General features: G+C 67.4%; 58 protein-coding genes (1 of these 58 running past the window's edge). 25 read left to right on the top strand and 33 right to left on the bottom strand.

Going from position 1 to position 56,004, the window contains the following annotated elements; genetic code table 11:
* Positions 1-215: the 3' portion of a restriction endonuclease gene (locus tag ABZ664_RS34875; protein ID WP_362519988.1), read on the top strand. Its footprint begins 934 nt before the window's first position; only the last 215 of its 1,149 coding nucleotides appear in the window; the start codon falls outside the window, past its left edge; its stop codon occupies positions 213-215.
* A gap of 169 nt (positions 216-384) precedes the next feature.
* Here the strand turns inward: ABZ664_RS34875 and ABZ664_RS34870 are convergent, their stop codons facing one another.
* The 17 genes from ABZ664_RS34870 to ABZ664_RS34790 all read right to left on the bottom strand — a co-directional run bounded on the left by ABZ664_RS34870 (position 385) and on the right by ABZ664_RS34790 (position 12,116).
* Positions 385-1,323, bottom strand: a complete 939-nt coding sequence (locus ABZ664_RS34870; protein WP_362519985.1) for an exonuclease domain-containing protein — start codon at positions 1,321-1,323, stop codon at positions 385-387.
* Positions 1,324-1,685: 362 nt separating this feature from the next.
* Positions 1,686-2,651, bottom strand: a complete 966-nt coding sequence (locus tag ABZ664_RS34865; protein ID WP_362519982.1) for a Fic family protein — start codon at positions 2,649-2,651, stop codon at positions 1,686-1,688.
* Positions 2,652-3,198: 547 nt separating this feature from the next.
* A complete protein-coding gene (locus ABZ664_RS34860) occupies positions 3,199-3,627 on the bottom strand; it encodes a HEPN domain-containing protein (protein ID WP_362519978.1) in 429 nt (142 codons plus the stop codon).
* A gap of 893 nt (positions 3,628-4,520) precedes the next feature.
* On the bottom strand, positions 4,521-4,952 hold the full coding sequence (locus ABZ664_RS34855) for a PIN domain-containing protein (RefSeq protein ID WP_362519975.1): 432 nt from the start codon (positions 4,950-4,952) through the stop codon (positions 4,521-4,523).
* A 124-nt stretch (positions 4,953-5,076) separates the two neighbouring features.
* Positions 5,077-5,532, bottom strand: coding sequence for an excisionase family DNA-binding protein (locus ABZ664_RS34850; protein WP_362519972.1), 456 nt, complete (start codon positions 5,530-5,532; stop codon positions 5,077-5,079).
* Between the two features lie 222 nt (positions 5,533-5,754).
* Positions 5,755-6,177 carry a PIN domain-containing protein gene (locus ABZ664_RS34845; protein WP_362519969.1) on the bottom strand — a complete coding sequence of 141 codons (423 nt, stop codon included), beginning with the start codon at positions 6,175-6,177 and terminating at the stop codon, positions 5,755-5,757.
* On the bottom strand, positions 6,174-6,404 hold the full coding sequence (locus tag ABZ664_RS34840; RefSeq protein WP_362519965.1) for a hypothetical protein: 231 nt from the start codon (positions 6,402-6,404) through the stop codon (positions 6,174-6,176). The genes ABZ664_RS34845 and ABZ664_RS34840 overlap by 4 nt, the downstream gene beginning before the upstream one ends.
* A 292-nt stretch (positions 6,405-6,696) precedes the next feature.
* On the bottom strand, positions 6,697-7,026 hold the full coding sequence (locus ABZ664_RS34835) for a PIN domain-containing protein (protein WP_362519962.1): 330 nt from the start codon (positions 7,024-7,026) through the stop codon (positions 6,697-6,699).
* A 62-nt stretch (positions 7,027-7,088) separates the two neighbouring features.
* The gene (locus ABZ664_RS34830; protein ID WP_362519959.1) at positions 7,089-7,400 is read right to left on the bottom strand and encodes a hypothetical protein; all 312 of its coding nucleotides are present in this window, start codon (positions 7,398-7,400) and stop codon (positions 7,089-7,091) included.
* Positions 7,401-7,622: 222 nt separating this feature from the next.
* Complete coding sequence (locus tag ABZ664_RS34825; RefSeq protein WP_362519956.1) at positions 7,623-8,087, bottom strand: HEPN domain-containing protein; 465 nt, start codon at positions 8,085-8,087, stop codon at positions 7,623-7,625.
* Positions 8,084-8,710, bottom strand: a complete 627-nt coding sequence (locus ABZ664_RS34820; protein ID WP_362519953.1) for a winged helix-turn-helix domain-containing protein — start codon at positions 8,708-8,710, stop codon at positions 8,084-8,086. The genes ABZ664_RS34825 and ABZ664_RS34820 overlap by 4 nt, the downstream gene beginning before the upstream one ends.
* A 165-nt stretch (positions 8,711-8,875) precedes the next feature.
* A complete protein-coding gene (locus ABZ664_RS34815; protein WP_362519950.1) occupies positions 8,876-9,142 on the bottom strand; it encodes a hypothetical protein in 267 nt (88 codons plus the stop codon).
* 174 nt (positions 9,143-9,316) lie between these two features.
* On the bottom strand, positions 9,317-9,919 hold the full coding sequence (locus ABZ664_RS34810) for a MerR family transcriptional regulator (RefSeq protein ID WP_362519947.1): 603 nt from the start codon (positions 9,917-9,919) through the stop codon (positions 9,317-9,319).
* 58 nt (positions 9,920-9,977) lie between these two features.
* Entirely contained in the window at positions 9,978-10,502 is a 525-nt protein-coding gene (locus tag ABZ664_RS34805) for a hypothetical protein (RefSeq protein ID WP_362520005.1), read from the bottom strand.
* A gap of 181 nt (positions 10,503-10,683) precedes the next feature.
* Complete coding sequence (locus ABZ664_RS34800) at positions 10,684-11,247, bottom strand: ATP-binding protein (protein WP_362519944.1); 564 nt, start codon at positions 11,245-11,247, stop codon at positions 10,684-10,686.
* Positions 11,231-11,425 carry a DUF5999 family protein gene (locus ABZ664_RS34795; protein ID WP_362519941.1) on the bottom strand — a complete coding sequence of 65 codons (195 nt, stop codon included), beginning with the start codon at positions 11,423-11,425 and terminating at the stop codon, positions 11,231-11,233. Before ABZ664_RS34795 ends, ABZ664_RS34800 begins: the two co-directional genes overlap by 17 nt.
* Before the next feature lie 238 nt (positions 11,426-11,663).
* Entirely contained in the window at positions 11,664-12,116 is a 453-nt protein-coding gene (locus ABZ664_RS34790) for a MarR family transcriptional regulator (protein ID WP_362519938.1), read from the bottom strand.
* 72 nt (positions 12,117-12,188) lie between these two features.
* On the opposite strand from ABZ664_RS34790, the gene ABZ664_RS34785 reads away from it, so the two are divergent.
* A complete protein-coding gene (locus ABZ664_RS34785; RefSeq protein WP_362519935.1) occupies positions 12,189-12,698 on the top strand; it encodes a VOC family protein in 510 nt (169 codons plus the stop codon).
* A gap of 157 nt (positions 12,699-12,855) precedes the next feature.
* Here the strand turns inward: ABZ664_RS34785 and ABZ664_RS34780 are convergent, their stop codons facing one another.
* A complete protein-coding gene (locus ABZ664_RS34780; RefSeq protein ID WP_362520002.1) occupies positions 12,856-13,818 on the bottom strand; it encodes an asparaginase in 963 nt (320 codons plus the stop codon).
* A gap of 322 nt (positions 13,819-14,140) precedes the next feature.
* Here ABZ664_RS34780 and ABZ664_RS34775 point away from each other — a divergent pair, with 322 nt between their 5' ends.
* The 4 genes from ABZ664_RS34775 to ABZ664_RS34760 all read left to right on the top strand — a co-directional run bounded on the left by ABZ664_RS34775 (position 14,141) and on the right by ABZ664_RS34760 (position 19,549).
* Complete coding sequence (locus ABZ664_RS34775; RefSeq protein WP_362519932.1) at positions 14,141-15,379, top strand: histidine kinase; 1,239 nt, start codon at positions 14,141-14,143, stop codon at positions 15,377-15,379.
* Positions 15,370-16,011: a response regulator transcription factor gene (locus ABZ664_RS34770; protein ID WP_362519929.1), complete on the top strand. Its 642-nt coding sequence runs from the start codon at positions 15,370-15,372 to the stop codon at positions 16,009-16,011. The genes ABZ664_RS34775 and ABZ664_RS34770 overlap by 10 nt, the downstream gene beginning before the upstream one ends.
* A gap of 4 nt (positions 16,012-16,015) precedes the next feature.
* Complete coding sequence (locus ABZ664_RS34765; protein ID WP_362519926.1) at positions 16,016-16,819, top strand: hypothetical protein; 804 nt, start codon at positions 16,016-16,018, stop codon at positions 16,817-16,819.
* Positions 16,820-17,137: 318 nt separating this feature from the next.
* Entirely contained in the window at positions 17,138-19,549 is a 2,412-nt protein-coding gene (locus tag ABZ664_RS34760; protein ID WP_362519923.1) for a GH1 family beta-glucosidase, read from the top strand.
* A gap of 13 nt (positions 19,550-19,562) precedes the next feature.
* Here ABZ664_RS34760 and ABZ664_RS34755 read toward each other — a convergent pair whose 3' ends face one another.
* From ABZ664_RS34755 to ABZ664_RS34745, 3 genes are all read right to left on the bottom strand, one after another.
* Positions 19,563-23,312: a hypothetical protein gene (locus tag ABZ664_RS34755; protein WP_362519920.1), complete on the bottom strand. Its 3,750-nt coding sequence runs from the start codon at positions 23,310-23,312 to the stop codon at positions 19,563-19,565.
* A gap of 731 nt (positions 23,313-24,043) precedes the next feature.
* A complete protein-coding gene (locus ABZ664_RS34750) occupies positions 24,044-24,568 on the bottom strand; it encodes a hypothetical protein (RefSeq protein WP_362519916.1) in 525 nt (174 codons plus the stop codon).
* A 207-nt stretch (positions 24,569-24,775) separates the two neighbouring features.
* Entirely contained in the window at positions 24,776-25,465 is a 690-nt protein-coding gene (locus ABZ664_RS34745) for a helix-turn-helix domain-containing protein (RefSeq protein ID WP_362519913.1), read from the bottom strand.
* Between the two features lie 80 nt (positions 25,466-25,545).
* Between ABZ664_RS34745 and ABZ664_RS34740 the strand changes: the two genes are divergently transcribed.
* The 3 genes from ABZ664_RS34740 (at position 25,546) to ABZ664_RS34730 (ending at position 32,472) form a co-directional block, all read left to right on the top strand.
* The gene (locus ABZ664_RS34740) at positions 25,546-27,006 is read left to right on the top strand and encodes an MFS transporter (protein ID WP_362519910.1); all 1,461 of its coding nucleotides are present in this window, start codon (positions 25,546-25,548) and stop codon (positions 27,004-27,006) included.
* 92 nt (positions 27,007-27,098) lie between these two features.
* The gene (locus tag ABZ664_RS34735; protein ID WP_362519907.1) at positions 27,099-29,339 is read left to right on the top strand and encodes a DEAD/DEAH box helicase; all 2,241 of its coding nucleotides are present in this window, start codon (positions 27,099-27,101) and stop codon (positions 29,337-29,339) included.
* A gap of 403 nt (positions 29,340-29,742) precedes the next feature.
* Positions 29,743-32,472 (top strand): beta-L-arabinofuranosidase domain-containing protein, encoded by a 2,730-nt coding sequence (locus ABZ664_RS34730; RefSeq protein ID WP_362519904.1) that lies wholly within the window; start codon positions 29,743-29,745, stop codon positions 32,470-32,472.
* Positions 32,473-32,641: 169 nt separating this feature from the next.
* Here the strand turns inward: ABZ664_RS34730 and ABZ664_RS34725 are convergent, their stop codons facing one another.
* Positions 32,642-33,226, bottom strand: coding sequence for a TetR/AcrR family transcriptional regulator (locus ABZ664_RS34725; RefSeq protein WP_362519901.1), 585 nt, complete (start codon positions 33,224-33,226; stop codon positions 32,642-32,644).
* A gap of 80 nt (positions 33,227-33,306) precedes the next feature.
* Between ABZ664_RS34725 and ABZ664_RS34720 the strand changes: the two genes are divergently transcribed.
* On the top strand, positions 33,307-33,723 hold the full coding sequence (locus ABZ664_RS34720) for a VOC family protein (protein ID WP_362519999.1): 417 nt from the start codon (positions 33,307-33,309) through the stop codon (positions 33,721-33,723).
* Positions 33,724-33,740: 17 nt separating this feature from the next.
* Here the strand turns inward: ABZ664_RS34720 and ABZ664_RS34715 are convergent, their stop codons facing one another.
* Positions 33,741-34,904, bottom strand: coding sequence for an acyltransferase (locus tag ABZ664_RS34715; protein WP_362519897.1), 1,164 nt, complete (start codon positions 34,902-34,904; stop codon positions 33,741-33,743).
* A gap of 395 nt (positions 34,905-35,299) precedes the next feature.
* Between ABZ664_RS34715 and ABZ664_RS34710 the strand changes: the two genes are divergently transcribed.
* The 4 genes from ABZ664_RS34710 (at position 35,300) to ABZ664_RS34695 (ending at position 38,026) form a co-directional block, all read left to right on the top strand.
* Positions 35,300-35,614, top strand: coding sequence for a hypothetical protein (locus ABZ664_RS34710; RefSeq protein WP_362519894.1), 315 nt, complete (start codon positions 35,300-35,302; stop codon positions 35,612-35,614).
* A gap of 11 nt (positions 35,615-35,625) precedes the next feature.
* Positions 35,626-36,780 (top strand): hypothetical protein, encoded by a 1,155-nt coding sequence (locus ABZ664_RS34705; protein ID WP_362519890.1) that lies wholly within the window; start codon positions 35,626-35,628, stop codon positions 36,778-36,780.
* Positions 36,781-36,875: 95 nt separating this feature from the next.
* Entirely contained in the window at positions 36,876-37,457 is a 582-nt protein-coding gene (locus tag ABZ664_RS34700) for a putative glycolipid-binding domain-containing protein (RefSeq protein WP_362519887.1), read from the top strand.
* A 197-nt stretch (positions 37,458-37,654) separates the two neighbouring features.
* On the top strand, positions 37,655-38,026 hold the full coding sequence (locus tag ABZ664_RS34695; RefSeq protein WP_362519884.1) for a hypothetical protein: 372 nt from the start codon (positions 37,655-37,657) through the stop codon (positions 38,024-38,026).
* A gap of 60 nt (positions 38,027-38,086) precedes the next feature.
* Here ABZ664_RS34695 and ABZ664_RS34690 read toward each other — a convergent pair whose 3' ends face one another.
* Entirely contained in the window at positions 38,087-38,314 is a 228-nt protein-coding gene (locus ABZ664_RS34690) for a hypothetical protein (RefSeq protein WP_362519881.1), read from the bottom strand.
* Positions 38,315-38,601: 287 nt separating this feature from the next.
* The gene (locus tag ABZ664_RS34685; RefSeq protein WP_362519878.1) at positions 38,602-39,333 is read right to left on the bottom strand and encodes a hypothetical protein; all 732 of its coding nucleotides are present in this window, start codon (positions 39,331-39,333) and stop codon (positions 38,602-38,604) included.
* Positions 39,334-39,861: 528 nt separating this feature from the next.
* On the opposite strand from ABZ664_RS34685, the gene ABZ664_RS34680 reads away from it, so the two are divergent.
* Positions 39,862-40,230 carry a hypothetical protein gene (locus tag ABZ664_RS34680; RefSeq protein ID WP_362519875.1) on the top strand — a complete coding sequence of 123 codons (369 nt, stop codon included), beginning with the start codon at positions 39,862-39,864 and terminating at the stop codon, positions 40,228-40,230.
* Positions 40,227-40,367, top strand: a complete 141-nt coding sequence (locus ABZ664_RS34675) for a hypothetical protein (RefSeq protein ID WP_362519872.1) — start codon at positions 40,227-40,229, stop codon at positions 40,365-40,367. Before ABZ664_RS34680 ends, ABZ664_RS34675 begins: the two co-directional genes overlap by 4 nt.
* A 148-nt stretch (positions 40,368-40,515) precedes the next feature.
* On the opposite strand, the gene ABZ664_RS34670 is transcribed toward ABZ664_RS34675, so the two are convergent.
* Positions 40,516-40,920, bottom strand: coding sequence for a tyrosine-type recombinase/integrase (locus ABZ664_RS34670; RefSeq protein ID WP_362519869.1), 405 nt, complete (start codon positions 40,918-40,920; stop codon positions 40,516-40,518).
* Positions 40,921-41,042: 122 nt separating this feature from the next.
* On the opposite strand from ABZ664_RS34670, the gene ABZ664_RS34665 reads away from it, so the two are divergent.
* Together ABZ664_RS34665 and ABZ664_RS34660 are read left to right on the top strand one after the other, a co-directional pair.
* Positions 41,043-41,303, top strand: a complete 261-nt coding sequence (locus ABZ664_RS34665; RefSeq protein ID WP_362519866.1) for a hypothetical protein — start codon at positions 41,043-41,045, stop codon at positions 41,301-41,303.
* Between the two features lie 9 nt (positions 41,304-41,312).
* On the top strand, positions 41,313-42,008 hold the full coding sequence (locus ABZ664_RS34660; protein ID WP_362519863.1) for a recombinase family protein: 696 nt from the start codon (positions 41,313-41,315) through the stop codon (positions 42,006-42,008).
* Positions 42,009-42,037: 29 nt separating this feature from the next.
* Here ABZ664_RS34660 and ABZ664_RS34655 read toward each other — a convergent pair whose 3' ends face one another.
* On the bottom strand, positions 42,038-42,322 hold the full coding sequence (locus ABZ664_RS34655; RefSeq protein ID WP_362519859.1) for a hypothetical protein: 285 nt from the start codon (positions 42,320-42,322) through the stop codon (positions 42,038-42,040).
* 97 nt (positions 42,323-42,419) lie between these two features.
* Positions 42,420-42,647, bottom strand: coding sequence for a hypothetical protein (locus ABZ664_RS34650; RefSeq protein ID WP_362519856.1), 228 nt, complete (start codon positions 42,645-42,647; stop codon positions 42,420-42,422).
* A gap of 777 nt (positions 42,648-43,424) precedes the next feature.
* Here ABZ664_RS34650 and ABZ664_RS34645 point away from each other — a divergent pair.
* The 3 genes from ABZ664_RS34645 (at position 43,425) to ABZ664_RS34635 (ending at position 45,122) form a co-directional block, all read left to right on the top strand.
* Entirely contained in the window at positions 43,425-44,303 is an 879-nt protein-coding gene (locus ABZ664_RS34645) for a helix-turn-helix transcriptional regulator (protein ID WP_362519851.1), read from the top strand.
* A 2-nt stretch (positions 44,304-44,305) separates the two neighbouring features.
* Complete coding sequence (locus ABZ664_RS34640; protein ID WP_362519847.1) at positions 44,306-44,503, top strand: DUF397 domain-containing protein; 198 nt, start codon at positions 44,306-44,308, stop codon at positions 44,501-44,503.
* A gap of 73 nt (positions 44,504-44,576) precedes the next feature.
* Positions 44,577-45,122 (top strand): AAA family ATPase, encoded by a 546-nt coding sequence (locus ABZ664_RS34635; RefSeq protein WP_362519844.1) that lies wholly within the window; start codon positions 44,577-44,579, stop codon positions 45,120-45,122.
* A gap of 147 nt (positions 45,123-45,269) precedes the next feature.
* On the opposite strand, the gene ABZ664_RS34630 is transcribed toward ABZ664_RS34635, so the two are convergent.
* Both ABZ664_RS34630 and ABZ664_RS34625 read right to left on the bottom strand, forming a co-directional pair.
* Positions 45,270-45,860: a YdeI/OmpD-associated family protein gene (locus tag ABZ664_RS34630; RefSeq protein ID WP_362519841.1), complete on the bottom strand. Its 591-nt coding sequence runs from the start codon at positions 45,858-45,860 to the stop codon at positions 45,270-45,272.
* Positions 45,857-47,749, bottom strand: coding sequence for an NAD(P)-binding domain-containing protein (locus ABZ664_RS34625; protein WP_362519838.1), 1,893 nt, complete (start codon positions 47,747-47,749; stop codon positions 45,857-45,859). Before ABZ664_RS34625 ends, ABZ664_RS34630 begins: the two co-directional genes overlap by 4 nt.
* Positions 47,750-48,171: 422 nt before the next feature.
* On the opposite strand from ABZ664_RS34625, the gene ABZ664_RS34620 reads away from it, so the two are divergent.
* The gene (locus ABZ664_RS34620; RefSeq protein WP_362519835.1) at positions 48,172-48,699 is read left to right on the top strand and encodes a pyridoxamine 5'-phosphate oxidase family protein; all 528 of its coding nucleotides are present in this window, start codon (positions 48,172-48,174) and stop codon (positions 48,697-48,699) included.
* An 87-nt stretch (positions 48,700-48,786) separates the two neighbouring features.
* On the opposite strand, the gene ABZ664_RS34615 is transcribed toward ABZ664_RS34620, so the two are convergent.
* Entirely contained in the window at positions 48,787-49,668 is an 882-nt protein-coding gene (locus ABZ664_RS34615; RefSeq protein ID WP_362519832.1) for a TIGR01777 family oxidoreductase, read from the bottom strand.
* A gap of 80 nt (positions 49,669-49,748) precedes the next feature.
* Here ABZ664_RS34615 and ABZ664_RS34610 point away from each other — a divergent pair, with 80 nt between their 5' ends.
* Complete coding sequence (locus ABZ664_RS34610; protein ID WP_362519830.1) at positions 49,749-50,327, top strand: YdeI/OmpD-associated family protein; 579 nt, start codon at positions 49,749-49,751, stop codon at positions 50,325-50,327.
* 251 nt (positions 50,328-50,578) lie between these two features.
* On the opposite strand, the gene ABZ664_RS34605 is transcribed toward ABZ664_RS34610, so the two are convergent.
* Positions 50,579-51,373, bottom strand: a complete 795-nt coding sequence (locus ABZ664_RS34605; RefSeq protein ID WP_362519827.1) for an IclR family transcriptional regulator C-terminal domain-containing protein — start codon at positions 51,371-51,373, stop codon at positions 50,579-50,581.
* A gap of 484 nt (positions 51,374-51,857) precedes the next feature.
* Here ABZ664_RS34605 and abc-f point away from each other — a divergent pair, with 484 nt between their 5' ends.
* Entirely contained in the window at positions 51,858-53,492 is a 1,635-nt protein-coding gene (gene abc-f / locus ABZ664_RS34600; RefSeq protein ID WP_362519824.1) for a ribosomal protection-like ABC-F family protein, read from the top strand.
* A 21-nt stretch (positions 53,493-53,513) separates the two neighbouring features.
* Here abc-f and ABZ664_RS34595 read toward each other — a convergent pair whose 3' ends face one another.
* Positions 53,514-55,121, bottom strand: a complete 1,608-nt coding sequence (locus ABZ664_RS34595; protein WP_362519821.1) for an MDR family MFS transporter — start codon at positions 55,119-55,121, stop codon at positions 53,514-53,516.
* A 260-nt stretch (positions 55,122-55,381) separates the two neighbouring features.
* On the opposite strand from ABZ664_RS34595, the gene ABZ664_RS34590 reads away from it, so the two are divergent.
* The gene (locus ABZ664_RS34590) at positions 55,382-55,945 is read left to right on the top strand and encodes a hypothetical protein (protein WP_362519818.1); all 564 of its coding nucleotides are present in this window, start codon (positions 55,382-55,384) and stop codon (positions 55,943-55,945) included.
* Positions 55,946-56,004 lie beyond the last annotated feature (59 nt).

The following is a 56,004-nucleotide window of genomic DNA, read 5'->3' as shown; positions in this document are numbered from 1 at the left end:
CCGATATTCGGGATACGCTGGAACATAACGATGCGCAGGGGTATTTGCTTGCCGCGTCCGGCACTATTGCAACGTCAGCAATTGACTATCTACTTCGCTTAAGACAGAAAGGTGATATATTTACTGACTGGTGGAGTAGGCCGGAAATTGAAGCGAAACTCCGTCGCAATCCCGATATCGCCGGACGATATCCCGACATTGCCCGTCCGCGCTGATTGAAATTCTCGACATATTTCAAGCTTCTCGAGGCGAGTGACCGTTACAGCGTGCCCACATGATCGTATTGGCCGACACCCATTGATCCGACTCAGCAGGCTCTGCCCGCGTTCACATTGAAGGGTACGGCGCTCAGACGGAACAGTAGCAAGAGCAAATCTTGCATCCTTACTTCGTAATTTCGCTACAGGCGAGCCGCTCCATAAAGTCAACCTCGCTGATTATCTCGATGCCATGACCTTTTGCGAGGAGCTCTTCAGCCTTCTTGCTCTTACTGCTTCGGTCATCACCCGGCCGAAGTCTGGCGGGATCTTGGGTACCGATTACCAAGACATCAGTCTTGCGGCTCACGCCAGCCGCAGGCTGGCCACCAACGTCAGCGAGCTGGTCATGCGCTTCCTTGCGGGTCATGCTGAGTAGCGTGCCGGTGAAACACACCGTCAGTCCGTAGAACGGCCCGTTGGGATCTGCGTTGGGATTCGCATCTGGTAAGGGAGCGCGAGTGTTGCTGTTTGCGCTGTGGCACCCCAACCAGGAGTTCGCTGTAAGCCGACCCATGCGGATTTTCCGGCTGGCAAGCAGATCGTGGAGCGTCATGGCCTCATGGAAACGTAGTGCGGCAATCATAATTTCAGCAGCGGCACGTGCGTCGGCACCGGCGTCGTGATGGTCCGAAATCGTGCTGCCTGCAGCTTCGGCTACGTAAGGCAGGCCATACGAGGCGAGTACCCAAGTCTGTCTTGCGATTACGAGGGAGCAGGCATAGCTGATGTCCGGCCAGCGGATGTTTGATGCGGTGCAGGCTTCCCGGAAAACTCCTAAGTCGAAAGCGGCATTGTGAGCAACCAGTGGCCGCCCGTCCGTAAATGCAAGAATTTGCTGGAAGGTTTCCTCCCAAGTGGGTGCGCCCTGAACGCTACTCTCAGTGATGCCGTGAAGCCTGACATTGAAGGGGGCGAACCAGGAGTTTTTCGTGGGTGGTTGAATCAAGGTAGTGAAGGTATCAACGATTCTTCCCGCCTCGACACTCACCATGCCGACCGCGCATGGACTTCCACGATGTGAATTTGCGGTCTCGAAGTCGATCGCAACCCACGAATCGTTCACCTTGCTCCTCAGAACGTCACAGGAGATGAGTTCTCTCCTTTAGTCAAATGCTTCCGATCGTGCCGCTACAGCATCTGATGCGCAGCGAGGCCGGTCGGAACCCACGAAGATTGACGCCTCATGGGAGGCTTCGGTTCACAAGCAGAGCCAAGCGAAGTGTGTGAGCTTCCGGCCGTACGCGTCGCTCCAGGTTGCGTCCGCGGAGACGATGTACGAGTTTCCCCAGATTTTGGCAGGCAGACCATTCGGATGGGTCACCTAGCTTGACGTTGGTGCCGCCCACACCGCAGTAGCTGTTGGGACAGAAGGGGAACCGTTGACGATCCTGCCACTCAGGTCATGCTTCGTTCCCGGCAGATGCGTCACGACCTGCGATGCCGCGACTTGAGGTATTCATTCACCCACTTCTTGCTGCTACGCCACATGCCGTCGTCTCCCTTGACCGCACGAAGTCGACCCCGTGCGGCAGCCACTCGGAGCGCGTTTTCGGTGACGTCACGCGTCGCGAGAGCGGGCAAGGGGACAAGTTTGACCGGACCAGCTACCGCGGGCATGACGAAGCGGTACAGATTTGTCGTCACGCTGCGTGCGATGAGTTCACCCAATGGGCCGAACTCGTCATTGTCGGCTCGACGCATCGCCTGAAGGTACTTGTCCCGGTCACGCTTGTAGATGATCGCTGGTGGATATCCAAGTCTGCAAAGTACCAAGTTGAGCATCAAACGGCCCGCCCGTCCGTTGCCGTCGAGGAACGGGTGTATCTGTTCGAACCGGTTGTGAACACGGGCCAAACGTTCAGGGAGTGCTTCGTCGGACTCGCCGCGAAGAGCGTCGACAGCCTTTACCCAGTCCCGCATCTGGGGGTCGACCTCCGGCCATGACGGCGGCTTCATGCCTCCCGGAAACTTGGCGATCTCGTGCTGCCGGAAGTTCCCCGGGCCTTCGGTGGGGGTGGCGTGCGGGTGGGGGTCCACAGCCCACACGAGCGACATGGCAGTGTGGTGTACCTGACGCACCTCCTGGAGCGTGATGAGATCTCCGTTCTGCCAGTCTCCCGGCTCCAACGCCTGCCCGTACACCCACTTCGCGGCATCGCCGTATCCCCTCACCTCCATGTAGTCCCTGAGCGGCTTCGCGCCTACCGCCCGCCCCTCCTCAAGGAGCTTCTCCACCTCTTGCAACACGAGCGTGTTGCCCTCGATCGCAGTGCTGTTGTGTGCCTCCTGGTGCCAGATGTCAGACCAGATGTCCTCCGCCTCAGCGGGCAACGGCAATCCGCCCAAGCGATCGCGGAGTTCTCGAACGGCTTCATCGAGGCGCTGATACACAGTCGCCCTGGACGGCCTACCCGGTCCTGACACCGACACTCCCATGATTTTGTTCGACTGAGCTGATCTAACCGTACCGAACAAAATCAACCTTGCTTGTTCGCTTCGGCCAAAAAAAGCGAACCGAACAACTTTCTCGATGACCTGGCATCACGACCAAGGAGGGCAAGACATCGGAGCCGCCGAGTGCCCTGGTTGACGTCGTCACTCCCAACACGGGCTCCTTGCCCGGAAAACGGACGAGGCCTTCGAGCGAGCCGACCACCACCCGAAGAACTCATTCAGGTTCCACCACCTGGGAGCGACCGGCTTCATCGACTCTCCGGATCGATGAAAGCACGACAGCGAGCTCGCACTCGGGAACCGGGCGCGAGCCATACCGGTGGAGCCGGCGCTACTCCCCGGTCGGGACCAGGCCCGTCTGGCAGGCGCCCCACTCGGACGGGTCACCCAGCTTGACGTTGGTGCCACCGAAGCCGCAGTAGCCGTTCCTGCCTCAGAGCCGTAGCCGGTAGCAGCGCTTTGCCGGTGTAGCGAGAAACCGCCGTCAGAAAGGCTGCATCTGATCGATCACCTTCGTCGAGATCTCCACTATCGCCTCGACCTTGGCCATGTCGGCTCTGACATCATCGGCGCTGAAACGGGGGGAGCCGAGGCGCGGATACTCTGCTTCGTTCCGTCGCCGCCGCATCCGGTCGAAAGGCCGCAGACTCTGCCCCAGTGGGGGATCAAGTTGCGCGCTGACCGCCTCGTACACGGCGATGTGTCCACCTCGGCTACTGGCCCGAAGTCCTTGGTTCTCCAGTACGGCGCACAGAGCCTTACGGGCCGCGTCGTAGAGCAGTTGGTAGGCGCCGATCGGATCCGATTCCATCGCAAGGCGAGCCGTCGCCATGTGTTTGCGGGCCTGAGCCAGCAGTTCCTCCGCCTGTGCGCGGCTCGCCGCCACTCTTTCGATCTCACCACGGCCGAGCATGCCCTCAAGAACAGCGCGTCCCTGCTCCCACCTCGCCGGCTTTCCCTCTTTTCAATCTTGAGCCGGACGAGCGGCCGGGATCTGACCGTTTCCAGGAAGGGGTCACCCACGGAGGACTCCCAGCCGCTGCGGCTCAGCCGGCGTATGTTCACCTCTCTGCCGAGTTGCCGCTCCGCTGCCCTGGCCACATCGTAAAGATCGTCCTCATCGGCGGCTCCGATGACCAGGACGTCCACATCCTTCGGCACCCTTCCAGGCTCGCCCGAATATCGTGCGGCCCAGGAACCGTAGATGTATGCCTCCTCAACGGCGGCGACTTCGGAAAGCCGCTCACCGAGCACCGCTACCGGGCCATACGTCAGAGCGAGCAGCTCGGTTAGCGGGCGAGCCACGACCACGTCGGTGTCCGCCTGGATCATCCGCAGGTTGCCGACCCTACGCTCGATGAGCAGACCTGCGGCAGCGAGACGATCGACTTCGCGAGTCACCGTCGAGGCCGAGACGTCGAACCTCTTCGCCAGCTCGATCAGGGCGTACTCCTCACCCGGGTGCAGAAAGAGCCAGGCCAGAAGTTCCCCCTGAAACGGAGAGCGCAGCAGCGGAAGCAAGACGGATGGCGGCTGTTTCATAAACTGAAACATAGCTTGCAGCTTACGCAAGTCCCAGCGTTCACGTGCCGGAATCGACGTCCGTGTGCTTCACGAACGGTCTCAGGGGAGATCGGATGTGGTCGCGAACCCCATCTGGCAGGATCCGTGGACAGGTCACCTAGCTTGACGTTGGGGCCACCGGCGCCGCAATAGCCGTTCGGCACCTGACCAGGTCTTGCCGGGGGTAGCGGTTCGCTTCAGGCAGCAAACCATTCTCACTGTCACCTCAGCCTCGACGACCCGCTAACCGGCTCGGAGGGCGGCGACCGACTCGACCAGGCCTGCTTTCTCCAAAGCGTCGAGCACATCGTCCACGGCCTCCGGCGGGTTCACCCGCGAGTCCGCGATCTGCTGAATACAGGCCCAGATCACTCGTCCATCGAACTCGATCTGGTCCAGCACGAAGTCATCGGGAGACTTGGCCTCGATCTCCCAGGGCGCCAAGTGTTCCGAAGGAAAGTCCCTGAGATTTGACGTGACGATGACCTGTGCTCCTACTTTGATCGCCGCAGCAAGCACATGCCGGTCATCCGGGTCGGGTAGCTTCAGCCCTTCGACAAGGGGTTCGTACCCCTCGACCAGGCAGTCTCGGACTGCGGAGTTCATGAGCAGGCGAAGCTTGCCCAGCTTCTCCTCCGGAATGTCTGGACGATTGGCGGCAAGGTTGCGCTGCATTTCGTCGAGAATCCTGCTGGTCCACTGGCCTGGAGCCGTCCTGTCATGGCCAGGCGGATGAGCAGGTCGCGAAGCGTGTTGCCATAGAGCACATTCGCGTCATAGACCACCACAAAGCTCATGCTCAGATGCCTAGCTCCTGGCCTAGCGCGGCAAGTTGATCGGCAGCCGTACGACGCCTGGCGTCATCGCGGCGCTTGTACTCCTGAAGGTCTTCGCATGTGACGCGCCTGTGCTTACCAACCAGGCGGAAGGGGATCTCCCCCTCCTCCAGTAGCTTGATCAGGTAGGGACGTGAGACATTCAGCATGTCCGCCGCCTGCTGTGTCGTCAGCTCGGCGTGAGAGGGGATGACTGTCACTCCCCGCCCTTCGGCCGCCTGGGCGAGAATGAAGGCGAGCAGACTCACGGCTTCCCGAGGCAAGATCAGCGGGTCCTCCGCACCATGTTCGCCGACGACACGGATGACTGGCTGCTCGTGAGATCGCATGAGGTAGTCCTTGATGCGGCGCACGGCACGGCCGGCCATCTCAGCATCGATGCTTCCGGGTTGCACTCGCTTGGCCTGCACATCTGTCATCGCCGTACCTCCTTCTCGCAGTATCCGCAACAAACGAAATAAACGCAAGCGACACCGACAGCATACGGCTCGCGCTCAGAGTTGAGCGCGAGCCGTACAGCGAGAGCTGTGGAGCTACTCCTCGGTCGGGACCAGGCCCGTCTGGCAGGCGGCCCACTCGGACGGGTCACCTAGCTTGACGTTGGTGCCTGCCAACGCGATGTAGCCGATGGCATGAAGCGGTCAGCCGGGTACCAGGGTGAAGGTGACGACATGCGCGGGCCGCACTACGGAGAAGTCCCTGGTGTCCAGGGTGAACACCTCGGTGATGCGAAGACGCTCGGCGACGGCGACCACCGAGGCGTCCGCCGATCCGAGAGGAAGGTCTGAATAGCGCTCCACCAAGTCGGCGATGCGGTTGAGATCATCGTCTGTGAGATCGACCAGGTCGAAGATTCCGGATCTCAGCGAGCGCAGGGATCCGGCCTCCACCTTGGCTCCGCCGATCTTGCCGAGCATGTAGGAGACCTCACCTGCCACGAAGGCCGGAACGAGGAGTTCGCGTCGTTCTCTGCGGAATCGGTTGAACACCTCTACACAGACATCGTGCCTGCGGTCATTTCGGATGGCAGCCGCAACGATGGGGCCGGTGTCAACAACGATCACACTTCGTGACCATACCCCTGGCGCAGGAGATCCTCAGCGTGTTCGGCGATGTCGTCCCGCTCGGTGGTCACCGATCCGAACCAGGAAGGAGGCCACTCCTGACCCGACTCACCCTCACCGGAGTGGACGAGACGCAGGGTGTGCGCGCGCACCTCATGGAGCTGGTCCGGTGTCAGTCGATCGACCAGCCGATGCATGTCCTCGTACTCTTCAGGAGCAGCGGTCATAGCCGGAGTCTACGCCAACCCAGCTGGAAAGCACCGATCTACCAGCACACTTGCCCCGAAGCGATGCGTTCAGGTCCCGTCGCCTGAAGCGGTCGGCTTCGTCGACTCTCCGGATCGACGAAAGGATGCCGGCGAGCTCGCGCCCAGGAACCGGGCGCGAGCCGTACAAACAGAACCCGGAGAGTTACTTTTCGGTAGGAGCCAGACCCGTCTGGCAAGCGCCCCACTCGGATGGGTCACCCAGCTTGACGTTGGTGCCGCCCGATGTTCATTGCCACGTGACCCATAGGCCTCAGACTCCGACAACCTTGACGGTTTTCCCGCAGAGCCGGTCCATGTCGTCCTTGTCAGAGGTGAGAACGATCACTGGTCTGACCGCACGCAGGGCGGTGGCAGCGACCACGGCATCGATGGCGTACTTGTGACCATGTAGCCGGGCATCGCGCAGAAGCTCGATCGCCCGCCCACAGATGTCCTCGGTCACCGGCTCGACCTTCAGCCGGGACAGATGCCATTTGAGGCGATCACTTTTCACGCGGACGTCCTGAGCCTCGATCGGCGTCATCGCGCTGACCACGACTCGGAAGTCGTTGTCCTGGGCTCCCCGGACGATCGCGGTCACCCTCTGATCGGCCTCGCACCACCTGACCAGGCCTTCGCAGTCGAGAACCACGGTGCCCGCGCTCAGCTTGCTTCGTGCGTGCGCCATCCGCCCTCTTCCTGAAGCTCGGGTGCGGACTTCACGCTGCGAAACAGCTCCGCCGCCTCATCACGCAATCTCTGCGGAATCGGCCCGGAGACGGCCTCGTTCGCCTGAAGCGCCTCCTCCAGGAGGTCCCGCTCGATCTGACGTTCAACCGCGGCATCGACGTAGGCGGAGAACCCGCGCGCTCCGACGCGTTCCCTGACCGCCCGAATGTTCCCCGCACGCAAGGAGACACTGACCTTGGCCGCCGGACCATCCCCCGGGGCGAACTCCCGCTCAGGCACACTCATGCGACCAGTTTACTACTCGAAGTAGCAAATAACTGGGAAGTTCACCCATCGATGGATCGAGCAGTCGAACCCTACTTCTCGGTGGGAGCCAGACCCGCCTGGCAGGCGGCCCACTCGGATGGGTCACCTAGCTTGACACTGGTGCCAGCGTTCCCGCAGTGACCAGTCCGCCGAGGTACAGCCTGTGGCGGCACTTCCTCCGAGGGGGCAGCCAAACCATCGTCAGAAAGGCTGCATCTGATCAATCACTTTCGCCGAGATCTCCATGATCGCCTCGACCTTGGCCATGTCGGCCCGAACATCGTCGGCGTCGAATTGAGGTGACCCCAGACGCGGATATTCTGCCTCATTCCGCCGTCGACGCATCCGGTCAAAGGGGCGAAGGCTCCGGCCCAGCGGTGGGTCGAGCTGCGCACTGACCGCCTCGTATACCGCGATATGCCCGCCCCGGCTGCTGGCTCGAAGCCCTTGATTCTCCAGCACCGCGCACAACGCCTTACGGGCCGCGTCGTAGAGCAACTGGTATGCGCCAATCGGATCCGACTCCATCGCGAGACGAGCAGTCGCCAGGTGTTTCCCGGCCTGAGCGAGCAACTCCTCGGCCTGTGGACGACTCGCCATGACTTTTTCGATCTCGCCGCGGCCCAGCATGCCCTCCAGAGTGGCGCGCCCTTGTTCCCATCTCACCGAACATCCCTCTTTTCAATCTTGAGTCGTACGAGTGGCCGGGACCTGACCGTTTCCAGGAAGGGATCGCCGCCTGAGGACTCCCAGACATCGCGGCTCAGCCGGCGCATGTTCACCTCCCTGCCGAGTCGCCGTTCCGCGGCCCTGGCGGCGTCATAGAGATCGTCTTCATCAACAGCACCGACAACCAGGACATCCACATCGTTCGGCACCCGCCCCGGCTCTCCCGAGTAGCGTGCGGCCCAGGAGCCGTAGATGTACGCCTCCTCGACGGCGGCGACCTCGGACAGGTGTTCACCGAGCACGGCCACCGGCCCGTACGTCAGAGCGAGCAACTCGGTCAGCGGTCGAGCCACGACCGTGTCGGTGTCCGCGCGGATCATCCGCAGATTGCCGAATCTCCGCTCGGCAACCAGGCCCGCCGCGGCGAGACGGTCAACTTCGCGCGTCACGGTCGAGGCCGAGACGCTGAATCTCCTGGCTAGCTCAACCTGCGCGTACTCCTCGTCGGGATGGAGAAAGAGCCAGGCCAGGAGTTCCCCCTGAAAGGGAGAACGCAGCAAGGGAAGCAGGACAGGCGGCGGCTGTTTCATGAACTGAAACATAGCTTGCAGCTTACGCAAGTCCTAGTGGCCACGTGCCGGAATCGATATTCATGTACCCCAAGGACGGTCTCCGCGAAGGGCGAGCGGGGACCAGGCCCGTCTGGCAGGCGGCCCACTCGGACGGGTCACCTGGCTTGACGTTGGTACCGCTCGGCGTGCAATGACCGTTAAGTTCGGAGTTTGTCAGCTTGGGCGCTTACGCCGACGAGGCGGCTTGGCGAGATCACGGCAACGAGTCACCAGATCATCTATTTCCGGCAGGTTCGGGTCCGCGCCGCCGTCGTCGTCACAACAGGCGGGCTTGGTACGCTCACCCACCGGCGGCGCGTCCAGCCCGCATACCTCCCACAGCGAGGTATAGACATCGTGCGTCCGGTTGCGCTCATCATGAGGTCCCAGCATCAGAACCCATGCGTGACCCGGCTCTTTGAAGGCGACCACGACGCGCATAGCGCCTCTCAGATGCTTGACGCACAGCCGACCCACTGGGAGTTCCCCGTGAGCCGATATCCAAGGGCCGCGCAACCGCGCACTTCCAAATCACTGACAAAAGCGACAAATGTCCTGAGATCTGCTCCGCGCAAGGTCTCAGCGTGCTTCTCCGCGAGAACCGAGAGATAGACCTCAGTCTTCACCGGCGGTCAACTCCGAATTCTTGGAACTCCACTCTGCCCTGATCTCCCGCCACGGACGGCCCTCGCCCTGTTCCCTCTGCCGAAGACCGTCGGTCAGCTGATCGTTCTCCAGAAGCTCCCGGTCCTGCAGGCGCTGCCAGACCGCCTCGACCAGATTCCGGGTGCGGCCGGCCTGGCGTAGATCCTGGACGAGCGTTGCCACGGTGTACAGACGCTCGGCTTCAAGCGTCAGGCGGGGCCTTCCCCTGACCGGGACGAGTAGCCCTTCCTTGGCCCACGCGCGAACCGTCTTCTCGTCAACACCGAGAATCTTCGACGCGATCGTCGCCCGCACCGGCTCGGCGTGAGCGAGCAGATCCTGGACGACCTCCCGGACCGTGTCACGGGTGCCGGTCTCACGAGTACTGGCGGCCACCTCGTCCAGCCGTTGTGCCTGCTCGAACAAGAGCAGCGCAGCCCGCTCCTCGATCTCTTTTCTGCGAGGAGCCTGCGCTGTGGCACCCGTCTCACAATCACTCTGCGGCGGGAGCGTCCGATGCTTTCGCTTCTTAGCCGTTCCGGCTGAAGACTTCCGAGGCCTGACATCGGTCATGAGGACGGTTCTCCTTCCCTCTTCAGGGTACTCCCTGTTTCAGGCCCAAAACCGGGAGTCAGGCTTTGATCTTTCGGCAAGACGGGTCACCTGGCTTGACGTTGGTGCCGCCGATCTCGCAGTAACCCGGCGCCGAATGGCTTTCGCCATGCATGGTTCCAACCCGTGAACGGCGATTACGGGCTAACGTGACCCCGAGCGAAACTCCGTCCAGAGATCGACGGCTTCCTCCAGGTCGAGTGCCGCCCGCCACCTCCTCGCGGGCCATGCCGACTGTGCAGATCAACCGATTGGCGAGCCAGTCAGGAACCGGCTCCCGTGCAGGCACCTCGTCGATGTGAATGTGATCGGTCAGAGTTCCGAGGCGGTCGATGACCTCACCGAGGCGGACGACATCGGGACGCGAACCGCCGGCCGCCCGGACTCGTGCCTTGGCCTCGGCGTAGACCTCCGCGTCAGCCCTCTCGCCGACCGCCCAGATCTCACAGATCTCGACCGCCTTGTCATCGGTGATCCGATAGACGATCCGCCAGGTGTTCCGGCCGACGACAAGCTTGCGAAATCCGGTGAGCTCCCCACCCAGTGGGTAACCGGCCTCGGGGTTCTCCAGCAGCAGAAGGATCTTTTTCAGGACCTTGGGACAGGTCTGAGAAGGTGACGGCGTCGGCGTTACTGCTCACCCTGCCATCGCAAGTCAGAACACATTCTGAAGTCGGTGAACCGGAGAAGGAGCATTACACGATCGTCTCGTCGCGGATGGACGGTCAGGAAGCCTGACGCGCCGGATGGGCGGGCAGCTCGAACCAAACGGCCTTTCCGTACTTTCTCGTGCGCGTGCGGCCGGTGCCCCAGGACCTGGACAGCGCGTCGACGAGGAACAGCCCACGGCCGTTCTCTCCCTCGTCGGATTCCTCGCACACCTGAGGGAGGGATGGATCTTCGTCCTCGACCTCGCAGCGCAGCGTGCCCTCCTGGCAGGAGAGGATGACGACCGGTGCTCCCCGCCCGTGGAGCACCGCGTTGGTGATCAGCTCGCTGACGAGCAGTTCCGCGACGTCGCCTTCCCCCGCGCATCCCCAGTCGTCGAGCTGGGTTCGGACGAGCCGCCGCGCCAGGGGCGTCGAGGAGATGGCGGGCGACAGCGTCCAGGAGGCTCGTCGGACGCGCGCCGCGCGGGCGGCTCGGATCACCGGCTCGCCGAGTCCGCGCAGGAGGCGCCGCCATCCCGGGGGACAGGCGTTTCCCGGTCGGGCCGGAGAGACCGGCCGGCCGGGTGCCGTCTGCTTGGTCGCGGAGCCCTGGCGCATGAGCTCAGGCCGCCTGGGCATAGGAACCCCGGTGAGCGGGGATGCTGCGTCCATCGGGCAGAAGCTCGCCGTTGTCCTCGAACAGCACCACACCGTTGCAGAGGAGTCCCCACCCCTGCTCGGGGTGGAAGGCCACCAGGCGGGCCGCGTCGCGGTCAGGAGCGTTCGCGGGTGGGCACTGAGGCTGGTGCTGACACATGGCCGTTACCTCGATCCTTGACTCTCGCGGGAGAGTCTTCGGGAGCCACCGCTTCCGGATTGACGTTCATCGTCGGTTTTTCCGGTCCGGTGAGCTGCTTTCACCCCCTACGATGCCGCGCCCGCCGCCCGTTGTCTGCGCTGGCAGCACCCGTTCCCGCCCCATGCCAACGACCCCCCCGGCATACCTGCTAACCGCAATGCCCAAGCAAAGCCCCGCCCCCACCTGCCGTATTCGGCTACGAGGGGTCCTGGGTGGGGAGGATCGCGGTGCAGATCTCTCGTAGTTGGCGGAGCTGGTCGGCGGTCAGGCGGTCGAAGAGGGTCTGGCGTACGACCTCGACGTGCCCCGGGGCGGCGGCGGTGAGGGCGGCGAGGCCCTCGTCAGTGAGGATCGCCCAGCTCACGCGCTTGTCGGCGTCGCACGGCTCGCGCCGCACCCAGCCGCGTTCCTCCAGCCGTTTCACCGCGTGGGACAGGCGGCTCTGGGAGGAGTTGACCTCCGCCGCCAGCTCGCTCATCCGCATCATTCGCTCGGGTGCCTCGGAGAGCTTCACCAGCACGGCGTAGTAGGCGTGTGGCATGCCCGAGTCTCGCTGCAGCTGCCGGTCCAGCTCCTCCAGGACGAGCTGCGAGGCGGCCATATAGGCGCGCCAGGTGCGCTGCTCGTCGTCGTCCAGCCATCGCGTCACGGGGCCATCTTACTTGAACTCTCAATGAAACGGGGGTAATGTACTTGAGAGTTCAAGTTTTTGGGAGGAACCATGCCGGTCCAGCGACTCAACCACGCCGTTCTCTTCGTCCGCGATGTGGAGCGCAGCGTCGCCTTCTACCAGGAGGCGCTCGGCTTCAGGACGGTCATGGGCATGCCGGGCGCCGCGTTCCTTCAGGCCTCGGGATCCAGCAACGACCACGACCTCGGTCTCTTCGAGGTCGGCGCGCAGGCGGGTCCCTCGGGGGCCGGGCGCTCTGCCGTCGGCCTCTATCACCTCGCCTGGGAGGTCGACACCCTCGCCGAACTGGAGCGGATCGCCCTCAAACTCGGCGAGCTCGACGCCCTCGTCGGCGCCTCCGACCACTCCACCACCAAGGCCCTGTACGCCAAGGACCCCGACGGGCTGGAGTTCGAGGTCTCCTGGCTCGTCCCCGCCGACCTTCTCACCGAGGAGACGCTGAAGGGGCGTTCCCGCATCAAGCCTCTCGACATCGCGAGGGAGAAGGAGCGGTACGGCGCCGAGACCCGCGGCGGCCTCGGGGTCTCGATCCCCGTCTGATCATTCCCCGCGGCGCGGGGAGAGGGGGTGATCCGGTGAAGGCCTCCCCAGCCCTTCACCGGATCACGGACTTCGCATCCACCGACGTGCCCGCAAAGTCGGGTGATACTCCCCTTTTTCGTGTTTTTTACCTACTCGTATATCCCCTCACGGAGCGTCAGAGCCTGCCGAACCAGTCGCGTACGGCGTCGATCCCGCCGGCCCCGAGGGCGACCATCAGCGCGTACCGCGCCTTCGAGGGCGCCAGACCGCGTGCCCCGATCGCCCCGACACGAGCGGCGAGCCCTTCGGCCAGGTGCAGCTCGCCGAGCGGGGCCGCGTGGGTACGGCACCTCGACGCGACGACCACCGGGATCCCCCACTCCGTCAGCTCGGTGATCGTCGTGAAGAGCTCGACCGGTACGTTGCCCAGGCCGGTCCCCTCCAGCACGACACCCCGGGCCCCCGCGTCCACGACGGCGGTGAGCGACGCGGGTCCGATCCCCGGATAGGTCTTGATCAGGGCGACGTCCGACGCGGGGTCCCCCACGAACGCGGGCGGCCGGGGCGGCGGGGCCGACAGCGTCTCGACCCGGCCGCCGACCACCCGGCCCAGTACGGGGAAGGGGGCCGACGAGAACGCCGCGACGCTCGTGGCGTCGACCTTGGTGACCCAGCGGGCCGCGTGGATCTCGTCGTTGACGCACACGACGGCGCCGGCACCGCGCAGCGCCCCGTCGGCGGCGGCCGTGACGGAGGAGGCGAGGTTGCGCGGGCCGTCCGGGGACAGCTCGTCCAGGGAGCGTACGGCTCCGGTCAGCACGATGGCTCCGCGCTCCGCCGCCCGGCCCGCGAGCAGGTCCGCGAGATAGGCGGTCTCCTCCAGCGTGTCGGTGCCGTGAGTGATCACGACGCCGTCGAACCCGCGGTCCAGGATGGCCGAGCGTGCCCTGCGGGCCAGGTCCAGCATGGTCGAGGTCGACATGTCCCAGCTGGGCTCCGCCATCACGTCCTCGGCCACGACGTCCGCGGTGATCGCGCCGGACGGGAGTGCCCGCAGGAGGTCGGCCCCGGACGCGAACCCCGGGCGGCCGGGGGCGTAGGAGTAGGCGATGACATCGCCGGTCGCCAGCAGCAGCACATGCTTCAAGGCGCGGTCCCTTCGATGGGCCGTGTTCGGGTCGCCTCTATTTATAACCCATCGCTACCCCCATTGGGGTTATCTGCGAAACCGTGCGATGTCAGGAGAGGTCGTCGAGGGCGGGTGTCTCCGGGGCGGCTGGATGCGAAGGCGGACGGGGTCCGCCCGAGACACCGGGGCGGGAACCGCCGAGAAGATCCCATCGGTGGGAACCGCCAGGCGAACCGCTGAGGGGCCACCTCAGAAAGGTGGGGTTTGCCCTACCTTTTTCTGGGATACCTCGCCCCTGTGTCCCGGCCGTCTCGATCTCTACCGTGGTCGCATGACCGCCATCGAGATGACCACCCCCTGGGAGAGGATCAGCACCCACTGGTCCGCACGGACCTGGCTCCGCACCGCGCACCTGGTGGTGGGGACGCCGATCGCCCTGCTGGGCGCGTGGGTGATCCTGGCGCTGGTGGCGGCGGCGGTGCTGCTGGTGTGGACCGTGGTGGTCCCCGTGGTCGCGCTGCTGCTGTCCTTCGTGGTCGTCCGGCTGCTCACCCGGGTGCAGCGGTCCCGGTTCGCCGCCTTCCTCGACGTCGACATCCTCCCGGTCGCGCGCCGCCCCCTGAGCATGAACCCGTTCAGGCGGCTGCTCCAGGAGGCCAGGACACTGAGCACCTGGCGTCGGCTCGGATACCACCTGCTCGCCCCGCTGATCAGCGGCATCGGCGCCTTCTCCGTCGTCGGGGCGTGGGCGGGCGGCCTGGTCACCGCCGCGCTCGCCGTGCGGTACTGGGCGATGGAGGAGAGCTGGCGGAGCGTGGGGTTCGTCCTCGTCTCCGGGACCCTGTTCGTCGCGGCGCCGTGGGTGGCCCGCGGGTTCGCGATGCTGGACGTGATCGCCGCCGAGTCCCTGCTCGGGCCCAGTCTGAGCGACCGGCTGGTCCAGCGGGTCGAGACGTTGCGGGAAAGCCGGGCCGAGGTGGTCGACGCCGCGGACGCCGAGCGCCGCCGCATCGAGCGGGATCTGCACGACGGCACCCAGCAGCGGCTGGTCTCGCTCGCGATGAACCTGGGCATGGCCCGCGCCACCCTCACCGACCTGCCGGAACCCGCGCGCGAGGTGATCGTGCAGGCGCACGAGGAGGCGAAGCAGGCCCTCAAGGAGCTGCGCGACTTCGTCCGGGGGCTGCACCCGGCCGTACTCAACGACCAGGGCCTGGACGCGGCGCTGTCCGGCCTCGCGGTGCGGGCGCCGTTCCCCGTACGGCTGAGCGTCGACATCGCCGAACGGGTCTCTCCCACGGTCGAGGCGGTGGCGTTCTTCGTCGTGTCCGAGTCGCTCACCAACATCGCGAAGCACGCGGGGGCGTCCTGCGCCGAGGTCGTCGTCGACCGCGTCGGTGACCGCCTCCACGTCGCCGTCGGCGACGACGGCCACGGCGGCGCGGACCCCGACGCCGGGACCGGCCTGCGCGGCCTGGCCCGTCGGGTCGGCTCCGTGGACGGCATCCTGTACGTCGACAGCCCGCTCGGCGGGCCGACGACGATCAGAGTGGAGCTGCCGTGCGCGTAGTGCTCGCCGAGGACTCGGTGCTGCTGAGAGAGGGGCTCGTCCGCCTGCTCGGCTCGGCGGGCATCGAGGTCGTGGCCGCGGTGTCCGACGCCGAAGGACTGCTGCGCGCCGTGGACGAGCACGTCCCCGACCTCGTCGTCACCGACGTGCGGATGCCGCCCTCGCACACCGACGAGGGCCTGCGCGCGGCGCTCGTCCTGCGCCGCCAGCGGCCGACGCTCGCGATCCTCGTGCTCTCCCAGTACGTCGAGGAGCGCTACGCCACCCAGCTGCTGTCCACCGCGACCAGCGGGGTCGGCTACCTGCTCAAGGACCGGGTGGCCGACGTCGAGGAGTTCCTCGACGCGCTGCGCCGGGTCGCCGCCGGAGGCACCGCCCTCGATCCCGAGGTGGTCGCCCAGCTGCTGCTGCGCAGGCACAGCGACCCGCTGGACCGGCTCACCCGCAGGGAGCACGAGGTGCTCTCGCTGATCGCGGAGGGCCGCTCCAACACCGGGATCGCCGAGGCCCTGGTGGTCTCGGAGAGCGCGGTCGGCAAGCACATCAACAACATCTTCACCAAGCTCGATCTCTCCGGCGCCGACAAGGACCACCGCCGGGTACTCGCCGTCCTGCGATTCCTGAGGGTTTGAAAGCATGCCGATAAGAAACAACGTGCGGATCGCCTGGCTGGTCGCGGGCGGTGCGCTCACCGCGCTCGCCGTCGCCTTCACCACCATAGGGGCGTGGGCCGAGATCACGGCGCCCCGCCGGACCACCGAGACCACGATGCGGTCCTGGGCGCTCACCACGCCGGGAATCGTCGTGGAGAGCGCGAGTCACGTCAACATCTCGGTCGTACCCGGAGCGGTGAAGCGCCTGGACCTGGAGCGGATGCTCTTCTGGACCGAGGACCGGCCCGTGGTCACCGAGGAGTGGGACGGGCGGACGCTCAGGCTCGACGTCCGCTGCCCCGGCGGCGACCGTCCCGGTGGCCCCGCCTGCCAGGCCGACTACATCCTGCGCGTACCCGCCGCCACCGACGTCGAGGTGACGTCCCGCCGCGTCGGGACCGTCATGGCGAGCGGTATCGAGGGCGACCTGCGCCTCTCCACCACCGTGGGCGACGTGATCGTGGACGGCACGAAGGGCGCGCTGCGGGTACGGGCGCGAACGGGGGACGTGATCGGCATCGACCTCGGGTCCACGGAGGCCGACGTCGAGACCGGTACGGGAGACGTCGACCTGGGGTTCACGGTCCCGCCCGGCGACGTCAGCGCCGTGGTGAAGACGACCGGCGACGTGAGGGTGAGGGTGCCGGACGGGGAGGAGTACCGGGAGGGCTACGACGTGCGGACCGGCACCGGACACGCGATCGTCGAGGTGCGACGTGACCCGGCCGCCCCTCGGCGGATCACCGCCCTGACCGGGAGCGGCGAGCTGCACGTCTTCCCGTTCTGACCCACCGCCCTGGCAGGGAGGGGCGAGCCGCGCATCCTCCCGTTCCGACCCCTGCCCTGACGGGTAGGGGCGAGCCGCACATCTTCCCATTCCGACCCATCCCCCTGGCCGGAAGGGGACGAACCACACATCCTCCCGTCCTGCCCCACCCCTTCGCCCGTAGAGTGGGAGCGTTCCCACGCATTGGGGAACCCTCTCGACGCCGGGCCGCGACCGTGCTCATGATGGCGGTGGAACGCTTCCACCGACCGGGACGACGGCGACCCGCCACCCCGCGCGTTCCGGCAGTCGCGAGAACCGACGGGGGGTTTTCGAAGCATGACCGTAACGACCATCTCGGCCCGGGGTGAGACCCTGGCCTTTCCCCAGGGCTTCGTCTGGGGGGCGGCCACCGCCGCCTACCAGATCGAGGGCTCCGTGCGAGAGGGCGGGCGCGGCCCGTCGATCTGGGACACGTTCTCCCGCACGCCGGGAAGGATCGCCGACGGCCACACCGGCGACGTGGCCTGCGACCACTACCACCGCTACGCCGACGACGTCCGGATGATGGCGGAGCTGGGACTCGGCGCCTACCGGTTCTCGGTCGCGTGGCCCAGGATCCAGCCGTCGGGCTCCGGGCCCGCCGTCGCCGCCGGGCTCGGCTTCTACGACCGGCTGGTGGACGAGCTGCTCGCGGCCGACATCACGCCCTACGTGACGCTCTACCACTGGGACCTCCCCCAGTCGCTGGAGGATCGGGGCGGGTGGACCAACCGCGACACCGCCTACCGCTTCGCCGACTTCGCGCGCATCATGCACGACCGGCTCGGCGACCGCGTCGGGACGTGGATGACGGTGAACGAGCCGTGGGTGTCGGCGGTGCTGGGGTACGGCATCGGCATCCACGCGCCGGGCCGCGCGTCGGCGGCGGAGGCCTTCCGCGCCTCCCACCACCTCCTGCTCGCCCACGGGCTGAGCGCCCGGGTGCTGCGCGAGGCGGGCGCCCGCGAGATCGCCCTCACCCTGAACCTCACGCCGGTGATGACGCCCGGCCAGGTGAACAACCCCGACCTCGTCCCCTCCGTCGAGGACGCCGAGGCGGTGGACCGGATCGACTGCCTCATCAACCGGCAGTTCCTCGACCCCACCCTGCGCGGGAAGTACCCCGACCCGGCGCTCGCCATCATGGAACGCATGGGCGGGATCGACCACATCCGCGACGGCGACCTCGAAACGATCAACCAGGCCGTCGACCTGCTCGGGATCAACTACTACACCCCCTGCGTCGTACGGTCCCAGCCGGGCGAGCCCGCCAACGCCGCCTACCCCGGCAGCGAGGACATCCTGTTCAGCGGCACCCACGCCCCGACGACCGCGATGGGCTGGGCGATCGTGCCGACCGGGCTCTCCCAGCTGCTCACCCGGCTCTCGCGCGACTACCCCGAGGTCGGCCTGCTCGTCACCGAGAACGGTGCCGCCTTCGACGACGTGGTGGAGGACGACCGCGTGCACGACGCCGACAGGACCGCCTTCTTCGAGGGCCACCTGAGAGCGGCACACACCGCGATCGAGGCCGGCGCCGACCTGCGCGGTTTCCTGGTCTGGTCGCTGATGGACAACTTCGAGTGGGCCGAGGGCTACAACAAGCGCTTCGGGATCGTGCACGTCGACTTCGAGACGCAGCGGCGGCTGCCCAAGGACAGCGCGCTGTGGTACCGCGAGGTGATCCGGCACAACGGGCTGCACCGCGAGCGTGCCAAGCGCCCCACCCTGGAGGCGGTCGCCGCCCGCGCGGGCGTGTCGAGGTCGACCGTCTCCCGGGTGATCAACGGTGAGGGCACGGTCAGCGACGAGTTCCGCGCCATCGTCATGAACGCCGTGAACGAGCTGGGCTACGTCCCCAACTCGGCGGCCCGAAGCCTGGTGACCCGGCGCACCGACTCGATCGCGCTCGTCGTCTCCGGCTCCCCCGCCTCGGTCAGGGCCGACGACCCGCTGTTCTCCGCGACCGTCCGCTCGGTCACCGGGGAGCTTGAGGAGTCGGGCAAGCGCGTCACGCTCATGCTCGCCGACTCGTCGGCCGGCCGGCTCCGGGTGGAGCGGTACGCCGCCTCGGGGCACGTCGACGGGGTGGTACTCGTGTCCACGCGGGGCAGCGACCCGCTGCCCGCCGCGCTGGCCCGCACGGGCGTCCCCGTCGTGTCACTGGGCAGGTCCGCGATGGAGACGCGGATCTCGTACGCCGACATCGACAACGCGGGCGGTGCCGCCTCGGCGGTGAGACACCTCCTCGACCGGGGACGGCGGCGGATCGCCGCGATCTCCGGGCCCCCGGACGCGATCGGCGCGGGGGAGCGGCTTGAGGGATACCGCAAGGCGCTGCGCGACACCGGACACCGGTCGATCATCGCCGTCGGCGACCTCACCCTCGCCTCGGGCGCGGACGCGATGCGCCAGCTCCTGCGCGACGATCCGGCGCTCGACGCGGTCTTCGCGGTGGGCGACCTGATGGCGATCGGCGCCCTGCGGGTGCTGAGCGAGTCGGGACGGCGGGTGCCGCACGACGTCGCGATCGTGGGGTTCGACGACATCGAGGCCGTCTCCTACACCGTGCCCGCGCTCACCACGGTGCGCGTGCCGGCGGAGGACCAGGCACGGGTGGCGGTGCGCCTGCTTCTCCGCCAGATCGACGGCGGGCCCATGTCGTCGACGATCCTGCCCGCGGAGCTGGTCGTCCGGGAGTCCACCTGAGACATCGGAACGGTCAGCCGGGGGCCTGGAGGAGGACCTTGCGCTCGTCCACGGTCAGCTCGCGGACGGTGCGGGCACGGGCGAGTTCCAGAACCTCCTCCATCGGGCCGCACACGTCGCACCGCCAGACCCGGACGGTGGCGTCGCCGTGCGTGGTGACCAGGTGGCGGCCGTCGCGCCCGAACCCCACGCTCTCGACGGAGGCGCCGTACCCGTGGAAGACCACGGGCTCGCCTCGGCCCGCTGCCGTCCAGATCCTGACGGTGTTGTCGTTGCCGCTGCTCGCCACGTGCAACCCGTCGGGGCTGAAGGACACGCTCCACACCAGACCCTGATGCCCGCGCAACACCACCGGCTCGCCGTGTCCCGAGACGTCCCACACCCGGACCGTGCCGTCGTTACCGCCACTCGCCACGTGCAACCCGTCGGGGCTGAAGGACACGCTCCACACCAGACCCTGATGCCCGCGCAACACCACCGGCTCATCGTGTCCCGAGACGTCCCACACCCGGACCGTGCCGTCCTCACCCGCGCTCGCGACCCGCCGCCCGTCCGGGCTGAACGCGACGTACCTGACCACTCCCCGGTGGCCGCGGAGCACGAGTGGCTCCCCGGCTCCCGAGGCGTCCCAGACGCGGGCCGTACCGTCGTTGCCGCCACTGACGACCCGCCGCCCGTCGGGGCTGAACGCGACGCTCCACGCCATCCCGAGGTGGCCGCGAAGGAGCACGGGCTCCCCGCGCCCCGAGGCGTCCCAGACGCGGACCACGCCGTCCTCCAGCGCGCCCGCCACCCGCCGCCCGTCCGAGCCGAACGCGACGTCGAGGACCTCCCCGCCCTTCGGACGCAGCACGACCGCGTCGCCCTGGCCGGTGACGTTCCCGACGCGGACCGTCCCGTCGCTGCCGCCGCTCACCACCCGCCGCCCGTCGGGGCTGAGATCGGCGCTCCACACCTCCCCGGTGTGACCACGCACGACGGTGGCGCCACCCGCCGCCGCCACGTCCCACATCCGTACGGTGCCGTCGTCGCTCGCGCTCGCGAGCGTGCGGCCGTCCGGGCTGAACGCGGCGCTCCACACGGTGCCCCGGTGACCGCTCAGCACCAGGGGGGCGATGGAGCCGCCCGCGCCCCAGACGTGGACCGTGCCGTCGTTGCCGACGCTCGCGATCCGCCCGTCACGGCCGAACGCCACCCCCTCGACGGTGCCGTCGTGCCCGCGCAGGACCTTGGAGGTGCCGTCGTGCCCGCGCGTGCCCTCACCGGGCACGTCCCACGCCCGCACGGTGCCGTCGGTGCTCGCGCTCGCCAGACGGGCGCCGTCCGAGCTGAACGCCACGCTCTCCACCGAGTTCTCGTGTCCGCGCAGCACCGTGGGCCGCCTCCCGCCCTCCGGGTCCCACAGCCGTACCGTGCCGTCGCCGCCCCCGGTGACCAGGCGCCTGCCGTCAGGGCTGAACGCCACCCCCAGGACCCGCCCCTCGTGTCCGCGCAGGACCTTCGGCGCCTCACCGTCGGCGAGGTCCCACACCCGCACCGTGCCGTCGTTGCCGGCGTCGGCCAGGCGCCGCCCGTCGGGGCTGAAGGACACGTTCCACACCGGTCCCTCGTGTCCGCGCAGAACCTCGGGCGCCTCCACACCCGTCAGGTCCCACACGCGCACCGTGCCGTCGACGCCCCCGGCGGCCACGTAGCGCCCGTCGGGGCTGAACACCGGGTTCCACGCCTCGCCGTCGTGTCCCCGCAGTACGACCGGATCGTCCGGTGACAGGCCCCGCCCGTTCACCTTCCACACCCGTACGGTCCCGTCACCGCTGCCCGTGACCAGGAGGCGCCCGTCAGGGGAGAAGGCGGCACCGCAGACCTTGCCGCCGGCGACGGGCAGGATGAAACCCACCCGGGAGTCGACGACGGCCTGCCTGAGGACCGAGGCGGCCTCGACGGTGTGGCTGACCTCGTACGCCCGCCGGGCCAGCAGCAGGCCGAGCTGGGGATCGAGCTGGAGCCTGCCGCGGGCGTCGGCGGCGAGCTGGCGGGAGTAGGCGAGCTCCTGCCCGTGCCGGGCCCGATCCGCCAGGACGAAGGCCATCACGGCGAGCGCGCAGACCACCACTCCGACCACCGTCGTGCCGATCAGCACCAGCCTGACCCGCCTGCCGCTCGCGGCGCGCTTACGTGCCTCGCGTGCCCGCGCGGCCTCCAGGAAGGCGCGCTCCAGGTCGTTGAGCCGGTCGAGTTCGCGGCCATCCCAGGCGGTCAGGCGCATCCCCCGGTAGAGAAGCTCGTCCTCGCGCCCGTGCTGCTCCCACTCCGCGGCGGCCTCGGTGAGGCGCCGGTGAAGACGTACGAACTCCCGGTCCTCGGCGAGCCAGCCCCGCAGCCTGGGCCAGGAGCGGATGACCGCCTCGTGCGCCACCTGGACGCTGTCCTCGTCGACGGTGAGCAGCCGGGCCTCGGTGAGCCTGGTCAGCACGGTCGCCACCGCCGTACCGTTCGGGCCGGAGAGCAACTCGTCGGGGGCGACGCGGCGACGGGTGTCCTCGGTGCCCTCGCCCAGCGCCGTCAGGCGCAGGAACACGTTCTTGACCAGGTGACGCTCCCCGTCGCCGAACTCGCCGTAGACCCGCTCGGCGCTCTGCGCGATGGCCCCCTGGATGCCCCCGGCCGCGCGGTACCCGGTGAGCGTCATCGCGTCGCCCTTGCGCCGCTTCCACGTCTCCAGCAGCGCGTGCGAGAGCAGCGGCAACGCCCCCGGCTCCGTACGGCAGTCGCCGAGAATGGCCTCGACGAGCGCCCGGTCCACCCTGAGCCCGGCGCGGGCCGCCGGTCCCGTGATCACCTGCCGCAGATCGTCCTCGTCCATGGGCCCGATCAGCAGCTGCCGGTCGCGCAGCGCGGCCACCAGCGGCGGATGTTCCGCGCACCTGGCGTAGAAGTCCGCGCGAACCCCCAGCACCACCCGCGCCCGGTCGCCGCCGTCCGCCGCGGCGAGCAGCCAGTCGAGGAAGGTCACCCGTTCCCGCTCGTCGCCGCAGAGCGTGAAGACCTCCTCGAACTGGTCGACCACGATCACGGCGCGCGCCGACCTCGGCCGTCCCTCCAGCAGCTGCCCGACGTCGAGGCGGGCGTTCGCGTGCCCTGCCGTCAGCCCCGCGTGGAGTGAGGAGGCGCTCACACTCATCGCGTTCGCCAGGCCTATCGCGAGCTCCTCCAGCGGATGCTCGCCCGGGGTCAGCAGCAGCGTCGGCCACGTCTCACTCCCCGGCAGCGCCCCGCCCCACAGCGTCGGCAGGAGCCCCGCACGCAGCAGCGACGACTTCCCGCTCCCCGACGGGCCGAAGACCGCGAGCAGGGAGGTGTTCTCCAGCCGCGCGCACAGCTCGGCGACCAGGTCCTTCCTGCCGAAGAACCGGTCGGCGTCACCGGGGTCGAAGGTCACGAGCCCCAGGTACGGGGCGTCCTCGCCCTCCTTGGCCCGCTCGGCGGCATCCGCCGAGGCGAACTCCGCGGCCAGCGTCCGCCATCGCCTCTCCCAGGCCACGGGGTCGCCGTCGCACGCCTCGACGTAGGCGAGGGTGACCGCGAGCGTGGGGAAGATCTCCCCTCCGGCCGCCTCCGACAGTGCCGTCACCGAGTAGTGCGCACGCCGGGACAACTCCCGGTAGCTCGGTCTTCCCGCCGCCTCCCGCAACTGCCGTAGTTCTGACGCGAACCGCTGAAGTGGGCTCGCGTCGGGATCGAGTGCCCTTTCGGGTCGCCCCATTCAGCCCCCGCCGGCATGCGATCGTCGTTGTCTTCTCCAGCAGATCAATTCTGGACAAGTCGAGATGCAACCATGCCCGGCCGTACGGGTCTAGGGGTTGGGCCGAATCACTGGATCGGCGCCCGTCGAAAACGACGTCGCCGGGGGGCGCCGCCGAGAGGCACACCCCCGCACCGGCCCCAGAGAAAACGGTGCGGGGGTTCTCGTGCCGTCCTTTCGGTATCGCTCACGCGCGATCCGACGGCGAAACGCCGGCCTCTTCGTTCCCCGTGGAGGCTCGGCGTCCGAGCACCGCCCGGGGTGGTTCCGGCCTGCGGACCGGAGCCACCCCGGGCGGAATCAGGTGGTTCTGAGGAGTGACGCGCGTCGCCCTGGCACGTTCCTCATCACGGGCCGCTCACGGCGGCCGGGCCGTACTCCCCCTGTTCTAGCGGTTCCGGCTTTGTCCAGCACAGATCTCGCGAACTAGACAAACAACCTGTACCTGCGGGACGAGACGGTCCGGGCGCGATGAGCGTCCCGGCGGGCGTGCGACAGTCCGGGCGGGGCGAGTCTCCCTGCCTCGCGGGCGGGCTCGGCCGCCCCTCCCGGGTCGGCCCTGTCGGGTCGGCTCGGCTGCGCCTCTCCCGAGTCGGCTCGGTCGCACCCCTGTCGGGTCGGCTGCGCCTCTCCCGAGTCGGCTCGGTCGCGCCTCCGTCGGGTCGGTTCAGTCGCGCCCCTCCCGGATAGGCTCAGTCGCGAGCCTTCTTCCCCTTGGCGTTGACCGCGTACCACTCGCCGCCGAAGCCGTCGACGTCATGCCCCTTGATCTCGCCGGCCTCGGTGTCCTTGGCGAAGTAGTAGAGGGGATGGCGGTTGTAGGTCACCTGCGTCGTACCGTCCTCCCGCTCGGTGGTGCCGAGCAGGTCCTCCTTGACGCCCTCACCCGCCTCCGGCGTCCCGTCCGTGACGTACGGCGGCCACGCCCGCGCGCAGGCGTCGGAACACGACGACTTCCCGTCCTTGTCCTTGTCGAAGAGGTAGAGCGTGCGCCCTTCCTCGCCGACCAGAACCTTTCCGATCTTCGTCTCACCCAGTTCGACCTTGGCTCTGGTCGCCTCCGAGGGCGAGAGCGAGTCGGAGGGTTCCGGCGAGGTGGGCGACGCTTTGACCTGGTCCGCGACGATCGGCTCGGTCGTACCCCCGTCGCCGGCGCCGCCGCATCCCGCTGTGAACACGCCGAGCGCGAGCACGCCGGCATGAAGTAACTTCCTCATCTCCGTCCCTCCAGGCAAGCAGTGCCATTACTGCTGGACAGCAGACACGCTGCGACCTCGACTGGAGGGCGCGACACGGACCCCCTTGGCAATCCTTTGCCCGCCCTTGCGAGATCCGTCCCACGTCCTGCCTCTCGCCGAGGTCACGTGCGAAACGCGGGGGAAGGCGAAGGCCCCGAGGGCGGCGCGGGAACGGCGGGGGTGAGGTCAGCCGGAGGTCCGCAGGGTGGCGCGAGAGCGGCGGCGGTGCGCCTTCTGGCGGCACGCCGCGTTGCAGAACCGGGCGGGGCGGCCGGTACGTGCGGCGTGGATCGGTTCGCCGCACACCTCGCACCGCGAGCGGGCCTCGCCGCGAGTGCTCTCCTCGCGCGGTGCCGCCACGGCCCGAGTTTCGTTACGTAACGATACTGGGGGGTGGGTTCCGTTACGTAACGGTGTCGCGGCCGGCGCGGTGTCCGCGCGGGCGTCGTAGGCCGCACGGGCGGCGGCGATCTCGTTCTGGTGCCGCTCCGTCCAGGTGACGAGCGACTGGATGGTGTCGTGCAGGGTCACGCCGAGGGGGGTGAGCTCGTAGTCCACCCGGGGCGGCACGACGGGGTGCACGGTGCGGCGCACCAGGCCGTCCCGCTCCAGATGGCGCAGGGTGACGGTGAGCATGCGCTGGCTGACGCCGTCGATCTCGCGGCTCAGCTCGGTGAAACGCAGGGTGCGGCTGTCGAGGAGCGCGATGACGAGCAGGGACCACTTGTCCGCGACCCGGTCGAGGATCTGGCGGACCTCACAGTCTTCCCGGGTGTCCCACTGACGGGCGTCGTAGGCATCGTGGGCGCTGTGGGCGCTGTGGGCGCCGTCGGTATCGGGGCAGCGACTCGGTGACTTCGAAGTGCCTTCTTCCATGGTCATTGATGGTGTCTCATGATGCGACTACTTACAAGAGAGAACCGACTGCGGTTCCCGCCTCTTCGAGGAGTCGTCTCGTGTCCACACCACTGTCTCCACCCTCGGACCGGATGAGCGGGCGTGCCTGGGGCATGCTGCTCGTGCTGTGCGGTGCGATCTTCCTGGAGGGGATCGACGTGGCGATGCTGAACGTGGCCCTGCCGTCGATCCGCTCCGACCTGGACCTGAGCACGGGCTCGCTGAGCTGGGTGATGAGCTCGTACGTGCTCGGTTACGGCGGTTTCATGCTGCTGGGCGGGCGGGCCGCCGACCTGCTCGGCCGGCGGCGGATGTTCCTGGCCTGGCTCGGCGTGTTCATCGTCTTCTCCGGCCTGGGCGGGTTCGCGACCGAGGGATGGATCCTCATCGTCGCCCGTTTCGTGACGGGGGTGGCCTCCGCGTTCATGGCACCCGCCGGTCTTTCCATCATCACGACGAACTTCGCCGAGGGGCCGCAGCGCAACCGGGCCCTCCTGGTCTACGCGGGTACGGCGGCGGCCGGCTTCTCCCTCGGCCTTGTCGTCGGCGGCCTGCTCGCCGAGATCAGCTGGCGGTGGGTGTTCTTCGCCCCGGTGATCATGGCCTCCGCGGTCCTCGTCGCCGCGCTTCGCCTCATCCCGGGCGGTGAGCGTCCGTACCGTCACACGCAGGGCTTCGACCTGGCCGGAGCGGTCACCGTGACCGCGGCGATGATGACGCTGGTGTTCGCGGTCGTCCGGCTGGAGGACCCCGCCGGGGGATGGGCCTGGACGGCCGGAGCGCTCGCCGTCGGAGTCGCGCTGATCGCCGCTTTTGTCGCGATCGAGCGACGGTCGGCGGCGCCGCTGGTGCGCCTCGGCATCCTCCGCTCAGGCCCACTGGTGCGCGCCAACCTCGGCGCGCTGCTGTTCGGGGGCTCCTTCTTCGGGTTCCAGTTTCTCGTCGTGCTCTACCTGCAGGAACTGCGCGGCTGGTCGTCGTTGCAGGCGGCCCTCGCCCTGCTGGCGGTCAGCATCGACGCCATACTCGCGCCGACCCTCACCCCGTTGCTGGTGAACCGCTTCGGCAACGTCCGGGTGATCTTCGGCGGGCTGTGCCTCGCCGCGGTGGCCTACGCGCTGTTCCTGCCGGTCGGTCTCGACTGGACGTACGCGGCGATGTTCCCGACCATGATCATTCTCGGTCTCGGCTTCGCCCTGGCGTACGGGCCGCTCACCATAGCCGCGACCGACGGCGTGGCCGAGGAGGAGCAGGGACTCGCCGGTGGCCTGCTGTACACCTCCTTCCAGTTCGGCGCGGCGCTCGGCCTGTCGGCGGTGACCGCCGTGAACGTCGCCGCCACCGGCTCCGGCGGGTCCCTCCTCACCCAGCTCGACGGCTTCCGCGCCGCCCTGGTCATCCCGTTCGCGATGGCCTTCGTCGCGGCGGCCGTCATCGCGTCCGGCCTGCGCGGGCGCAGCGGGGCCGACAGGTTCGTTCCAGAACTCATGAACGGCTCGTTACCGGGCAAAGGGCTGTGATGCCGTGTCCGGCTTCGCCGGTCGTTGACAACCGACCGGCCGTTGGCGACGGTGAACTGCCATGATCGGGGCGTGAGGGGAGGGACGAGGGCTTGGGCGACGTCGAGCGAGAGGAGCCGGTACCCACCCCAGGGCAGGTCAGGGGCCTCCTCCAGAGGGCGGGGCGCCTGGGGTCCCACGCGCGCACCCTGCTCGCCGATGACGCAGAAGCGCGCGCCGACGTCCAGCGCGCTCTCTCCCCGGTGCGTACGCGCCTGGCACGTGAGGAACTGGGGTCCATTCCCCTGGCGCGCCTGAAGGACGTCACCGTGGGACGGCTTCGGGTCAGCGCCCTCGAACAGGCCGGCCACCAGACGGTCCTCGACATCCTGGACACCACGCCGTACGCGCTCCAACTGCTCCCCGGGGTCGGGGCGTGGAACGCGAGACAGGCGCACGCCGCCGCCGGGCAGATCGCCAAGGCGGTGGAGGAGACGGTGGCGCTGCGGATCGACGTCGATCGGCAGGACGACGAGACCACGGCCCTGCTGATCGCACTGAACCGGCTGGTGAACGCGGGCCCCGACCTGCCGCGCGCGGGTGCCGTCGCGCGCAGGATCGCGGAGAGGCTCGCCTCGCTCCTGCCCGCCGCGCAGCCCGCCCGCGGGTGGTTGCGGATGTTGTTCGCGGGCCAGGAAGGCCGTCGCCGGGCGCGGGAGGCCGTCGCGCGGATCGAGGACGTGATCGCGGAGGCGAACGCGTCCGACACGGCGCTGCTCTTCGGCCAGGTCTCCGTGGACCTGCTGCGCCCGCCGGTCTCCGGCATCGAGGCGTGGGTCGACTTCGAGTTCCGCGCGTCCGAGTACTACAACCTGCTCGCCGAGATCGCGGCGACGGAACCCGACAGGGTCGCCTCAGAGGGTTTCCTGCCCGACGACATCTCCTCGCGGGTGAAGGCCCAGAACCTCGACGACACCCACCGCAGGGTCTCCCTGCGCGGCTACCAGTCGTTCGGCGCCCGCTTCGCCCTCGCCCAGCGCCGGGTGATCCTGGGGGACGAGATGGGCCTGGGCAAGACCATCGAGGCCATCGCCGTCCTGGCGCACCTCCGGGCGCGAGGCGAGAGGCATTTTCTGGTGGCCTGCCCGGCCAGCGTCCTGATCAACTGGGTGCGCGAGGTCGAGACCCGCAGCACGCTGCGGGCCTACTCCCTGCGCGGCGGCGACCGGGCCGCGGCCCTGGCGGAATGGGTACGCACCGGCGGTGTCGCCGTGACCACCGTCGACACCCTGCACCGGCTGGAGATTCCCGACGACGTCGCACTCGGGATGCTCGTGGTCGACGAGGCCCACTACGTGAAGAACCCGGCCGCGAGGCGTTCCCAGGCCGTCGCCCGCTGGTGCGACCGTACCGAGCGGGTGCTCTTCATGACCGGGACCCCGATGGAGAACCGCGTCGAGGAGTTCCGCAACCTCGTCGGCTATCTCAGGCCCGATCTGATCCCCGCCCTCCGGAACGGCGACGCGACGGCGGGAGCCGCGGGGGCGGCGGGGGCGCAGGCATTCCGCAGGGCCGTGGCGCCGGTCTACCTGCGCCGCAACCAGGAGGACGTGCTCACCGAGTTGCCCGACCTCGTCCACGTGGACGAGTGGGAGGAGTTCGGCGAGGCGGACCTCGCCGCCTACAGGAAGGCCGTCGCCGACGGGAACTTCATGGCGATGCGCCGTGCCGCCTACGCCGTACCGGAGACGTCGGCCAAGCTCCAGAGGCTGCTGGAACTCGTCGACGAGGCGGCGGGCAACGATCTCAAGGTCGTGGTCTTCTCCTACTTCCGCGACGTCATGGCCGCCGTCCACCGGGCACTCGCCGGCCCCGGCACCCCGACCTCCCCCGGAGACCCCGGCGGCCGGGTGCACGGGCCGATCTCGGGCGACCTCGGCGCCGATCGCCGCCAGCAGGTCGTCGACGAGTTCACGGCGGCCCAGGGACATGCCGTACTGCTCAGCCAGATCCAGGCGGGTGGGGTCGGCCTCAACCTGCAGGCCGCCTCCGTCGTGATCATCTGCGAGCCCCAGGTCAAGCCGACCATGGAGAGCCAGGCCGTGGCCCGCGCCCACCGCATGGGACAGGTACGCAAGGTCCAGGTGCACCGCATCCTCACGGCCGACAGCGTCGACCAGCGCATGCTGGACATCCTGCGCGGCAAGGCCGGGCTCTTCGACACCTACGCCCGCCGCAGCGACCTGGCCGACTCCACCCCCGACGCGGTCGACATCTCGGAACAGGCACTCGCCCGCCAGATCGTCGAGGAGGAACAGCGACGCCTCGCGACGGCGCGGCCGTCGCAAGACTGAGAAGGGCGCTCGCCGCCCCTTGGCAGTCGACGCGAGGAGCCGACCGCGACGCGGTGCGGCAGGTTCGCGTTAAATCGCGCAAACCCCCTGTTGCAAAGCGGTAACTTCTGTGAAACTTTCACAAGCGCGGACAGGGCGGCGCGATCCGTTTTCGGACGAGCCTCCAGGCAGGGGCAGTCGCCCTGACAACGCCACGTCAGCGAGAGTCGTGACTCGTTGACGCCGGATCGGGTCATCGGATGTACTTCGCGGCAAAGCACTCACCGAAGGAGTCCGTACAGAATTGCCACGTTAAATGTTAGCGCTAACAATTTCGTAGGGCAGCTCACCGGCTGAAAGTCGGTGGCCGACCGTGGTGGTCACGGCAGGTCACATCCCCCCTTCTCTCAAAGGAGCACCCCCAATGTCCTTGAGTCGCCGCCAGCTCTTCCAGGCCGCGGGCGCCACCGTCGCGATCTCGGCCGCGAGTCAGGTGGCGGGTACGTCCGCCGCCTGGGCCGCCCTCCCGTGGGCGCGCGCCGACATCGGCGTGTCCGCCTACGAGTTCGACCTCGGCCAGGTCCGCCTGACCTCTGGCCGCTGGCTGGACAACCAGAACCGCACCCTGTCCTACCTGCGCTTCGTCGACGTCGAGCGGTTGCTGTACGTCTTCCGCGCCAACCACCGCCTGTCCACCAACGGCGCGACCGCCAACGGCGGCTGGGACGCTCCCAACTTCCCGTTCCGCTCCCACATGCAGGGCCACTTCCTGACCGCGTGGTCCCAGGCGTACATGGTGACCGGTGACACCACCTACCGGAGCAAGGCCGAGCACATGGTCGCCGAACTGGCCAAGTGCCAGGCGAACAACGGCGCGGCCGGGTTCACCACCGGCTACCTGTCGGGTTTCCCCGAGTCCGACATCACCGCCGTGGAGAACCGCACGCTCAACAACGGCAACGTGCCCTACTACTGCATCCACAAGACCCTCGCCGGGCTGCTGGACGTGTGGCGGCACATCGGCAACACCCAGGCCAGAACGGTGCTGCTCGCCCTGGCCGGCTGGGTGGACACGCGCACCTCCCGGCTCAGCTCCAGCCAGATGCAGTCGATGCTGGGCACCGAGTTCGGCGGCATGAACGCCGTGCTGACCGACATCTACCAGATGACCGGCGACTCCCGCTGGCTGACCACGGCCCAGCGATTCGACCACGCCTCGGTGTTCAACCCGCTCGCCTCCAACCAGGACCAGCTCAACGGGCTGCACGCCAACACGCAGGTGCCCAAGTGGATCGGGGCGGCCCGCGAGTACAAGGCCACCGGCACGACCCGCTACCGGGACATCGCGACCAACGCCTGGGCCATCACGGTCGGCGCGCACACGTACGTGAACGGCTCGAACAGCCAGGCCGAGCACTTCCGCGCGCCGAACGCCATCGCGGGCTACCTGGCGAGGGACACCGGGGAGGCGTGCAACACGTACAACATGCTGAAGCTGACCCGGGAGCTGTGGACGCTCGCACCGACCAGGGCCGACTACTTCGACTACTACGAGAACGCCCTGCTGAACCACCTCCTCGGCCAGCAGAACCCGGCCGACAGCCGAGGGCACGTCACCTACTTCACGCCGCTCAACCCCGGTGGCCGCCGGGGTGTGGGCCCGGCCTGGGGCGGCGGCACCTGGAGCACCGACTACAACAGCATGTGGTGCTGCCAGGGCACCGGCATCGAGATCCACAGCAAGCTGATGGACTCGATCTACTTCCACAACGGCAACACGCTCTTCGTGAACCTGTTCGCGCCCTCCACGCTGAACTGGTCACAGCGCGGCATCACGGTCACCCAGACCACCTCCTTCCCGGTGAGCGACACCACGTCGTTGCAGGTCACCGGAAACGTGAGCGGGACGTGGTCGATGCGGATCCGCATCCCGGCCTGGACCCAGGGCGCGACGATCAGCGTCAACGGGGTGCAGCAGAACATCGTCACCACCCCCGGTTCCTACGCCGACCTGAACCGGTCATGGGCCTCGGGCGACACGGTGACCGTGCAGCTGCCGATGCGGGTCATCATGAAGCCCGCCAACGACAACCCGAACATCCAGGCCGTCACCTACGGCCCGGTCGTACTGTCGGGCAACTACGGCAACACCTCCCTGTCGTCGGCGCCGACGCTGACCCCTTCGTCGATCACCCGGACGAGCACCTCGTCGCTCGCCTTCACCGCCACGGCCAACGGGGCATCGGTGAACCTGGGGCCGTTCTACGACGCCCACAACCACAACTACGTCGTCTACTGGAACGCCACCGGCTCCTCCAGCGGCGGCGGCGGAGCGAGCTTCCGGCTGATCAACGCGGCCAGCGGGCTGGCGCTGGGCATCCAGAACATGTCGACCGCCGACGGCGGTCTCGCCCTGCAGTGGACCGACAACGGCACCGCCGACCACGACTGGGTGCCCGTGGTGGACGGGGGGAACCTGCGCTTCCGTAACGTCAACAGCGGCAAGGTGCTCGGCGTCGAGAACATGTCGACCGCCGACAACGCCCGGGTGCTCCAGTGGGGCGACACCGGCACCGCCGACCACCGCTGGGCGATCGTCGACGTCGGCGACGGCTCGGTCAAGATCCGTAACGCCAACAGCTCCAAGCTGCTGGGCATCCAGAACAACTCCACCGCCAACGGCGCCCAGGCGGTGCAGGACTCCGACAACGGCACCGCCGACAACCAGTGGCGCTTCGTGCCCAACGGCGCGCGCCGTATCCAGAACGTGGGCACCGGCATGGTGCTCGGCGTCACCAACATGTCCACCGCCGACGGCGCGCTGGTCGTGCAGTGGGGCGACACCGGCACCGCCGACCACCTGTGGACGGCGGTCGTGGACACCGGCGGCTACCTGCGTCTGCGCAACTCCAACAGCAGCAAGGTGCTGGGCGTGGAGAACGCCGCCACCGCCGCCGGGTCCCGCGTCGTGCAGTGGGCCGACAACGGCACCAACGACCACCGCTGGCGGCTGCGCTACGGCTCCAACGCCGCCTTCCGCATCCAGTGCGCCAACGGCGGCCGGGTCCTCGGCCTCTCCGGCACGGCCCAGGGCGCGCAGGTCGTACTCGCCGACGACAACGGCTCGAACAACAACCTCTGGAGGTTCGTGTAAAGCACGTGTTCGACCGGAAAGCGGGAAGTAAGTGAATTCCCGTCGGGCGAAGCCTCGATGATCGGAAACGAGGCTTCGCCCGATCGCCTCACCAAGGGCCGCGCGGGGATTCCGGTCACCGACGGTCGCGCGAAGATTTCAGTCACCGGTGGTCGCACGGGGATTCCGGTCACCGACGGTCGCGCAGGGATTCCAGGACGCGCGTCAGCTCCTCGGTGACGGCGGGGAGGTCGTCGGGGTCGGTCGAGCGGGCCAGCCACAGGGCCGCCTCGTTCATCGCGCCGGACAGGAGGTGGGCGAGCGGCTCCACGGGCCTGCGGGCGATGACCCCCGCCTCGATCAGCGTGACGAGCGCCTCGGTGAGGTGCCGCGCCGAGGACGCCTCGTCCATCGCCCGCCACTCGTTCCAGCCGAGCACGGCGGGACCGTCGATGAGCATGATCCGCTGCACGTCCGGGTCACGGCTCACCGCGAGGAAGGCCCGGCACCCCGCGACCAGTTGCTCCCACGGGTCGTCGTACGCGTCGGCCGCCGCTGCGACCCGCTCGCCGACCTCCTGCTGCACCTGCTCGACGACCGCGTGGAAGAGGTCGGCCTTGCTCTCGAAGTGGTGGTAGAGCGCGCCCTTCGTCACGGCCGCCGCCCCGACGATCTGCGCCAGGCTCACCGCGGCGTACCCGTGCCGCGCGAACAGCGCCCTCGCCTCGGTCACCAGCGCCCGTCTGGTCTCCAGCCGTTGCCGTGCCCGGTTCACCGTGGCCTCCCTTGTTGACGTACCGATGGTATGTTAGCTTCACATACCGTTGGTATGTGAAATGGACCGAAGGGAACGGCATGACCCTCACGAGCTTCTACCCGGTCGTCTGCACCGATCGGATCGCCGAGTCCCACGACTTCTACCGGCGGTTCCTCGGTTTCGAGACGACCTTCGAGGCCGACTGGTACGTGAGCATGCGACGGCCGGAGCCGCCGCACTACGAGCTCGCGCTCGTCGACCGCGCCCATCCGACCGTGCCGGAGAAATACCGTTCCGCGGTGCGAGGGCTGATCCTCAACTTCGAGGTGACCGACGTCGACGCCGAGCACGACAGGCTCGTACGGCAGGCGGGGCTCCCGGTGGAGCTGACGCTGCGCACCGAGGATTTCGGCCAGCGGCACTTCATCGTGGCCGCGCCCGACGGCGTGCTCATCGACGTGATCACCCCGACCGAGCCGTCCGCCGCCTACGCGGAGCAGTACGCCCTCCCCTGATCCCTCAGGGTGATTCTCTAGGACGCGCCCTGTGCGGACTCCCCCGTCGGCTCCCTCTCGGCCTCCCTCGGGGAAGATCTGGCCAACCGCCTGCCGAGACGTTGAGCGGGAGCCTCGATCAGGCGGTGGGTCAGGTAGCAGAGCGGCACCAGGGCGAGGAAGAACAGCGGAAGATTCGGGCTCACCCCCAGCAGGAGCGGGTGCAGCAGATACAGGGAGAAGCTGATCACCCCGAGGTGGGCGAGCCACCGGGGGAACGACCTGCGCCGCAGCGCGAACGCGGCCGCGAAGAAGCCGACCGCCAGCAGGAGCGCCGGCGCCCAGCCGGGGTCGTCCTTCGCGAGGACCCCGCAGGCCAGCACCGTCAGCACGGCGGCGACGGCGGTACGCCGTCGGATCGCCCCCTGTTCCGCGCGGTACACGGCCGTACCGGCGAACATCATGGCCGGCACGATCAGGCCCTGCCACGCGCCGATCCGGCTGCCCAGCACCACCAGCGCCACCCCGAGGAGACCACCGGCCACCGCGGCGACCGTACGCGTCCCGCCCGCCGCCCGCGCCGACACCACGATGACCGCGACCGTCGCGACCCCGAGAAGCGCCGCGACCAGGTCGGCGCGACCACCGATGACCGGGCCCGGCAGCAGCAGCCCCAGGAGTACGGCCGAGATCGCCAGAACGATCGCGGTCGCGGCCGACCGATGCGCCCGCCCCGCACTGAACAGCCCGGCCGCCATCAGGTAGAACGCCATCTCGTACGAGAGCGTCCACATCACCCCGATGACGGCGGGCACGCCGAGCAACTCCTGCAGCATCGTCACGTTCCCGAGGACGACGAGGGGAAGGGGACGTGTGCTCAGGCCCGGGTGCAGGGCTAACGCCCCGGCGTACCCGAGCAGGAGCGCCAGGCCGAGCGCGACGAGCAGCAGGGGCAGCAGGCGGAAGGCTCTGCCGATCCAGAAGACCCGCAGGTCACCGCGCCGTTCCAGGGAGGCGGGGATGATATAGCCGCTGACCAGGAAGAACACGAAGACGCCCCAGGTGCCGACGTCGATCCTGCGATCCACCTCGGCCCAGAGGTCCGGGATGAAGGCCCAGCCGGAGTGGTGCAGCGCGACGGCGAGCGCGGCAGGCCCCCGTAGGGCGTCCAACCAGGCCAGCCGTGAGGGGATCGAGGCCATTCACCTGACTGTAGGCGATAGACGCACTTTCCTGGACATCGCCCGATCCGTCACTCGGGATCCGAGAGAGATCAGCGCGAAGGTGGTGGAATCCCCAACAAGAGGGAGTAAAAAGTACGCTCGCCTCTGCATCCCACAAAACAGGCCAAAATTATCAAATCGGCCAGCTGATCCACAGTGGAGAAAAACTCCACGATCAACTCGCGAAGGGGTGACCGATAGCCGCCGTCGGAGGATTTCAACAGGATCAGCATTTTTGACCTGGTGACGAGGATATCGCGCGACATTATGATTCCTACGAGGCCTCACGGCGGCACCACATATCAAGGCCGCGCCGCGTCGAGCGGTCTTCGGTCGGACGGAGAGATCCATTGACCCGGCAGACGAGGTTGGTCATGGCGATTGTGCTGATCATGCTTTGTGTCGGCGTCGGAATTTGGAGCTGGTATCTGTTCCATCTGCCTCTCCAGGAAGCGGACAGCAGGTCCAGCGTCCTCTCGGGCTTCGCCAGCGTCGTCTTCGGGGTGTTCGGCCTGATTTTCGGGTTCCTCGCGATTCGCAGGCCACCGGAACCGCCCGCCACTCCACGTCCGCGCGGACGTGCCGCGAAATCCAACCCTGAATCACCGCCCGGCTCACGGTCGGTCCAGGTCGGTGGAGACGTTCACGGCCCGGTCGTCACCGGCGACGACAACATCATCGGGAAATAGGCGGATCACCGATGCCGGACCCCCGCCCTCCCGATCGCTCGTCGGTCGACGTCAAAGGAAACGTCCTTGGCCCGGTCGTCACCGGCGACAGAAACACCCTCGTATTCGGCAGTTTCTCCAAGCGTCAGCAGAAGGCGATCTGGTCTGTCCTGCTCGCCATTCTCATCATCGGTTCCGCCACCATCATGATCATCATCGGCGACCGGGGCGAGAAAGGGCGCCCGACGCCCGTACGCACAGGCGCGTACACGGTCCTCCTGCGCGGCAGCGCGTTCGGGGGCGCGACATTCGATCAGCAGGGCGAGCTGCGCATCCGCGACTCAAGCAGCCACCCGCCCTATGAATGGTGCCTCCAGGTGGGTGATCCATGGGGGGCGCCCGCGTACGGTGCCATCCGGTTCGGGACCACCGGCACCTGTTTCGGCGGTGGGCTCGACAGAGCGGTTGCACGTATCCAGGAAAAGGACGGAGAAACCCGTATCTCACCCGAAGCCTCGCCCGCGGCGCCGGGACAGAGCACGAACTCCTTCACCGCCACGTCCGGACTCGCCTCGGGGGTTTACATACCCGACCGCGGCGAGGTGCGCTTCCGCGCTTCGGGTTCCAAACTTGAAGGCACGATCAGCCTTCAGGGACTGCAGGGAATCGGCGAAAGCTCGATAGGCACCTTCACCGCCACCTTGAACGCCTCGCGGGTCTCCGACGACCCAGAAGCGGTGATCTCCTCCCCGGTCCAGCCGGTACCGTACGGCGGCCCCACGGACTCGACCTCAGGAAAGGGAGGTGCAAAAACCAAACGCTACGCCATAAAGACCGTCGTCTCCTTCAGCCAGCGGGAAGGCGCCCCACAGTCGATCGAGGACGCCCAGGCACGCTTCGCCGGTGCCGTCCTCGTGATAGACAACGGTGAGGGCGGCAGCTTTGTCTATGATCCCCCGGGATCCCGGACCGATGTCTTTCCGGTCGCCGGAAAGGTGATAAGCGCCGAGTCCGTCTACATTCTGGCCGGACAACGCTCGTCGAAGGACGCGACCACCAAGGCCGTGGTCGGCGGAATGCTGGATCTCAGCGGAAACGAACCCAGCATCAGACTGACCCTCACGACCACCACGGCCGAGACCACCTCGTACGAGGCGGAAGCCGTGTTGCGGGAGCTGGACGACTGATCGCGCTCACCCCACCGCCCTGGTCGGCCCCGGCCGGGGCCGACGGCGTCCTCAGCGGACGAGCAGACGGATCGGCAGGCGGGCAGAATCAAAAGATGACCTTCACGACACCGCCGAGTACCGCCGCCTGGCGACATCTCGACGCACGCGACGGCTTCGAGGTCGCCTACTTCCGGCCCCTGGACGACGGCCTGCGCGTCGAGGGCTGCACGACGGCGGTCGAGGACGACCGGACCTGGATCGTCGGCTACACCATCGACCTCGACGCCGCCTGGACCACGCGAAGCGCACGGATCACGAGCCGGTCGGCCTCGGGAGCCCGGCAGACCGTCCTGGAGGCCGACGGCGCCGGCCACTGGCGCGTCGACGGCGAACCCACCCCCCACCTGGACGGTTGCCTGGACGTCGACCTGGAGTCCTCGGCGATGACCAACACCTTCCCCGCGCACCGGATGGGCCTGCGCGTCGGCGCTCGGTCGGCCGCCCCCGCCGCCTACGTACGCGCCACCGACCTCACCGTCGAACGGCTTGAACAGGACTACGTCCGCGTCGCCGACGAGGGCTCCCGACAGCGCTACGACTACAGTGCCCCGGTCTTCGACTTCGCCTGCCGCCTCGTCTACGACGAGTCCGGCCTCGTGCTCGACTACCCCGAGATCGCCGCACGCGCGGCGTGACCGCCAAACCGTCGAACCGGGCGAACCGAACTCCACCGAAGTGGCGCAGCGGCCGGGGGGCGAGCAGTGATGGAATGGTCAGTGGCGTTAGCGAGGTGTCGGGGCGCGGCTTACCGCCACTGGCCGTTCCGATCCGGCTGGTTGCCGGGGCGGCTTGCGAATCCTTGGCGTCTGTAAGGGTCTTGTGGACGACGCCGATGGAGACCTTGACACCAGCGCGGACGCTGAGCGGGTTCGACCAGGTCGAAGATAGGGTCACGGGAGCTGCGGACGGAGTGCCGGAGGCGGCGGACCGGTGCGTCGAGCTGGCCAGGCTTGAGGGTGCGGACGTTGCGGATGCGTTCGAGGTCGAAATAGTCGGGGTTAATGGATTGGCGGCCGATGGTGACGAGTCCGAGTTCGGTGAGGTCCTTGATGCCGATAGCGCAGGTGTCTTGGCTGAGTCCGCAGTGTGCCTTGAACACCGAAGGGCTGATCCAGACTGGTTGGGGGCGGTGCCGGTGAGGGCGTTCTGGTCGAGCAGGATCAGGTACATGGCAAGGCTCGGGCCGACCATAAGTTGGATGTAGCCGGTGGTCCAGAGAGTCGCCGGGATCTGGGCGTAGTAGTGGGGCTTGGCCTTCGCGGGGTCAGATGAAAACGCCGGCGGTGTCTACGTCGGCGTGCATGATCGGGTAGCCATAGGCGGTGCCGCCATCGGGATACACGTTGCGAGGCAGGACCAACGCCCGCACGACCAAGCCCGCGCGCTCCGCCCGTTCGGCGGCCATCCGAGCCACCGCGATCTGCCCGGCGGCCCAACCGACGGTGAGCTTCCCTACCTGGGACAAGCCATTGGCTTTTTCGTCACTTGTCATACTCTGAGTCTGCCCAACCTCGCCGACAGTCAGCTGGGCGAAGCGCCGATCTACTTGTCGGTAACGTGCGGGGATACCTAATCCCGTGAGTTACCAGGCGCCGGGCAAAACGGGCATCCTCACCCCCGCTGTCCTGACTCAGCGAAGCTGCGGCAGATCGGCGGATCTGATGCATCGGCTCAGGCAATCTGACGCGGCTCAGTGAAAGTGATCCGGGCAGGACACCCGCCGCGCCTGATGAACCTTCCGATTCGATGATGATCATGGGGTGGACCCCTGACCGGCCGTCATGCGGCGAGCATGTCAAGCGGTCCGCCGACCAGCACCAGGGCAAACGCCGCCCAGCGGAACACATGCAGCGGCCGAGTGCGATGCAGGAGCGCGCCAAGGAGTGTCTCGGCCGCGCCCATCAGCGCCCACCACGCTGCCTTGGCGAGCAGCCAACTCCAGCCCTTTTCCAAGAACCGTTGCTGATCAGCGGGCACGTGTTCCGTCAGGAACGCGTCGATCCGCAGAGAAATGTGATGATGCTGTCCGGCGCATAGATCGTCGTGCTCGCGGTCGCATGGATTGCCGTTGTCCCCCGCGTGGACGCGAGGCAGCTCTGCGATGACGCTCCTGTGGAAGGCGTCGTACTCCTCAAGCGAGCAGCCCAGCGCGCGGGGGACGTAGCCCGGACTACTACGTACAGCCCACATGCGGGCTGCCAGGCCCGTCTGCTCATACACGCCTACGGAGATGAAGTGCTGCCTGACAGTCGTATGAAGGCGGGCCACGCCAGCTTGAGACAACCTAAGTCGGGCATGAGAGAGGGCGTCTGTAGCGCGGGCCTTCAATCCGCCGCCCCGCTCCCGCAGCTTGTCGGGGTCGAGGAGGTCCAGAACGATGGACAGCGCGGCGAAGTACAGCATGACCTTCCCGACGCGGCCCCACACCAGCATGGGCCACCCCCACACCAGCATGTTGGTGGTTGAATGGCCGTTGAACCAGGTGGCGATGACGTCAAGTAATTCGTTCACGGGCAGCCCCTTCGCGTGTGCAGCGGGTTTCACGCAGGGTTCCAGTCTTCTCTCGTTCGCCGGTATGTGCCGGTCGTTCGCTGGCGCAGAAGAGGCAACGACTTGATGTCTCGACTCAGCCAACCCAATGCCGCCCAGTTCAGCGAACCGCGCTCCGAGGCGTCGGTCTTCTGCTCTCATCACTTGTGCTGAGCCGCACCCTGCGCCATCCAGCTCAGCACATCTGATGCGCCGCAGGTACGCGCGCTGGGCCGGGCATCACTCGACTGAGTCAGGACACGCGCGTCCCACTGACAGCCGCCCCGAACGACCGTAGCCGGGGTGCCACCGGAATACGGCGGAAACGGACCGCGCCGGGATGCCGACGGACAGAATCTTGGACTCTGTCTGGTCAGCACAACCGCATCACCGCAGGCCAACGCACCAACGACGGTTCGTTCAGCATTCCAATGGGCAGCCCTCACTTCGGAGGCGCGCAAGTTTTATATGTTATACTTGTTGCTTGACTAAGTGCGATAGAACGATAGTATGATTAATAATTTTTCTCGGCAACTTCGACGGAAGATGTTCCTCTTTGCCTTTTTGGGCGCCCTTGCCATGCTCGCTGCGATCACGCTGGCAGGTGTAGGCTTTTCTTTCCCCAAGGGAACTCAGCTAATAGCGTTTATATGCCTTTCTTCAGTAGCTCTTAGTGCCCTTGCGTTCATGACTGCGCTCGCTTCTTTTGCCTTCACAGGGAAATTTCGCTCTGCACTCCACAGGAGTGCTGACGAACAGGAGGAAACGGCCGTTTGGCGATTGTCCGGCAAGCTCTTGCTGATCAAGATCTCTTTTAGCTTCCTGGCATTCAGCGCTGTGTTACTGGCTCTCGCTGTTGTATTGAATACCTGGTCATGAAGACCAGAAGACACGCGGATCGGGTCAATGCCGGGACGCGGCAACAAGCTCACCTGGTCCCTTGCACCCCCTTCCTGGCAGCCAAGGTCCTGCCCATCCTGTTCGCCGAGTACGAGCGGGTCCACTGGGTCTACTGAGGATGAAATCTCGGCGTAACGGTGCGCTTGGGGTCAATTCCGGTGCGTTGTCCGTGTGGGTGTAGACCTGGAGGTATGAGATACGCGGACAGAAAGGGGTCCCCGTAGCGAACAGCGAAAATCCAACGGATATAGATCTGACCTGCGGTTAGTGGGTTCGGCGTGGTGGGGCGAGGATGCCGGTGATCTCGGCCACGGCCTCGCCGCCGGGGCGGGTGTAGCGCATGGCGGCGCGGGGGTTCTTGTGGCGGGTCTTGGCCATGATGAGTTGGAGCGGCACCTTCTGCTCGCCCAGGTGGGTAGCGGCCGAATGGCGCAGCTGGTGCGGGTCGAGGCCGAGATGCCGCTCCATGAGCACGCGCACCCGGTCGTAGCCCAAACGGGGCCGCCCGGTGTGGGGGCAGATGTGCTCGGGGCTGGGACGCCGGGCGGGGACAGGGCGCCGGTCGGCGAGGAACAACGGGCCGCGTGTTCGGACAGGCCCGTCGGGGTGGCCGTTGGGCAGTCGGAGAAGGCGGGGTAGGAGGCGGGCGGTGCCGGCGTCCCAGTACACCCACTCAATGTCGCCGCCCTTGGACCGCAGCGGCGCGGGCGGCGGTCTCGTACAGCATCCGGTAGAGCGTCTTGTCCCGCAGCGGGAGGTCGCGCCGGGACAGCAGCCGTTCCAGCTTGATCTTGGCGACGGCCTTGGTGTGGTCGACGCTCTCGCGGCGACGTTCGGCGTCGGCGGGGACCGACGGCGCCGCCCATCTCTTCTTGGTGGCGCACCAGGTGAGCCAGGAGGAGACGGCGGCGCGGTTGCGGTTCCAGGTGGCCGACGCGCATCCACCCCACAGGATGGTGAGGGCATCGCCGATCTCGGTGTCGGAGACGTCTGCCAGGAGCCGCTCGCGGCCGCCGACTGCGGCGATGGTCCGGTCGATGGCCGAGGCGTAGGCGCGGCGGGTGTTGTCGTTGGCGACCCGGTGGGTGGACAGGAATTCGTCGGCCGCGTCGCCGAGGTTGATCGCGGCGCCGCGCAGCGCGATGACCTTCGCGTTGGGTCAGCACCGACAAGCAGAAGACCCAACGCCAGCACGACGCCATCGACCCGATTTACCTGAAGGTCTTCGAGGAGAAGGCCAGCGGCAAGACCGGCCCGCGCTGCTGAACACGCTGTCCTACATCCGTTATGGGGACATGCTGTGCGTCCAGGAGGTCGACCGCCTCGGCCGCAACCTCCTCGAAGGGCTCATCGTCCTCAACAACCTGTTCCAGCGAGGCATCGCGGTTAAGGTGCTGAAGCGAATCGCGGCCGGCGAGCACACCGAGCGCTCCCTGATTCTCGATCTGGCCCTGTCCGAGGACCGGCGCCGCGACATCGTCCGCAAAACCAAGGACGGCTTGGAGGCGGCCCGCCGCCGCAATCGGGTCAGCGGCCGCTGGCCCGTGGTTGACGACGACAAACGCGCCGCCATCCGCACCATCGCCGCTGGCGTCAAGGTCTCCATCGGCGTCGTCCACAAGACCCTCCCAGACACCAAGGATTCGCAAGCCGCCCCGGCAACCAGCCGGATCGGAACGGCCAGTGGCGGTAAGCCGCGCCCCGACGCCTCGCTAACGCCACTGACCGTTCCATTACTGCTCGCCCCCCGCCGGTGAGAAGGATGCTCTCGTACCGCCGCGCCGACTCAGGCGCCGGGCGGGTAACCGGTGTTCAGGCTGAGCGCGATCTGCACCTGACGGACCAGTACCGTGACCAGCCGTTCAGGCGAAGATCGAATGATCATGCACCTGGCGCCCGCCTTCACCTCCCGGTCGGTGAGTGGCCGACGCCGAAAAGCTGTCCAGCGGTCGGGAAGAAGGTCATGGACAATGCGCCACTCAGGGAAGGTCTGCTCAAGCGCGGCGCGCTGGCGCTCCTCGGACGCGCCCACGACAACGGCGATCTGTGCTGCTCCTTTCATCGCGATCACCTCGGCACGTTCCGGTACGGGTGAGGCGAGCGACTGCGGACGGAAGCGAGGGCCGGACCGTCGTGGTGCTGCCCTGCAGCGCGGGATCGGCGCCCGATCACGATGTCACCCGCCCCGCCGCCTCCCGGGCGATGGCCTCGTGCCGATCGACCTCGGCCCGCAGCTCGTCGAGGGTGTCGGCGTCGACCGTACGGTCCGCACCCGCATCCGTCTCGGCGTCGGTGAACGGAAGGACGCGGGACGCCCACAGCCGTCCCTTGTCACTGAGAATCACCCGCCAGCCGGGAATGGTCGATTTGGGGATAGTAGTTCTAGCATCTTCCATGGATCGGACCTCCGCAGTCCGCTCTAGGACCCGTCCGGACGTGTGCAGCGTCGGACGGGTCCGCCTTATGGGATGGGAAAGAAGCTGGTTCGCGCCGTATGGCTCGGGCGGCCGGGGCGTCGGTGGAGCAGTCTTGACCTCGTCAGGACCGCAGGCAACCGGGTGTGCACCATAGGAGGCGGGGCGTCGGCGATCATCGCGCCGGGGTGGCGCGAAGGCAGCGGGCCGCGATCCCCGAGGCCGGAAGGATCGAGAGATCCTCCGGGCTTGCGGTGTTGGCACGCTGGGAACGGGGGCCGGTTCGGGGCGCCGCTGGGCGGGCACCAACGGGATCACCTCGACAGGAGCCACGACGGCGGGCGGCTCGAAACCAGGCAGGTGACTCGGTCCTGTACGGCGCCGAGCCTCCAGGCGCGTGGCAATCAGCTCGCCCGACGGCTGCGCGTACTCGTGATCGACGAGGTGATCTGGGCAGCCGTGCGCGTAAGGTGCGTGCCCGCAGACGGCGCAGCCCATCGGCATCGGCGCTCTGTCGGTGAAACAGTCGCAGCCACTCACCATGGTCCGGTCGAGAACCGGAGCACCAGGATTGTTCACGGACCGGGGCTCACTTCCTGATCAAGAACCCGTCCGGACGTCGCAAGCGCCGAGCTGGTTCGTTCGCGTTCACGGGGAGCAGCGACTGGGAGCAATGGCTTCTTGACGACCTGCACCACTCCCAGCGAGACATCCCAATGATGGATGGGAAATCCCATGATCACAATATGTAATCTCAAGATGACTGACCGTGAGTCGGGGAAGGGAATCTTCGTGGGGCAAACTGTCCCCATGCAGAACACCGTCCGCCAACGCCGACTGGCCCGGGAGATCCGCAGCCTTCGAGATGCCGCAGGCTGGACGACCACCGAGGCCGCACAGCACCTTTCCTGGTCGAAGAGCAGGCTCAACCGGCTGGAGACGGGCGCGGCCAAGGCCACGGAGCAGGACGTGGCCGAGATCTGCGACGTCTACAAGGTCACCGAGTCTGTGCGGACCGCACTCGTCCAACTGGTGCGAGACAGTGCCCGCCACGGCTGGTGGACCGCTTACAGCGATGTGTTCGCCGGATCGTACGTCGGACTTGAGGATGAGGCGTCACTCATCAAGGAGTGGGGCGTCCAACTCGTTCCCGGCCTGCTTCAGACCGAAGACTACGCCCGGGAGATCATAAGCACGGGGCTCGGAAACGGTGACGCAGAGCAGGTGTATCGCCGCGTGATGGCCAGGATGGCGCGAAAGACGCTGCTCGGAAGACCGAACCCGCCTGGGCTGCATGCCGTCATCGACGAAGCGGTGCTTCATCGTCCGATCGGCGGTCCTGAGGTGATGCGGGAGCAGCTACGGGCTCTGATCATCGCAGCCCGTCGGCCCAACGTGACCATTCAGGTGTTGCCCTTCGGAGTCGGTGTCCACGCGGGCATGGACGGCTCGTTCATTCTCCTTGAGTACGCCAACACCGCTGACGACGTCGCCTACGTGGCAGGAACTGCCGGGGATGTGTACGTCGAGAACCCCGAGCACGTAACGCTCTATAAAATGTCTTTTAAGCGCATTTGCAGTGCAGCGCTCGCCCCTGACGCATCGCAAGCGATGATCGCCGCGGCCATGAAGGAGTAGCCATGTCCTCTGATCTGCTCGGCGCCGAGTTCCGCAAGTCCAGTTACAGCAACAGCGGCGACGCATGCGTCGAGGTGGCGACGAACCTGCCGGGCCTCGTCGCCGTCCGCGACAGCAAGGACCCGTCCGGCCCCGCGCTGACCTTCACCCCGAAGGCATGGCGCGACTTTCTGGCGAGCGTCCGCGACGGCGGCTTCTGACCAGACCCGTAACGGCGGACACGACCGCGGACGTACGAGGTCTTCTACCGATACAGCGCGACAAAGGACATTCATGACCCCCATTCCCCCGCAGTCCGTCGTTCTCGTCACCGGGATCCAGGCCGCGGGCAAGTCGACCGTCGCGCAGATGCTGGCCGAGCGGTTGCCGCGCTCGGTGCACGTCCGGGGCGACCTGTTCCGCCGGATGGTGGTCAACGGCCGGGCCGACATGACGCCCGACCCGTCCGCCGAGGCGGTGCGGCAACTGCGGTTGCGGTACCGGCTGACCGCGGCCACCTGCGACGCGTACGCCGAGGACGGGTTCACGGTGGTCGCCCAGGATGTCGTGCTCGGCGACCACCTCGCCGAGATGACCGAGCTCATCCGGCGGCGGCCGCTGTTCGTCGTCGTGCTCGCCCCGCGCCCCGAGGCCGTCGCCGCCCGCGAGGCGGCCCGGGGCAAGGACGCCTACGACCGGTGGACCATCGACCTTCTCGACAAGGGCCTGCGTACCACGACCCCCCGCCTCGGCCTCTGGCTCGACACCTCCGACCAGACCCCCGAGGAGACCGTGGACGAGATCGTCGAACGGGCGGGGGCCGAGGCCGAGGTCCGGTGATCGGTCAGACGCTCCACCCACGGTGGTCGGTCAGACGTTCCCCCCACGGTGGTCGGTCAGACGTTCCCCCCACGGTGATCGGGCGGACCCTCCACCCACGGTGATCGGTCGGACGCTCCACCCGCGAGGTCGCGAAGCGGGCAGGTGTCACGGTTTTCCTCGGGGGCCGTGGAGCGGTTCCCCGGCTTCGAGGCGTTCGACGTAGTCGGCGATCCTGCGTGCCCTGGTCTCGGCCTTCCTCGCTTTCTCGACGGTGAGCAGGATCTGGTAGCCGTTGCTTCTGCTGAGGGCGGCGAAGGCGGCCGCCGCGGTGGGAGAGGCGTCGAGCGCCGCCCGCAGGTCGGGTGGGACCTCGGCCGTGCTCGCCGGGGCGTAGGCCGCGGCCCAGCGGCCGTCGGCCTTGGCCAGTTCGATCTGTTCGAGCCCGGCCGCTCGCATCCGGCCCGCCGCGATGAGCTTCTCGACCTTGGCACAGTTGATCTTTGACCACGAGCTGCGGGCCCTGCGCGGGGAGAAGCGCTGGGCCCACCAGCCGTCCGGCGAGTTTCCGGAGAATGCCTTGCCGTCGATCCAGCCGTAGCACAGGGCCACGTCCAGGGCCTGGGACCTGGTGACCGAGGGCACCGGCGTCCCCTTCTTCGGCAGGGCGACCCAGACCTCGTCCGCGGTCCGGTGGTTCGCCTCCAGCCAGGTGGCGAACTCCTCGACCGAGGCGAAGCGCAGGTTCTCGTCCGTCATCGAACGCCCTCGACGTGCAGACCTCCGGTCGTGACCTCGGCGGGCCGGCTCCGCTGTTCGGCGGCGGCCTTGACCCGCTCCAGGGTCTTGTGGATGCCGTCGCGCAGTTCCTCGGTGTGCCCCTCGTAGCCGCCGAGCGCCAGGTTGGCGAAGGAAGCGGTGCGCTTCCGCTGCCCGGCGCTCTGCCCGGAGACGTCCCACCGCTCGGTGAGAAGGGTGCCGCCGCCGTCCTGCTCCAGCCGGTAGCTCCAGCGCACGCCGTTGGTGGCGGTGCGGAACGCGAAGGACTTGCCCGGCTCCGCCTGCTCGACCTCGTTGGTGGTGACCCAGGTGACCCAGCCGCGGCGGTTGATCCCGACGAAGCGTGCGCCGACCCCGCGCCTGCCACCGATCCAGAAGCATCGACGGCATTCGGGACTCCACTGTCCCATCCGCGTCACGTCGCTGATGAGGTCCCACACCACGTGCGGATCGGCGTCGATCCAGATCGACACCTCCTCGGGCTCGTAGCCCTCGGGAAGCCCGTTCGCGGCCTTCGCCTTGAGCCTGGCCTCGGCTTTGGCCTCCGCCGGTGCGCGTCGGGCCCCGTCGCGCCGGGCGCGGCGCAGTTCGGCCAGGTAGGGATAGTGGTCCACCTGCATGGTGTGGCGCTTGGACGTCACGTAGCGCTTGGCGAGCTTCTCCTTGTACTGGTCGATCTCCCGGCGCATCCGCTCGGGCGAGGGCAGCGCGGCGCTGCCATCCAGCAGGTCGGCCACCCAGTGGGACTGCGCCTCGGACAGCACCGTGGTCGCGCCCAGGGGCTGGAAGAGGCCGATGAAGTACAGGCCGGGGTGGTTGGGGTCGACCACGCGGTGGAACAGGGAGACGTCGTTGTCGGTGGGGGCGATCACGCTCTCGTCCAGGAACGGGAAGTTGATCTTGTACCCGGTGCTGTAGATGACCGCGTCGATCACCTCGCTGCTGCCGTCGACGAAGTGCACCGTGTCACCGTCGAAACGGGCGATGTTCGGCTTCACCGTGATGTCGCCGTGGCCGAGGCGGGGCAGCAGGGACTCGGAGACGGTCGGGTGGGAGTTGAACAGCTTGTGGCCCGGCTCCGGCAGCCCGTAGTCGGTGACCTTGCCGACCGTGAGGCGCAGCAGACCCGCCATGATCCACCGCTGCATCTCCCTCGGCAGCACCGTGGTGAGGAAGGGGCTGATGAGGTCGTCGCTGGGCTTGCCGAACATGAACTTGGGGAAGACGTACCCTCCGCGGCGCATCGCCATGAAGGTGCGCTCGGAGACGGTGGAGGTCTCCACCGCGATGTCCGACGCCGAGTTACCGAGGCCGAGCACGAGCACCCGCTTGCCGGCGTACTCGTCGGGGACCTTGTAGTAGTGCGAGTGGGTCTGGACGCCCGTGAAGGTGTCCGCGCCGGGGAAGGCCGGCTCGGGGTAGCGGGGGGTCGAGTGGTGTCCGTTCGCCACCACCACCGCCCGGTAGTGGCGGGTGGTCTCGGCGCCGGTGTCGCGGTTGCGCGCGGTCACGTGCCAGCCGCCGCCCTCGGCCGGTTCGACGCGGGTGACCTCGGTACGGAAGATGATCGCGTCACGGAAGCCGAAGTGGTCGACGAAGTCGTCGAAGTAGCGCGCCATCTGGTAGTGGGTGGGATAGGCCGGATAGTGATCCGGCATGGGGTAGCTGCGGTACTCCGTCAGGTGTCGGGAGGTGTTGATGTGCAGCGACCGGTAGCCCGAGGACAGGCCGTTGTCGTTGAGATAGCGCCAGTTGCCCCCGATTTCGGAGCCGGCCTCGTAACAGTCGAAGGCGATACCGCGCTCGTGCAGGACCTGACAGGTGGCGATCCCTGATGATCCCGCTCCGATAATACAGACGTCCTCCATGATTCCCTTCCTTCTTGGGATCGGTTTCCCGGTCGCACCCACCTCACCGTGCCGCTGCGAAACACGAGGCCATATCCCCGGATTTCGCGTCACCCTTTCGCTCAACCGTCCACGGCGTTTACGTTTACCTGCGATCAGGTTATGCCGGTAACACCTTTTGGACAACGGACACCCCATAAGGGTTGCTTATTGAATAACGGAACAACCTCTTATTGGACTCGCGACGCCCCTGCTCATCATGGGTGGCGAATTAAGGTCACCACGGAGCCTGATCGATGCGAGAGAGACCACTTATTGCGACGTCATTGCCCGCCCGCGACCGCGGACGTAGCCTCGTGATCGGAACATCATCCATCACCTATCCGACGCCGGGAAAATCTCCCCTCATCGAGACGGCCCCTGCGTCGCAGAAAGGAAAAACGATGTCCGTCACTTATCCCGAGGCGAAACTGGACGTGCGTTACAGCGAGCCGGGGGTGGAGCCCACGTCGTGGCAGGAGACCCTGGGCCTGCTGGAGACGGCCGAGCTTTTCTGGCTGACGACCGTCCGCGTCGACGGCCGCCCCCACGTGACCCCCGTGGTCGCGGTGTGGCACGACGACGCCATGTACTTCACCACCGCTTCGATCGAGCAGAAGATGCGCAACCTTGAGCACAGCGGAAAGGTCGCGCTGACGACGGGGAACAACCTCTGGACCAAGGGACTCGACATCGTCGTCGAGGGCACGGCCACCGAGATCACCGCCCCCGAGGCCCTGCCGGGGATCGTCGACGCCTTCGACGCGAAGTACGGCGCGCACAACAGCTGGAGCCTGGAGCTCATCGACGATGTCGCCCAGGTCGCGGGCCACCCCGCGATCGTGTTCCGCGTCGAGCCGGCCAAGGTGCTCGCGTTCGGAAAGGAACCGCACGCGCAGACCGGCTACCGCTTCACCGCACCCTCGGCCTGACGGCGATCGCCGCGCGCCCGAATGTCAGCAGAGGCTCCGAACGTCGGCAAGCCCGGCCTCTCACAGAACGTCCGCGAGCCGGGCCTCTCACAGAACGTCCGCGAGCGCGGCGTCGAAGTCGACGTGCCGGAACGTGAACCCCGCCTCGCACAGGACCCTCGGGACCGCGCGCAGGCTGATGAGCGCCAGCTCGTCGGCCGACTCTCCGAACACGGCCCGCACCACCGCCTTCGGTACCGACAGATACACGGGCCGATGGAGTGCCCGGCCGAGCGCCCTGGTGAACTCGTCGTTGGTCACGGGTTCCGGCGCGCACAGATTGACCGGTCCAGAGATGTCCGGGTTCTCCAGGAGGAAGCGGATGGCGGCGACCTCGTCCGGCAGGCTGATCCACGCCACGTACTGCCTGCCGTCGCCGAGTCGCCCGCCCACTCCGAGCCGGATCGGCGGCCTGAGCAGGCTGAGCAGGCCGCCGTCGGACGACAGTACGAGGCCGGTGCGCAGCAGCACGACCCGGCTGCCCGCGTCGCGCGCCACCGTGGTCGCGGCCTCCCAGTCGACGACCATCTCGGCCAGGAAGCCCTGGCCCAGGCCCGCCGTCTCGTCGACGACGTCGTCTCCGGTGTTGCCGTAGAAGCTCAGGCTGGACGCGTTGAGCAGGGTGGGGATGCCGTACTCGGCGACGGCTTCGGCGAGCGTCCTGGCAGGCTCGATGCGGCTGGCACGGATGCGTCGCTTCTGCTCCGCGTTCCAACGTCCCTGGACCGACGAGCCGCACAGGTTGATCACGGCGTCGACGCCGTCGAACGCGTCTCGCGGAATCGTGCCGGACGGGGGATCCCACCGGTGCTCGTCCTTCGCCGCAGGTTCGCGTCGTACGAGTCTGCGCACTTTGTGACCCGCTTCGCGAAGCTCGGAAACGACTACTCTGCCGATAAGACCGGTTGATCCAGCGACGACGATCAGCATATGAACCACATTACTTCGCCCGCATTGTCGCGCGTCAATCCGGCGTCGAGACCGACAGCGGGGGCGATAACCTGATCCATATGGATGAGCGCGACGGAGTGGAAATCATCGCCTTCTCGGACGCGGAGGCGTTCGAGAGCTGGCTTGCCGAGAATTACACGCGCCACGAGGGCCTGTGGGTCAAATTGGCCAAGAAGAAAACCGGTATTCCAACGGTCACTTCCGACGAGCTGGTCGATGTCGGGCTGTGCTACGGCTGGATCTCCGGGCAGCGACTGTCTCTTGATGAGCGGTACTACCTGCAGAAGTACGTGCCGCGACGGCCCAGGAGCCTGTGGTCGCAGGTGAACGTCGACAAGGTCGCGATGCTGACGGCCGCGGGACGGATGCGCGAGCCCGGCCTCGCCGAGGTGCGCAAGGCTCAGGAGGACGGGCGGTGGGCGGTGGCGTACGAGTCGCAGAAGACCGCGACGGTGCCCCCCGATCTCGCGACGGCGCTGGATGCGGACCCGGATGCCAGGAAGGCGTTCGAGGCGCTTGACAAGACCGGACGTTACCTGGTGATCCTGCCGTTGCTCCAGGCGCTCACGCCGGAGAACAGGAAGGCCCGTCTCGACAAAATCCTCGAAACACTCGCAAAGAGCGAAAAAACGCGATAAATCATCGTGATCAAGCCTGGTCGCCGCCCGAATCCGTCCACCTCTCGCCGATGTTCCGGTAGCGGAAAATCACCGGGCCCGTCCAGCCCTTGAGCGACGTGGCCCCCTCCGGGAGTGACCCCCTCCGTCACTCCCGGACCTCTCGAAGACGCGGACCCCCTGGAAACCGCCTCGGAACGGATCGTGGTAGCCCTACTCCGATTCCCGCAGGGAGTGGGTCACCGGGTCCGGGTCATCCGGGCACCACCGGGTCACCGGGTCACGTGAGGCACCGTCTCCAGCCGGGCGAAGTCAGCGCTGATCTCACCGGCGGTCTGGAGCAGCGGCGGAAGGTGCTCCTCCAGGAGCCGTTCCAGAGAGGTCTCCGCGGCGTGGCTGTTCACGTTGATCCCGGCGATCACGCGTCCTGACCCGTCACGCAGCGGCGCGGCGACCGAACGGATCCCCGGCGCGAGCTGCTCGTCGGTGAACGCCCAGCCGCGCGCGCGGACCTCGCGCAGCTCGTCGGCCAGCTCCTCGCGGCCGATCCGCCGCGGTTCGATGCCGGAACGGGACGGCTCGGCCAGCACGCGCTCCACCTCCTCGGGGGTGAGCGCGGCCAGGCAGACCTTGCCCAGCGACGTCGCCTGCGCCGGAAACCGGGTGCCGATCTGCACGGCCAGGCCCACGATCTTGGGAACCGCGACCCGTGCCACGTAGACGATGTCGGAGCCGTCTAGCTGGGCGATCGAGCACGACTCCCCGGTACGGGCGACGAGCCTTTCCAGGTGCGGGCGGGCGACGTCCCACAACCCCATCGAACGCACGTAGGCCACCCCCAGGTCCAGTACCCGGGGGGTGAGCGCGAAGCCTCCCTTGCACGAACGCACGTAACCCAGCTCCTGGAGGGTGAGCAGGATACGGCGGGTGGTCGGCCTGGCCAGACCGGTCGCCGTGGCCACCTGGGTCAGTGACATCACCGGCCGGTTGGGCTGGAAGGCGGTGACGACCTCCAACCCCCGGGCCAGTGCCTCGATGAAATCCGGTCCGACGCCTTCCCGCGGCATTGCCCGACTCCTCACGATGGGGTTGTTACGGGACGATCCACCCTATGGAGGACCGGCATGCGGACAATTTAAGTGAGTGCGTGGCATATTCGCCACCTAGCTTATATATCCAGGTAACACGGCACCGCGAAGACGACTCCCCGCCGTATCGTGACCCCGCCCCAACGGATGGTCGATGGCCGCATCCCTCTTCGCTCGCTGGGCGGACAAGTAGCCATTCTCCGGCGCGTCCGTCGGCCGCGAGACCCGGTGTGGCGGCATCGCGCTCGCACCCTTTAACGTCCAATATGCTGGGCTGCGAGTGACAGGGAATCAGGGAGACCAGACGTGATAGGCGACGACGACATCTCCGGGTGATACCGGAAGTGATCGGCCACCGGCGGGCGCGTAGGAGCGCCGACGCCGTGGCCGCCTCTGTCGTCAGCCCATCGATCCCCGCCGGGCGGCTCCGACGCGCGCCCGCGTCCCATACGAGGTCCCTCGCATGTCCGATGTGTTCATCATCTGCTCGAACCTTTCCTTCTCCTGGCCCGACGACACCCCGGTCTTCCAGGACCTGTCCTTCACCGTGGGCGCCGGCCGTACCGGCCTCGTCGCACCGAACGGCGCGGGGAAGAGCACACTGCTCAAGCTGATCGCCGGGGAGTACCGGCCCGGCGGCGGAAGCGTGTCCGTCGAGGGCGTGCTCGGCTACCTTCCGCAGACCCTGCCGCTCACCGGCGACCTCATCGTGGCCGAGGTCCTGGAGATCGCTCCGGTGATCAGGGCCCTGGACGCCATCGAGTCCGGAGACACCGATGAGGAGCACTTCACCACGATCGGCGACGACTGGGACATCGAGGAGCGCACCCGTGCCCAGCTGGACCGGCTCGGCCTCGGGGAGATCTCCCTCACCCGGCGTCTGGGCACCCTCAGCGGTGGCCAGATCATCTCTCTCGGCCTGGCGGCACAACTGCTGAAGCGGCCCGACGTCCTGCTGCTGGACGAACCGACCAACAACCTCGACCTGGACGCGCGCCGCAAGCTCTACGACGTGCTGGAAGACTGGAACGGCTGCCTGCTGCTCGTCAGTCACGACCGGGCGCTGCTGGACCGCATGGACCGCATCGCCGAACTCGACCGGGGCGAGGTCCGCTCCTACGGCGGTAACTTCACCGCCTACGAGGAGTCCGTACGGGCCGCCAGGGAGGTCGCGGAGAAGAACGTCCGCAACGCCGAGCAGGAGGTCAAGCGGGAGAAACGGGAGATGCAGCAGGCCCGCGAGCGGGCGGCACGCCGGGCGAGCAACGCCGCCCGCAACCTCAAGGACGCCGGCCTGCCGAAGATCTTCGCGGGAACGATGAAGCGCGACGCCCAGGAGTCGGCGGGAAAGGCGGACGAGACCCACGCGGCGCGGGTCAACGACGCCAAGGCCCGGCTCGACGAGGCGGGCCGGGCGCTGCGCGACGAGCAGAAGATCACGCTGGAACTGCCCGGCACCAACGTCCCGGCGGGACGCACGGTCTTCCTCGGGAGGAGGATGCGGGTCCACTACGGTGCGCGGGAAGTGTTCACGGGAGAGGGCGCCGACCTCACGATCCGGGGACCCGAACGGATCGCGCTGACCGGCTCCAACGGCACCGGCAAGTCCACCCTGCTGCGTCTGATCAACGGCGACCTCGAACCGGAGGGCGGCCAGGCCAGGCGGGCCGACGGCCGGGTCGCCTATCTGTCCCAACGGCTGGACCTGCTCGATCCCGGCCGTACGGTGGCGGAGAACTTCGCCACGTTCGCCCCCGCGATGCCGCAGGACCAGCGGATGAACCTGCTCGCCCGCTTCCTGTTCCGTGGCTCCCGCGCTCACCTGCCGGTCGGGGTGTTGTCCGGCGGTGAGCGCCTGCGCGCCACTCTGGCCTGCGTGCTGTACGCGGAACCGGCGCCGCAGCTACTGCTGCTGGACGAACCGACCAACAACCTCGACCTGGTCAGCGTCGGCCAGCTGGAGAGCGCGCTCAGCGCCTACGAGGGAGCGTTCGTCGTGGTCAGCCACGACGAACGCTTCCTCTCGGAGATCAGGATCGACCGCTGGCTGCGGCTCTCCGAGGGCCGACTGCTGGAGACGGGACCTCCGACGGACTGAACGGTCCTCGCCTCCACGTCGTCACACCGGCTCCGTCGACCGGACCTTCTCGACCTCGTCGGCGGTGCCGCCCGCTCGGGCGGCGCCGCCCACCCCGGCGGGAGCGTCCTCCTGAGCGGAGCCGTCCCCCTCGGCGGAGGTGCCCTGAGCAGAACCGTCCGCGTGAACGGGACCATCCTCATGGCCGTCCGCATGAGCGGGGCCGTCCGCTCGGGCGGGCAGGAGCAGGGCGGTGATGATCACGATCACGGACAGCGCCGCACCGATGATGAAGGCCAACCGCATACCGCCGAGGGTGGCGAGCACCTCCGTGGCCCCCTCGGATCTCAGGACACCGGCCCGCGCGCTCATCACGGTGATCACAAGCGCGGTACCCATCGCCGCGGCGACCTGCTGCAACGTGCTCAGAATCGAGCTGGCGTGGGAGTAGAGCGGCGGCGGAACGGCCCCGAGCCCGAGGGTGAACACCGGCGTGAAGGCCAGGGCCAGGCTCACCATCAGCAGCGCGTGCAGACCGAGGAGCTGCCAGAACGGCATCGTCATCGTGATCTGAGTGAAGCCGGTGAGCGCGAGCGTGATCCCGATCGCACCGGGGATGACCAGCACCCGGCCGCCGAACCGGTCGAACAGGCGGCCGACGACCGGACCGAGCAGACCCATCGCGAGACCGCCCGGCATCACGAGGAGCCCGGTCTGCAGGGCGCTGAGCCCACGGACGTTCTGCAGGTACAGCGGCAGCAGGATCATCGAGCCGAGCATCGCCATGAAGGACACCGACATCAGGATCAACGCGACCGTATAGGTGCGGTAGCGCAGGGTACGCAGGTCGAGCAGCGGCACATCGCGCTTCTGCAGCGACACCTGGCGGAGGACGAAGACGAGAATGGCGAGCAGGCCCGCCGCCACGATCGTCACGGCGACGGCGACGTCACCGCCCTCGAACCTGCTGAGCCCGTAGACCAGGCCGCCGAAACCGGCGGCCGCGGTCACCACGCTCAACCAGTCGACGGTGCTGACCTCGGGCTCCCCGACGTTCTTGAGCTGCCTCAGGCCACCCCATGTGATCAGGGCGGCGATGGGGAGCACCACGGCGAACAGCAGCCGCCAGGACCCGAAATTAAGAATCACTCCCGAGACCGTCGGGCCCATGGCGGGCGCGACCGAGATGGCCAGGCTGACGTTGCCCATCACCCGGCCCCGCTCCGACCTGGGCACCACCTGCATCAATGTGGTCATCAGCAGCGGCATCATCACGGCCGTCCCCGACGCCTGGACGATGCGGGCGCCCAGCAACACCTCGAACGACGGCGCGACGGCGGCCAACGCCGTGCCGAGCAGGAACAGGCCCATCGCGGTGGTGTAGGCGCTGCGGGTGGACACCCGCTGCAGGAACCACCCGGTGATCGGAATGACGGCGGCCATGGTCAGCATGAAGGCGGTCGAGAGCCACTGCGCGGTCTGCTCGTTGATGTGCAACGCGTCCATCAGCTGCGGGATCGCGTTAATCATGATCGTTTCGTTGAGGATGACCACGAATGTGGCGAGCACCAACAGCCGGATCACGGGCGGGGTGCGACCTGAAACAGCGGTCGCGGACTTGGCTGGTGAGTCGAGCTGGAGGCTGGACACGGATCCTCAATCGGGGTTGTCGAACATGAGATCGGGGTCGTCGAACACGACGCGGTCATGGCTGGCGTCCCAGCCTCAGGTCTCACAAGACGTTGCGGTCATGCAGAGTTTGACCCACACCACCGACAAAACTCATCGGTCGCCCCCAGCATTCCCGCGAACAGTGCGACATGTCATCCGATTTTCGTCGGCGAACGACGCCCCACAGATGACGTGTCGATCGCGGCTGAGATGTGATCTCCTTACGCGAAGCTGGCCACGTGAGCATGGATGAACTGCGTCTTCGCGTTGAGGAGTTGTCCCAGCGGTTTGGGATCAACCCACCTGACGTGGTCCACGGCGAACCGCCCCAGGGAGCGGACTGCATCCTGAAAAGACGCGGCAAGAACTCCCTGATCGTCATCGGAGCCAGCTTCGACGCTCTGCCCAGGCAGATACAGGACGCGGATCTCGCATGGGCTGTCGCGCTATCCGACCGCACACGCGTCCGTAAGGAAGGTGTCTCAACTACGGCCTTGCTCGGCTTCGGCGTTGTGGCCGGCCTCGTTACAGCCCAGTTGATCTCCCCGTTCAGCTCGCCCATCCCCGCCACCGTGATGATGCTGATATGTCTCATCATGATCGGAATGCCGATCATGATGAGACAGCAGATCTACGCACTGGACCGCAGGGTGGCGGAGGTCTGTGGAGAAGAGATGCTCCATCGAGCCCTCACGTACTGGCAGGAGCGCCCGCCTCGAATGCGAGGCCTCTACTGGCTCGTGTCGAAGGTGCAACCTTCCATGGCGAAACGAGCTGCCCGGCTGGCTCCTGCGAATATGTGAGGGCGACCGGCGCTCCCCACCGCATGGGCAACACCGTCGGCATCGATCACGTCATCACC

Source organism: Streptosporangium sp. NPDC006930 (assembly GCF_040635605.1).
GTDB lineage: Bacteria > Actinomycetota > Actinomycetes > Streptosporangiales > Streptosporangiaceae > Streptosporangium.
Note: the sequence above shows the minus strand (reverse complement) of the source record. Positions and strands in the feature narration are given on the sequence as shown.

What these genes read in the sequence shown, in the direction of transcription:
- ABZ664_RS34620 (WP_362519835.1), top strand. Translation starts at nt 48,172, where the DNA reads ATGTCCGTCACTTATCCCGAGGCGAAACTGGACGTGCGTTACAGCGAG.
- ABZ664_RS34680 (WP_362519875.1), top strand. Translation starts at nt 39,862, where the DNA reads ATGATTAATAATTTTTCTCGGCAACTTCGACGGAAGATGTTCCTCTTT.
- ABZ664_RS34795 (WP_362519941.1), bottom strand. Translation starts at nt 11,425, where the DNA reads ATGTGTCAGCACCAGCCTCAGTGCCCACCCGCGAACGCTCCTGACCGC.
- ABZ664_RS34650 (WP_362519856.1), bottom strand. Translation starts at nt 42,647, where the DNA reads ATGGAAGATGCTAGAACTACTATCCCCAAATCGACCATTCCCGGCTGG.
- ABZ664_RS34615 (WP_362519832.1), bottom strand. Translation starts at nt 49,668, where the DNA reads ATGCTGATCGTCGTCGCTGGATCAACCGGTCTTATCGGCAGAGTAGTC.
- ABZ664_RS34765 (WP_362519926.1), top strand. Translation starts at nt 16,016, where the DNA reads ATGCCGATAAGAAACAACGTGCGGATCGCCTGGCTGGTCGCGGGCGGT.
- ABZ664_RS34675 (WP_362519872.1), top strand. Translation starts at nt 40,227, where the DNA reads ATGAAGACCAGAAGACACGCGGATCGGGTCAATGCCGGGACGCGGCAA.
- ABZ664_RS34730 (WP_362519904.1), top strand. Translation starts at nt 29,743, where the DNA reads ATGTCCTTGAGTCGCCGCCAGCTCTTCCAGGCCGCGGGCGCCACCGTC.
- ABZ664_RS34860 (WP_362519978.1), bottom strand. Translation starts at nt 3,627, where the DNA reads ATGCTCGGCCGTGGTGAGATCGAAAGAGTGGCGGCGAGCCGCGCACAG.
- ABZ664_RS34715 (WP_362519897.1), bottom strand. Translation starts at nt 34,904, where the DNA reads ATGGCCTCGATCCCCTCACGGCTGGCCTGGTTGGACGCCCTACGGGGG.
- ABZ664_RS34695 (WP_362519884.1), top strand. Translation starts at nt 37,655, where the DNA reads ATGGAGACCTTGACACCAGCGCGGACGCTGAGCGGGTTCGACCAGGTC.
- ABZ664_RS34720 (WP_362519999.1), top strand. Translation starts at nt 33,307, where the DNA reads ATGACCCTCACGAGCTTCTACCCGGTCGTCTGCACCGATCGGATCGCC.
- ABZ664_RS34605 (WP_362519827.1), bottom strand. Translation starts at nt 51,373, where the DNA reads ATGCCGCGGGAAGGCGTCGGACCGGATTTCATCGAGGCACTGGCCCGG.
- ABZ664_RS34850 (WP_362519972.1), bottom strand. Translation starts at nt 5,532, where the DNA reads ATGACAGATGTGCAGGCCAAGCGAGTGCAACCCGGAAGCATCGATGCT.
- ABZ664_RS34700 (WP_362519887.1), top strand. Translation starts at nt 36,876, where the DNA reads ATGACCTTCACGACACCGCCGAGTACCGCCGCCTGGCGACATCTCGAC.
- ABZ664_RS34635 (WP_362519844.1), top strand. Translation starts at nt 44,577, where the DNA reads ATGACCCCCATTCCCCCGCAGTCCGTCGTTCTCGTCACCGGGATCCAG.
- ABZ664_RS34750 (WP_362519916.1), bottom strand. Translation starts at nt 24,568, where the DNA reads ATGAGGAAGTTACTTCATGCCGGCGTGCTCGCGCTCGGCGTGTTCACA.
- ABZ664_RS34630 (WP_362519841.1), bottom strand. Translation starts at nt 45,860, where the DNA reads ATGACGGACGAGAACCTGCGCTTCGCCTCGGTCGAGGAGTTCGCCACC.
- ABZ664_RS34645 (WP_362519851.1), top strand. Translation starts at nt 43,425, where the DNA reads ATGACTGACCGTGAGTCGGGGAAGGGAATCTTCGTGGGGCAAACTGTC.
- ABZ664_RS34610 (WP_362519830.1), top strand. Translation starts at nt 49,749, where the DNA reads ATGGATGAGCGCGACGGAGTGGAAATCATCGCCTTCTCGGACGCGGAG.
- ABZ664_RS34840 (WP_362519965.1), bottom strand. Translation starts at nt 6,404, where the DNA reads ATGACCGCTGCTCCTGAAGAGTACGAGGACATGCATCGGCTGGTCGAT.
- ABZ664_RS34640 (WP_362519847.1), top strand. Translation starts at nt 44,306, where the DNA reads ATGTCCTCTGATCTGCTCGGCGCCGAGTTCCGCAAGTCCAGTTACAGC.
- ABZ664_RS34690 (WP_362519881.1), bottom strand. Translation starts at nt 38,314, where the DNA reads ATGACAAGTGACGAAAAAGCCAATGGCTTGTCCCAGGTAGGGAAGCTC.
- ABZ664_RS34760 (WP_362519923.1), top strand. Translation starts at nt 17,138, where the DNA reads ATGACCGTAACGACCATCTCGGCCCGGGGTGAGACCCTGGCCTTTCCC.
- ABZ664_RS34855 (WP_362519975.1), bottom strand. Translation starts at nt 4,952, where the DNA reads ATGCAGCGCAACCTTGCCGCCAATCGTCCAGACATTCCGGAGGAGAAG.
- ABZ664_RS34800 (WP_362519944.1), bottom strand. Translation starts at nt 11,247, where the DNA reads ATGCCCAGGCGGCCTGAGCTCATGCGCCAGGGCTCCGCGACCAAGCAG.
- ABZ664_RS34830 (WP_362519959.1), bottom strand. Translation starts at nt 7,400, where the DNA reads ATGAGTGTGCCTGAGCGGGAGTTCGCCCCGGGGGATGGTCCGGCGGCC.
- ABZ664_RS34785 (WP_362519935.1), top strand. Translation starts at nt 12,189, where the DNA reads ATGCCGGTCCAGCGACTCAACCACGCCGTTCTCTTCGTCCGCGATGTG.
- abc-f (WP_362519824.1), top strand. Translation starts at nt 51,858, where the DNA reads ATGTCCGATGTGTTCATCATCTGCTCGAACCTTTCCTTCTCCTGGCCC.
- ABZ664_RS34755 (WP_362519920.1), bottom strand. Translation starts at nt 23,312, where the DNA reads ATGGGGCGACCCGAAAGGGCACTCGATCCCGACGCGAGCCCACTTCAG.
- ABZ664_RS34625 (WP_362519838.1), bottom strand. Translation starts at nt 47,749, where the DNA reads ATGGAGGACGTCTGTATTATCGGAGCGGGATCATCAGGGATCGCCACC.
- ABZ664_RS34705 (WP_362519890.1), top strand. Translation starts at nt 35,626, where the DNA reads ATGCCGGACCCCCGCCCTCCCGATCGCTCGTCGGTCGACGTCAAAGGA.
- ABZ664_RS34815 (WP_362519950.1), bottom strand. Translation starts at nt 9,142, where the DNA reads ATGCGCGTCGTGGTCGCCTTCAAAGAGCCGGGTCACGCATGGGTTCTG.
- ABZ664_RS34710 (WP_362519894.1), top strand. Translation starts at nt 35,300, where the DNA reads ATGGCGATTGTGCTGATCATGCTTTGTGTCGGCGTCGGAATTTGGAGC.
- ABZ664_RS34775 (WP_362519932.1), top strand. Translation starts at nt 14,141, where the DNA reads ATGACCGCCATCGAGATGACCACCCCCTGGGAGAGGATCAGCACCCAC.
- ABZ664_RS34810 (WP_362519947.1), bottom strand. Translation starts at nt 9,919, where the DNA reads ATGACCGATGTCAGGCCTCGGAAGTCTTCAGCCGGAACGGCTAAGAAG.
- ABZ664_RS34745 (WP_362519913.1), bottom strand. Translation starts at nt 25,465, where the DNA reads ATGGAAGAAGGCACTTCGAAGTCACCGAGTCGCTGCCCCGATACCGAC.